General features: G+C 62.7%; 56 protein-coding genes and 1 other RNA gene. 38 read left to right on the top strand and 19 right to left on the bottom strand.

Going from position 1 to position 51982, the window contains the following annotated elements; all coding sequences use genetic code 11:
* Nucleotides 1–29: 29 nt before the first annotated feature.
* The 3 genes from ACOZK4_RS00400 to ACOZK4_RS00410 all read right to left on the bottom strand — a co-directional run bounded on the left by ACOZK4_RS00400 (nt 30) and on the right by ACOZK4_RS00410 (nt 2394).
* Nucleotides 30–548, bottom strand: a complete 519-nt coding sequence (locus ACOZK4_RS00400; protein WP_313521992.1) for a DUF1465 family protein — start codon at nt 546–548, stop codon at nt 30–32.
* 380 nt (nt 549–928) lie between these two features.
* Nucleotides 929–1117 carry a DUF1192 domain-containing protein gene (locus ACOZK4_RS00405; protein WP_313521994.1) on the bottom strand — a complete coding sequence of 63 codons (189 nt, stop codon included), beginning with the start codon at nt 1115–1117 and terminating at the stop codon, nt 929–931.
* Nucleotides 1114–2394, bottom strand: coding sequence for an MFS transporter (locus tag ACOZK4_RS00410; RefSeq protein WP_313521996.1), 1281 nt, complete (start codon nt 2392–2394; stop codon nt 1114–1116). Before ACOZK4_RS00410 ends, ACOZK4_RS00405 begins: the two co-directional genes overlap by 4 nt.
* Nucleotides 2395–2546: 152 nt before the next feature.
* On the opposite strand from ACOZK4_RS00410, the gene ACOZK4_RS00415 reads away from it, so the two are divergent.
* The gene (locus tag ACOZK4_RS00415; RefSeq protein ID WP_313521998.1) at nt 2547–2702 is read left to right on the top strand and encodes a hypothetical protein; all 156 of its coding nucleotides are present in this window, start codon (nt 2547–2549) and stop codon (nt 2700–2702) included.
* Nucleotides 2703–3079: 377 nt separating this feature from the next.
* Here the strand turns inward: ACOZK4_RS00415 and ACOZK4_RS00420 are convergent, their stop codons facing one another.
* The 3 genes from ACOZK4_RS00420 to tkt form a co-directional block, all read right to left on the bottom strand.
* Nucleotides 3080–4279, bottom strand: a complete 1200-nt coding sequence (locus ACOZK4_RS00420; protein WP_313522000.1) for a phosphoglycerate kinase — start codon at nt 4277–4279, stop codon at nt 3080–3082.
* A 177-nt stretch (nt 4280–4456) separates the two neighbouring features.
* Nucleotides 4457–5458, bottom strand: coding sequence for a type I glyceraldehyde-3-phosphate dehydrogenase (gene gap / locus ACOZK4_RS00425; RefSeq protein WP_244762401.1), 1002 nt, complete (start codon nt 5456–5458; stop codon nt 4457–4459).
* Nucleotides 5459–5529: 71 nt separating this feature from the next.
* Entirely contained in the window at nt 5530–7512 is a 1983-nt protein-coding gene (gene tkt / locus ACOZK4_RS00430) for a transketolase (RefSeq protein ID WP_421589863.1), read from the bottom strand.
* A gap of 329 nt (nt 7513–7841) precedes the next feature.
* On the opposite strand from tkt, the gene ACOZK4_RS00435 reads away from it, so the two are divergent.
* The 4 genes from ACOZK4_RS00435 to ACOZK4_RS00450 all read left to right on the top strand — a co-directional run bounded on the left by ACOZK4_RS00435 (nt 7842) and on the right by ACOZK4_RS00450 (nt 9251).
* Nucleotides 7842–8114 carry a DUF4164 domain-containing protein gene (locus tag ACOZK4_RS00435; protein ID WP_313522006.1) on the top strand — a complete coding sequence of 91 codons (273 nt, stop codon included), beginning with the start codon at nt 7842–7844 and terminating at the stop codon, nt 8112–8114.
* An 18-nt stretch (nt 8115–8132) separates the two neighbouring features.
* Nucleotides 8133–8504, top strand: coding sequence for a cell division protein ZapA (locus tag ACOZK4_RS00440; RefSeq protein ID WP_421589864.1), 372 nt, complete (start codon nt 8133–8135; stop codon nt 8502–8504).
* Between the two features lie 50 nt (nt 8505–8554).
* A non-coding RNA gene (gene ssrS, locus ACOZK4_RS00445) (6S RNA) lies at nt 8555–8713 on the top strand.
* A 322-nt stretch (nt 8714–9035) separates the two neighbouring features.
* Nucleotides 9036–9251: a hypothetical protein gene (locus tag ACOZK4_RS00450; protein WP_313522010.1), complete on the top strand. Its 216-nt coding sequence runs from the start codon at nt 9036–9038 to the stop codon at nt 9249–9251.
* 176 nt (nt 9252–9427) lie between these two features.
* Here ACOZK4_RS00450 and ACOZK4_RS00455 read toward each other — a convergent pair whose 3' ends face one another.
* Together ACOZK4_RS00455 and tal are read right to left on the bottom strand one after the other, a co-directional pair.
* A complete protein-coding gene (locus ACOZK4_RS00455) occupies nt 9428–9829 on the bottom strand; it encodes a hypothetical protein (protein WP_421589865.1) in 402 nt (133 codons plus the stop codon).
* A gap of 155 nt (nt 9830–9984) precedes the next feature.
* The gene (gene tal, locus ACOZK4_RS00460) at nt 9985–10947 is read right to left on the bottom strand and encodes a transaldolase (RefSeq protein ID WP_421589866.1); all 963 of its coding nucleotides are present in this window, start codon (nt 10945–10947) and stop codon (nt 9985–9987) included.
* A gap of 291 nt (nt 10948–11238) precedes the next feature.
* On the opposite strand from tal, the gene ACOZK4_RS00465 reads away from it, so the two are divergent.
* Nucleotides 11239–12225 (top strand): sugar-binding transcriptional regulator, encoded by a 987-nt coding sequence (locus tag ACOZK4_RS00465; RefSeq protein ID WP_421589867.1) that lies wholly within the window; start codon nt 11239–11241, stop codon nt 12223–12225.
* 6 nt (nt 12226–12231) lie between these two features.
* Here ACOZK4_RS00465 and ACOZK4_RS00470 read toward each other — a convergent pair whose 3' ends face one another.
* Entirely contained in the window at nt 12232–12453 is a 222-nt protein-coding gene (locus tag ACOZK4_RS00470) for a hypothetical protein (RefSeq protein ID WP_421589868.1), read from the bottom strand.
* A 183-nt stretch (nt 12454–12636) separates the two neighbouring features.
* Here ACOZK4_RS00470 and ACOZK4_RS00475 point away from each other — a divergent pair, with 183 nt between their 5' ends.
* Complete coding sequence (locus tag ACOZK4_RS00475; protein ID WP_421589869.1) at nt 12637–13221, top strand: 5-formyltetrahydrofolate cyclo-ligase; 585 nt, start codon at nt 12637–12639, stop codon at nt 13219–13221.
* 9 nt (nt 13222–13230) lie between these two features.
* Nucleotides 13231–14055 carry a TIGR00282 family metallophosphoesterase gene (locus ACOZK4_RS00480; protein ID WP_421589870.1) on the top strand — a complete coding sequence of 275 codons (825 nt, stop codon included), beginning with the start codon at nt 13231–13233 and terminating at the stop codon, nt 14053–14055.
* A 9-nt stretch (nt 14056–14064) separates the two neighbouring features.
* Here ACOZK4_RS00480 and ACOZK4_RS00485 read toward each other — a convergent pair whose 3' ends face one another.
* Nucleotides 14065–14601 (bottom strand): pyridoxamine 5'-phosphate oxidase family protein, encoded by a 537-nt coding sequence (locus ACOZK4_RS00485; protein WP_313522024.1) that lies wholly within the window; start codon nt 14599–14601, stop codon nt 14065–14067.
* Nucleotides 14602–14768: 167 nt separating this feature from the next.
* On the opposite strand from ACOZK4_RS00485, the gene ACOZK4_RS00490 reads away from it, so the two are divergent.
* Nucleotides 14769–15263, top strand: coding sequence for a hypothetical protein (locus tag ACOZK4_RS00490; protein ID WP_313522026.1), 495 nt, complete (start codon nt 14769–14771; stop codon nt 15261–15263).
* A gap of 144 nt (nt 15264–15407) precedes the next feature.
* Nucleotides 15408–16154, top strand: a complete 747-nt coding sequence (locus ACOZK4_RS00495; RefSeq protein ID WP_313522028.1) for a YebC/PmpR family DNA-binding transcriptional regulator — start codon at nt 15408–15410, stop codon at nt 16152–16154.
* Nucleotides 16155–16214: 60 nt separating this feature from the next.
* On the opposite strand, the gene ACOZK4_RS00500 is transcribed toward ACOZK4_RS00495, so the two are convergent.
* Nucleotides 16215–17216, bottom strand: coding sequence for an LLM class flavin-dependent oxidoreductase (locus ACOZK4_RS00500; protein WP_421589871.1), 1002 nt, complete (start codon nt 17214–17216; stop codon nt 16215–16217).
* Between the two features lie 159 nt (nt 17217–17375).
* On the opposite strand from ACOZK4_RS00500, the gene ruvC reads away from it, so the two are divergent.
* The 20 genes from ruvC to serA all read left to right on the top strand — a co-directional run bounded on the left by ruvC (nt 17376) and on the right by serA (nt 37491).
* Nucleotides 17376–17888 carry a crossover junction endodeoxyribonuclease RuvC gene (gene ruvC / locus ACOZK4_RS00505; protein WP_421589872.1) on the top strand — a complete coding sequence of 171 codons (513 nt, stop codon included), beginning with the start codon at nt 17376–17378 and terminating at the stop codon, nt 17886–17888.
* 55 nt (nt 17889–17943) lie between these two features.
* Nucleotides 17944–18204, top strand: coding sequence for an AbrB/MazE/SpoVT family DNA-binding domain-containing protein (locus ACOZK4_RS00510; protein WP_421589873.1), 261 nt, complete (start codon nt 17944–17946; stop codon nt 18202–18204).
* Complete coding sequence (locus ACOZK4_RS00515) at nt 18185–18601, top strand: type II toxin-antitoxin system VapC family toxin (RefSeq protein WP_199564185.1); 417 nt, start codon at nt 18185–18187, stop codon at nt 18599–18601. The genes ACOZK4_RS00510 and ACOZK4_RS00515 overlap by 20 nt, the downstream gene beginning before the upstream one ends.
* A gap of 12 nt (nt 18602–18613) precedes the next feature.
* Nucleotides 18614–19231 carry a Holliday junction branch migration protein RuvA gene (gene ruvA, locus ACOZK4_RS00520; RefSeq protein WP_117370504.1) on the top strand — a complete coding sequence of 206 codons (618 nt, stop codon included), beginning with the start codon at nt 18614–18616 and terminating at the stop codon, nt 19229–19231.
* 40 nt (nt 19232–19271) lie between these two features.
* Nucleotides 19272–20312 carry a Holliday junction branch migration DNA helicase RuvB gene (gene ruvB, locus ACOZK4_RS00525; RefSeq protein ID WP_313522037.1) on the top strand — a complete coding sequence of 347 codons (1041 nt, stop codon included), beginning with the start codon at nt 19272–19274 and terminating at the stop codon, nt 20310–20312.
* 13 nt (nt 20313–20325) lie between these two features.
* Nucleotides 20326–20823, top strand: coding sequence for an NUDIX hydrolase (locus ACOZK4_RS00530; RefSeq protein ID WP_421589874.1), 498 nt, complete (start codon nt 20326–20328; stop codon nt 20821–20823).
* A 5-nt stretch (nt 20824–20828) separates the two neighbouring features.
* The gene (ybgC, locus tag ACOZK4_RS00535; RefSeq protein WP_421589948.1) at nt 20829–21263 is read left to right on the top strand and encodes a tol-pal system-associated acyl-CoA thioesterase; all 435 of its coding nucleotides are present in this window, start codon (nt 20829–20831) and stop codon (nt 21261–21263) included.
* A 337-nt stretch (nt 21264–21600) separates the two neighbouring features.
* Nucleotides 21601–22317: a protein TolQ gene (gene tolQ / locus ACOZK4_RS00540; protein ID WP_117370501.1), complete on the top strand. Its 717-nt coding sequence runs from the start codon at nt 21601–21603 to the stop codon at nt 22315–22317.
* Between the two features lie 28 nt (nt 22318–22345).
* Entirely contained in the window at nt 22346–22798 is a 453-nt protein-coding gene (gene tolR, locus ACOZK4_RS00545; RefSeq protein ID WP_421589875.1) for a protein TolR, read from the top strand.
* A gap of 9 nt (nt 22799–22807) precedes the next feature.
* Nucleotides 22808–23920: a cell envelope integrity protein TolA gene (locus ACOZK4_RS00550; RefSeq protein WP_421589876.1), complete on the top strand. Its 1113-nt coding sequence runs from the start codon at nt 22808–22810 to the stop codon at nt 23918–23920.
* Nucleotides 23921–23942: 22 nt separating this feature from the next.
* Nucleotides 23943–25247: a Tol-Pal system beta propeller repeat protein TolB gene (gene tolB, locus ACOZK4_RS00555; protein WP_313522047.1), complete on the top strand. Its 1305-nt coding sequence runs from the start codon at nt 23943–23945 to the stop codon at nt 25245–25247.
* Nucleotides 25248–25545: 298 nt separating this feature from the next.
* Nucleotides 25546–26082 carry a peptidoglycan-associated lipoprotein Pal gene (gene pal, locus ACOZK4_RS00560; protein WP_421589877.1) on the top strand — a complete coding sequence of 179 codons (537 nt, stop codon included), beginning with the start codon at nt 25546–25548 and terminating at the stop codon, nt 26080–26082.
* A gap of 153 nt (nt 26083–26235) precedes the next feature.
* Nucleotides 26236–27246 carry a tol-pal system protein YbgF gene (gene ybgF, locus ACOZK4_RS00565; protein WP_421589878.1) on the top strand — a complete coding sequence of 337 codons (1011 nt, stop codon included), beginning with the start codon at nt 26236–26238 and terminating at the stop codon, nt 27244–27246.
* A gap of 20 nt (nt 27247–27266) precedes the next feature.
* Nucleotides 27267–28556, top strand: a complete 1290-nt coding sequence (gene tilS, locus ACOZK4_RS00570; RefSeq protein WP_421589879.1) for a tRNA lysidine(34) synthetase TilS — start codon at nt 27267–27269, stop codon at nt 28554–28556.
* 199 nt (nt 28557–28755) lie between these two features.
* Complete coding sequence (ftsH, locus tag ACOZK4_RS00575) at nt 28756–30678, top strand: ATP-dependent zinc metalloprotease FtsH (RefSeq protein WP_313522055.1); 1923 nt, start codon at nt 28756–28758, stop codon at nt 30676–30678.
* A 280-nt stretch (nt 30679–30958) separates the two neighbouring features.
* A complete protein-coding gene (gene glmM, locus ACOZK4_RS00580) occupies nt 30959–32311 on the top strand; it encodes a phosphoglucosamine mutase (protein WP_421589880.1) in 1353 nt (450 codons plus the stop codon).
* 265 nt (nt 32312–32576) lie between these two features.
* The gene (locus ACOZK4_RS00585; protein WP_421589881.1) at nt 32577–33410 is read left to right on the top strand and encodes an outer membrane protein; all 834 of its coding nucleotides are present in this window, start codon (nt 32577–32579) and stop codon (nt 33408–33410) included.
* Nucleotides 33411–33620: 210 nt separating this feature from the next.
* Nucleotides 33621–34457: an outer membrane protein gene (locus tag ACOZK4_RS00590; RefSeq protein WP_421589882.1), complete on the top strand. Its 837-nt coding sequence runs from the start codon at nt 33621–33623 to the stop codon at nt 34455–34457.
* A gap of 178 nt (nt 34458–34635) precedes the next feature.
* On the top strand, nt 34636–35817 hold the full coding sequence (locus ACOZK4_RS00595) for a phosphoserine transaminase (RefSeq protein ID WP_421589883.1): 1182 nt from the start codon (nt 34636–34638) through the stop codon (nt 35815–35817).
* A 78-nt stretch (nt 35818–35895) separates the two neighbouring features.
* Nucleotides 35896–37491, top strand: coding sequence for a phosphoglycerate dehydrogenase (serA, locus tag ACOZK4_RS00600; protein ID WP_421589884.1), 1596 nt, complete (start codon nt 35896–35898; stop codon nt 37489–37491).
* 63 nt (nt 37492–37554) lie between these two features.
* Here the strand turns inward: serA and ACOZK4_RS00605 are convergent, their stop codons facing one another.
* Nucleotides 37555–38448 carry a DMT family transporter gene (locus ACOZK4_RS00605; protein ID WP_421589885.1) on the bottom strand — a complete coding sequence of 298 codons (894 nt, stop codon included), beginning with the start codon at nt 38446–38448 and terminating at the stop codon, nt 37555–37557.
* A gap of 224 nt (nt 38449–38672) precedes the next feature.
* Between ACOZK4_RS00605 and ACOZK4_RS00610 the strand changes: the two genes are divergently transcribed.
* Together ACOZK4_RS00610 and ACOZK4_RS00615 are read left to right on the top strand one after the other, a co-directional pair.
* On the top strand, nt 38673–39968 hold the full coding sequence (locus ACOZK4_RS00610; protein WP_421589886.1) for an adenylosuccinate synthase: 1296 nt from the start codon (nt 38673–38675) through the stop codon (nt 39966–39968).
* Between the two features lie 69 nt (nt 39969–40037).
* A complete protein-coding gene (locus ACOZK4_RS00615; RefSeq protein ID WP_421589887.1) occupies nt 40038–42323 on the top strand; it encodes a hypothetical protein in 2286 nt (761 codons plus the stop codon).
* A gap of 73 nt (nt 42324–42396) precedes the next feature.
* On the opposite strand, the gene rpoH is transcribed toward ACOZK4_RS00615, so the two are convergent.
* Nucleotides 42397–43302 (bottom strand): RNA polymerase sigma factor RpoH, encoded by a 906-nt coding sequence (rpoH, locus tag ACOZK4_RS00620; RefSeq protein ID WP_313531524.1) that lies wholly within the window; start codon nt 43300–43302, stop codon nt 42397–42399.
* Between the two features lie 239 nt (nt 43303–43541).
* Nucleotides 43542–44585 carry an RluA family pseudouridine synthase gene (locus tag ACOZK4_RS00625; RefSeq protein WP_313531525.1) on the bottom strand — a complete coding sequence of 348 codons (1044 nt, stop codon included), beginning with the start codon at nt 44583–44585 and terminating at the stop codon, nt 43542–43544.
* Nucleotides 44586–44620: 35 nt separating this feature from the next.
* On the opposite strand from ACOZK4_RS00625, the gene ACOZK4_RS00630 reads away from it, so the two are divergent.
* A complete protein-coding gene (locus tag ACOZK4_RS00630; RefSeq protein ID WP_421589888.1) occupies nt 44621–45016 on the top strand; it encodes a hypothetical protein in 396 nt (131 codons plus the stop codon).
* A gap of 6 nt (nt 45017–45022) precedes the next feature.
* Nucleotides 45023–45853, top strand: coding sequence for a TrmH family RNA methyltransferase (locus ACOZK4_RS00635; protein ID WP_421589889.1), 831 nt, complete (start codon nt 45023–45025; stop codon nt 45851–45853).
* Nucleotides 45854–45859: 6 nt separating this feature from the next.
* On the opposite strand, the gene ACOZK4_RS00640 is transcribed toward ACOZK4_RS00635, so the two are convergent.
* From ACOZK4_RS00640 to ACOZK4_RS00650, 3 genes are all read right to left on the bottom strand, one after another.
* Nucleotides 45860–46243, bottom strand: coding sequence for a hypothetical protein (locus ACOZK4_RS00640; protein WP_421589890.1), 384 nt, complete (start codon nt 46241–46243; stop codon nt 45860–45862).
* A gap of 16 nt (nt 46244–46259) precedes the next feature.
* Nucleotides 46260–47405, bottom strand: coding sequence for a hypothetical protein (locus ACOZK4_RS00645; protein WP_421589891.1), 1146 nt, complete (start codon nt 47403–47405; stop codon nt 46260–46262).
* Between the two features lie 170 nt (nt 47406–47575).
* Nucleotides 47576–48154, bottom strand: coding sequence for a DUF1134 domain-containing protein (locus ACOZK4_RS00650; protein WP_421589892.1), 579 nt, complete (start codon nt 48152–48154; stop codon nt 47576–47578).
* A 218-nt stretch (nt 48155–48372) separates the two neighbouring features.
* Here ACOZK4_RS00650 and chpT point away from each other — a divergent pair, with 218 nt between their 5' ends.
* Both chpT and ACOZK4_RS00660 read left to right on the top strand, forming a co-directional pair.
* Nucleotides 48373–49026, top strand: a complete 654-nt coding sequence (chpT, locus tag ACOZK4_RS00655; RefSeq protein ID WP_421589893.1) for a histidine phosphotransferase ChpT — start codon at nt 48373–48375, stop codon at nt 49024–49026.
* Between the two features lie 114 nt (nt 49027–49140).
* Nucleotides 49141–49503, top strand: a complete 363-nt coding sequence (locus ACOZK4_RS00660; protein ID WP_298094858.1) for a response regulator — start codon at nt 49141–49143, stop codon at nt 49501–49503.
* Nucleotides 49504–49650: 147 nt separating this feature from the next.
* Here ACOZK4_RS00660 and ctrA read toward each other — a convergent pair whose 3' ends face one another.
* A complete protein-coding gene (gene ctrA / locus ACOZK4_RS00665) occupies nt 49651–50349 on the bottom strand; it encodes a response regulator transcription factor CtrA (protein ID WP_018327818.1) in 699 nt (232 codons plus the stop codon).
* Nucleotides 50350–50878: 529 nt separating this feature from the next.
* Between ctrA and ACOZK4_RS00670 the strand changes: the two genes are divergently transcribed.
* The gene (locus tag ACOZK4_RS00670; RefSeq protein WP_244762352.1) at nt 50879–51229 is read left to right on the top strand and encodes a flagellar export protein FliJ; all 351 of its coding nucleotides are present in this window, start codon (nt 50879–50881) and stop codon (nt 51227–51229) included.
* Nucleotides 51230–51357: 128 nt separating this feature from the next.
* Here the strand turns inward: ACOZK4_RS00670 and ACOZK4_RS00675 are convergent, their stop codons facing one another.
* Nucleotides 51358–51639 (bottom strand): GNAT family N-acetyltransferase, encoded by a 282-nt coding sequence (locus ACOZK4_RS00675; protein WP_421589894.1) that lies wholly within the window; start codon nt 51637–51639, stop codon nt 51358–51360.
* A 141-nt stretch (nt 51640–51780) separates the two neighbouring features.
* On the opposite strand from ACOZK4_RS00675, the gene ACOZK4_RS00680 reads away from it, so the two are divergent.
* Nucleotides 51781–51982, top strand: a 202-nt coding sequence (locus ACOZK4_RS00680; protein WP_421589895.1) for a paraquat-inducible protein A, incomplete at its 3' end; no start/stop codon positions are given.

Genomic DNA, 51982 nt, shown 5'->3' on the forward strand with positions numbered 1-51982 from the left:
GGGCTATGTCGTCGTGCCGTGCGGGCCGTTCAGTTGTTGCCGAAAGCGGTCTGCAACAGGTTGATCTGGGCCTGCACGCTGTTCTGATTGTCCGGCGCGAAGGTCTGGGCGTCCTGCGGGCGGTAGATTTCGCGGTCGAGCAGGGCGATGCGGTTCTGCAGGCGCAGCGAGCGCTCGATGAGGTCGCGGAAGGCTTCCGGCAGATCATTCCAGCCCGGCGCGGTCTTGTCGACGTTGAAGCTATCGAGGCGGACCTTGTTCTTTTCCGACAGCACCTGGTCGCGGTTCATCTCGCCATTGTTGACAGCTCGCTGGAGCAGCAGCCATGACGCCATCTGCATCAGGCGGGTGGTGAGGCGCATCGATTCTGCTGCATAAAGCACCGAGGCCATGCGCGGCAGGACCTTGGAGGCCTGGCGGCCGACGCCGTCGAGATAGCTTGCGGTTTCCTCGACGAGACCCATGCCCTCCGCGTACAGGGACTTGAATTGCGCCGACGACGCAACGTGGCCAGCAAAGCTGACGGTATTCAATCCTCTTTCGGACATGGTTTCATCCCTGTTGAACGCACGACTTGCAGGTAACGGAAGGTTGGCTCATTCGGTTCCGAGCCGCCTTTTTGATGTCTTGAGGATGATCCCATAACCTAATTCGCGCAAGGGCATTCTTAAGAAAGGGTTAATCTCCACAATTCTTTCGGGACAGTGCACAGGCGCGTGGTCGCGCAAATAAAAAAAGAGCCGCGGAAAGCGGCTCTCAAGGTAAAACAGGGAGAAAAATCAGACCGATACCCCGAAGGGAGAAAATGTCTGAACCCGGAAGAACCGGATGTGCTAGTAATAACGTGTAAGGCTTAATGGCCGGTTAACTCTATTGTTGTTTTGCCGCTTCCTGTGCTTTTTCGGCATGGCTGCGGCAAGGCTCGTGTCTAGCGGAACAGGCTTTCGGCCGCCGAGCGGCTGGCGCCCTTTTTCGCCTTCTCTGATTCGAGACGGGCGATTTCTTCTTTCAGAAGGTCGATTCGCGCGGAAAGCTCGTCGACGGACAAGAGCGAGAGATCGCTGCCGATCTCATGCGCGGTCTTCTTCACCGGGCGGTCGTCGTCGAAGAGGCTCATGCGGTCTCACCCTCTTGTTGCTCGTCGGCGGCTGCCTGGGTCTGGGGCAGGGCGCGCGGCGAAAGCTGAAGGCTTTCCGGCGTCGTCAGCGTGCCGGGATTGATGGTTGTATAGGCGTCGCGCATCTCGGCGGGCTTTGCCTTGCGGCGCTGGCTGCGGAAGATGGCGTAGGCGGTGATCAGGATATGCGCGCAGCAGGTGACGAAGAACAGGGCATAGGGACCTATCGCCGACATGACCGGGCCGCCGACCGTCGGGCCGATGATCGTGCCGATGCCGTAGAGCAGCAGCAGGCCGCCGGAAACCTTGACGAAGTCCTCGGGGCTGGCGAAGTCGTTGGCGTGGGAAACGGCGATGGGATAGAGCGCGTTCGCCATGGCACCGTAAAGGGCGGTCAGCACGAGCAGCACGGTGACATTGGCCGGCTGGAAGACGAAGAGCGCGAGGCCGGCGGCGGCGGCGATGGCCGAAAGCGTCGCCAGCACGATGCGCCGGTCGATACGGTCGGACATGCGGCCGGCCGGCAGCTGCATGACGGCGCCGGCGAAGATCGCCACGCTCATCATGGTGGCGATCATGCCGGAGGGAAGCCCGACCTGTGCGCCAAAGACGGCGCCGAGCGTGCCGAAGGCGCCGTTGGCAAGGCCGATCAGTACGATGCCGACGCAGGCGATCGGCGAGGTGCGGAAGAGGGCGGGGATATCGAGCCGCACCTGCTTCAGCGGCTGCGGCGAGGCGGCGGTGGAGAGTGTCGTCGGCAGCATGGCGAAGCAATAGAGGATGCCGGCGAACATGAAGAGGATTGGCGTCGTCACGTCGCCGAGCGCCACCGTCATCTGGCCGCCGACCGTGCCGATCAGCGTGATGGCGATGTAGAGCGAGAAGATCAGGCCGCGGCTCTCGTTGGTGGCGCGCTCGTTCAGCCAGCTTTCGATGATCATCGAGGTGCCGGCGATCGAGAAGCCCGTAATGGCGCGCAATGCGATCCACCAGAACGGATCGACGAGGATGCCGGTCAGAAGCGCGATGATGGCGATGAGCGAGGCGAAGCCCGAGAAGGCGCGCACATGGCCGATGCGCTTGACGATGGTGGGCGCCAGGAGGCAGCCGAGCACGAAGCCGGAAGCCCAGGAGGTGCCGAGCAGGCCGAGCATCGTCGTCTCATAGCCTTCGAAGGCGCCGCGCATGGGAAGCAGCAGGCCATGCAGGCCATTCCCGAGGAACAGGAACAGCGTGCCCATGAGCAGCGCGAAGACGGATATGAGGTTATTGCGCATGTGATTTCCGCAGGTTCGCCGATGCAATAGGAATAACGCGCCGCGCGCCGATTGCCAGATGCAAAGGCGACATGGTGCAGGATTTTCAACCCCTGCGCTGATCGCTTGGAAAAATGTCCCGGGTGTGACAGGAAGGGCGAAGAAGGGCCGTCATGTCGAAAATCCTCCCCGCTTTGCTGCTTGCCGCCATGCTGCTGCATATCATCCGCCCCATCGGTCTGCCGGGGCTGCGGCGGCGTGCGGATTTCTGGAAGATCGCGGTCGGCGCGATTGTGCTGATGATGCTGACGGTGCTCATCCGGCCGTAGGGGAGGAACAACAACCTCTCCTCCGTCATGCTCGGGCTTGACCCGAGCATCCATCCACACGGTACGTCCTCGCTTGCGGCTGTGGATCCTCGGGTCAAGCCCGAGGATGACGGAGGAGGGGACGGGTACTCACCGCGCTCCGAAACGCAAAAGGGCCACCCGAAGGTGGCCCCCATGAGGTTTGGTCCGGTGCGGACCCGGGTCTTAGGACCCGAAGGAAGGCGGGATCAGAACGAGGGCTGCCTCGTTTCGTTCACCACAATTCCCATGCCCGAAGCCAAGACCGAAATCTCATTAGACATTGGATCACCTTCCTTTCTGTTCGTTGACGTTACACAGAATGTAGGCGATCCCACGCCAAGCGCAAGACCCCGTCGTTATTTCTGCTGATGCAGGATATCGACGCCCGGCAGCGGCTTGCCTTCCATCCATTCCAGGAACGCGCCGCCGGCGGTCGAGACATAGGTGAAATCGTTGGCCACACCGGCATGGTTGAGGGCGGCGACCGTATCGCCGCCACCGGCGACGGAGACGAGCTTGCCGGCTTTGGTCTGTTCGGCCGCATGCTTGGCGGCAGCGACCGTCGCGGTGTCGAAGGGGGCGATTTCGAAGGCGCCGAGCGGGCCGTTCCAGACGAGCGTCGAAGCGCGCGAAATCCAGGCATTCACGGCCTCGATGGTCTTCGGGCCGACGTCGAGCATCATGGCGTCGGCCGGAATGGCGTTGACATCGACCACTTCGTTTTCGGCATTGGCCTTGAACTCGCGGGCGACGACGCCGTCTTCCGGCAGAACGATGGCGCAGGTCGCCGTGGCGGCCTCGATCATGATCTGCTTGGCGGTCTCGGCGAGGTCGTGCTCGCAGAGCGACTTGCCGACATTGGTGCCGCGGGCGGCGAGGAAGGTGTTTGCCATGCCGCCGCCGATGACAAGCGCGTCGACCTTCTTCACGAGGTTCATCAGCAGATCGATCTTGGTGGAGACCTTCGCGCCGCCGACGATGGCGACGACCGGGCGGTTCGGATTGCCGAGGCCTTTTTCAAGCGCTTCGAGTTCCGCCTGCATGGTGCGGCCGGCATAGGCGGGCAGGAGATGCGCGAGGCCCTCGGTCGAGGCATGCGCGCGGTGCGCGGCCGAGAACGCGTCGTTGACATAGATGTCGCCATTGGCGGCAAGCGCTGCGGTGAAATCAGGGTTGTTCTTCTCTTCGCCTTTGTGGAAGCGGGTGTTTTCGAGAAGCAGGATACCGCCATTGTCGAGGGCTGCGATAGCGGAGGCTGCCGTCTCGCCGATGCAGTCGGAGGCGAAGTTTACGGTGGTGCCGAGCACGTCGTTGACCGCCGGCAGAATCTGCTCCAGCGACATGTCGGCGACGACTTCACCCTTCGGACGGCCGAAATGGGCGAGCAGGATGACCTTGGCGCCCTTCCTGGACAGTTCTTGGATGGTGGGGGCGACGCGCTCGATGCGGGTCGCATCGGTGACCTTGCCGTCCTTGACGGGCACGTTGAGATCGACGCGGACGAGCACGCGCTTGCCGGCGATGTCGGTGAGATTGTCGAGGGTCTTGAAGGTCATGGCACGGCTCCTAGAGCAATTCCAGCAAAAGTGCGCAGCGGTTTTGCGTCCGGAATTGCGGAAAAACAAAGAGGTAAAGCGTTTTCGCGATTCGAAGAAAAGCGCAAATGCTCTAATGTGTCGTCTGGTCAAGAAAAAACACCCGGACATCGCTGTCCGGGTGTTTCGTGTTTCTGCTTAGATCAGCTTGCCGAAGGCAACGGCCGTGTCGGACATGCGGTTCGAGAAGCCCCATTCGTTGTCGTACCAGGACAGGATGCGAACGAGGTTGCCGTCGAGAACCTTGGTCTGGTCGGCAGCGAAGTTCGACGAGTTGCTGTCGTGGTTGAAGTCGATCGAAACCAGCGGGCCGGTGACGTAGTCGAGGATGCCCTTCAGTTCGCCTTCGGCGGCTTCCTTGATGGCAGCGTTGACTTCTTCAGCCGTTACGTTGCGCGACGGTACGAACTTCAGGTCGACGACCGAGACGTTCGGGGTCGGCACGCGGATGGCCGAACCGTCGAGCTTGCCCTTGAGCTGCGGCAGCACGAGGCCGACGGCCTTGGCAGCACCCGTCGAGGTCGGGATCATGGAGAGCGCTGCCGCGCGGGCGCGGTAGAGGTCCTTGTGCATCGTGTCGAGGGTCGGCTGATCACCCGTGTAGGAGTGGATCGTCGTCATGTAGCCCTTCTCGATGCCGAAGGCCTTGTCGAGAATGTAGGCGACGGGCGCCAGGCAGTTCGTCGTGCAGGATGCGTTCGAGATGACTCGGTCGTCCTTGGTCAGCGTGTTGTGGTTGACGCCGTAGACGATCGTCTTGTCGGCATTGTCGCACGGTGCGGAGACGATGACGCGCTTGGAGCCGTTGGCGAGATGCGCGCCGGCCTTTTCCTTCGTCGTGAACAGGCCGGTGCATTCCAGCGCGATGTCGACGTCGCCCCAGGGCAGTTCCTTCGGGTCGCGGATCGCAGTGACGCGGATCGGGCCGCGGCCGACGTCGATGGTGTCGCCGGAAACGGTGACGGTGCCCGGGAATTTGCCGTGGACGGAATCGTAGCGAACGAGGTGCGCGTTGGTCTCGACCGGGCCGAGGTCGTTGACGGCGACGACTTCGATGTCGGTGCGGCCGGATTCGACGATGGCGCGGAGCACGTTACGGCCGATGCGGCCAAAACCGTTGATGGCAACTTTCACAGTCATGTGGGGTCTCTCCCTATGGATAATCTCTTGGCGACGTCAGGGCGCGGCGGGAGGCCGCGCCCGACAGGCAATCAGGCGAGCTTGGCTTCCGCCGCGGCGACGACAGCTTCCGGCGTGATGCCGAAGTGCTTGTAGAGCTCCTTGTAGGGACCCGAGGCGCCGAAGGAGGACATGCCGATGAAGATGCCGTCCGAGCCGATGAAGTGATCCCAGCCCTGGCGGATGCCGGCTTCGACGGCGATCTTGACCGGCGAATTGCCGATGACCGCCTTCTGGTAGGCTTCCGGTTGCTCGGCGAAGAGCTCGACGCAGGGCACGGAGACGACGCGGGTCGAGATGCCCTTGGCCGACAGGGCCTGCTGGGCCTTCACGGCAATTTCGATTTCCGAGCCGGAAGCGAAGATCGTCACTTGCGCATCGCTGGCCGATACGAGGTCATAAGCACCGCGGGCGCAAAGGTTCTCTTCCTCATATTCCAGGCGAACCGGCATCAGGTTCTGGCGGGTCAGCGCGATGGCGGACGGGCGGTTGTGGCTTTCGAGCGCCAGCTGCCAGACTTCTGCCGTTTCCGTGGCGTCGGCCGGGCGGAAGACGAGCAGGTTCGGAATGGCGCGGAGTGCTGCCATGTGCTCGACGGGCTGGTGCGTCGGGCCGTCTTCGCCGAGGCCGATGGAATCGTGCGTCAGGACGTGGATGACGCGGATGCCCATCAGCGCGGCAAGGCGGATCGACGGGCGGCAATAGTCCGAGAAGATCAGGAAGCCACCGGAATAGGGGATCAGGCCGCCATGAAGTGCGATGCCGTTCATGGCGGCTGCCATGCCGTGCTCGCGCACGCCGTAGTGGACGTAGCGGCCGGAGAAGTCGGTCGGGGTGATCGACTTGGTCTGGCTCGTCTTGGTGTTGTTCGAGCCGGTTAGGTCGGCCGAGCCGCCGAGCGTTTCCAGGAGAACGCCGTTGATGACCTCAAGGGCATCTTCCGAGGCCTTGCGGGTGGCCGGGTTCGGCTTGGTTTCGGCGAGCTTCTTCTTGTAGGCCGAGATGGCCGAGTCGAGGCTGCTTTCGAGATCGCCGGCAAAGCGGCGGACGAACTGAGCCTTCTTCTCGGCATCCGTCTTCTCGAGGCGGGCGTCCCATTCCTTGTGAGCCTTGGCGGAGCGAAGGCCGGCCAGGCGCCAGGCGTCGAGCACGTCGGAGGGCACGACGAAGGCTTCCGATTCCCAGTTCAGCGCCTTGCGGGTGGCGGCGATTTCTTCCGCGCCGAGCGGCGAACCGTGCACCTTGTGCGTGCCGGCCTTGTTCGGGGCGCCGAAACCGATCGTCGTTTTGCAGGCGATCATGGTCGGCTTGTCGGACTTCTGGGCTTCCTCGATGGCAGCGGCGATCGCGTCCGGATCATGGCCGTCGATGGCGATGGTGTGCCACTGGCTGGCGCGGAAGCGGGCATGCTGGTCGGTCGAGTCGGCAATCGAGATCGGGCCATCGATCGAAATGTTGTTGTCGTCCCAGAAGACGATCAGCTTGTTGAGCTTCAGGTGGCCGGCAAGCGAGATGGCTTCCTGGCTGATGCCTTCCATGAGGCAGCCGTCACCGACAAGCGCGTAGGTGTAGTGCTCCATGAGGTCGGAACCGAACTCGTCGCGCAGCTTGCGCTCGGCGAGCGCCATGCCGACGGCATTGGCAATGCCCTGGCCGAGCGGACCGGTGGTCGTCTCGATGCCAGCGGCGTGGCCATATTCCGGGTGACCGGCCGTCTTGGCGCCAAGCTGGCGGAAATTCTTAATCTCGTCGATCGTGATGTCTTCGTAGCCCGTCAGATAGAGCAGCGAGTAGAGCAGCATCGAGCCGTGACCGGCCGACAGCACGAAACGGTCACGGTTCGGCCAGGACGGGGTCTTCGGATCGAAGGACAGGAAGCGGGTGAAAAGAACCGTTGCGATATCTGCTGCGCCCATGGGCAGGCCGGGGTGACCCGAGTTCGCCTTTTCCACGGCATCCATGGAAAGGAAGCGAATTGCGTTCGCCATCCGGTCGTGTTTTTCGCGAGAGATCATGACTGTTCCGTCTTCTTCGGAGTGTTGGGCCCGACACCTTTCTGAGCATCGGTTAGGAAGCGGGTGACACATAGCAGGTGCACCGTCGGAGTCAACGAATTCGGCGGTTTTTCCGGCATTTGAGGGCCGTTTCCGCCACCTTTTTCGGCCTTTGCGAAAAGCTGTCGCAGCCATTCTTTGCAACCCGCCGAACGGCTGATCCACAGCGGGTTTCCGGCGTTGCCGGTCGTGCTGTTGACGCTTATGCCCGCAGTTGAATACTGTCAAAGCGAGAGAACCGGCGCTGGCGGCGGCGATTCGCGTTTTTTGAGAGTGCCGGTGAAGGCTTTATGACCAACGGGGAAACAGTTCGGACGGCAATCGAGGAGCTTCGCAAGGCGCTCAGCAGTCTGGACAATGCGCTCGACATGCGCTTCGAGCGCGAGCGTGATCGCGGCGACGTGGAGGGCGAAGTGCGGCGTATCAACACCGACCGCTCGCGGCTCGCCCAGGAGCTCGACCAATCCGAATTCCGCGCCAACAGGCTGGAGGAGGTCAATCGCGAGGTCTCCCGCCGTCTCGTCACGGCCATGGAAACGATCCGGGCCGTGCTCGACCGCTAATCATCAGAAAGAATCCGCATGGCACAGGTAACGGTACAGATCGACGGCAAGGCCTATCGCATGGCGTGCGAGGAAGGCCAGGAAGCGCATCTCGAAGAGCTTGCCGCCGGCTTCGATCAATATGTCGGCCACCTGAAAAGCCAGTTCGGCGAGATCGGCGACCTGCGCCTGACCGTCATGGCCGGCATCATGGTGATGGACGAACTGAACGACGTAAAGCGCCGGCTCGGCAAGCTCGAAAAGGAAGCCGAAGACCTGCGCAAGGGCCGCGAAGGCGTGATGGGCGAGGTTTCGCGCAGCGAGGAGGCGATCGCCCAGGCGCTCGGCGATCTGACCAGCCAAATCCAGGGCATGGCCGCGAAACTGAATGGCAAGCCACCCGCCAACTGAAGCTGACGATTGCCACTGGCGAAAGACCTGCTTTCATCCTATATGTAAGTTGCGGTCTGCGCTTCCCGACAGGAACCACAATCCCTGGGGCCATACTCGATCCAAAGGGAGCTGTCCCTGGCCAGGCCCGTGGGCTTGGACATATGGCGCCCACCTACGTTTGTAGGCACCCAGGATCGTAAATCTCCATCGGTCGCCGTGGATCGCACTTTCCCTCTGCTATTTCAATGATTTCGACTGAATGGTGGCCGTTGGCACCGGTGTACAAATTGACCCAGTCGCCGCCCTCCCGCGATTATTGTTGAAGTTGACCGGCTCTTTTCCGATCTTCGTTTAGACGATGCCGTGCGGCTATCAGGTGGGCGATGAATACGCCGGCAAGTGCGCGTCAACGCGTATTGGCGCCACCATACGTCTTAGTTAATAGCGCCGGCTCCATCCAAGCGTATTATACAGGGATCGGCAGCATTCTATGCGCTCCATCAAATCCACAAATAGCGCTGTGTTTTGCCGATGGCGAAGGAGGCTTTCATGCACTCCAATTCCTTTCAGCCTGAAGAACTGACAGCTGTCAAAGCCGTATACGACAACATCGTCGCGCAAGACTGGTTCGACCAGACCGAGGAAGCGCGGTCGTCATTCGCGCGCTATCTGATCGACACATATTCAATTAGCGCGATCACATCCGAGCGGTTCCGCAAGATCGTGGAGTGCTCTGCGCGAGCACACTATAGCCGCAGAAGGTAGCCATCCGGGGGCGGAAGCAAAGGGACTCGGTTTCGCAAGGAGCCGGGTCCTTTTTTGAAGCTCCCGGGCATCTCGATTTCCGGGCATTGCGGCACCGCATGCTACTCCCCGCGCGATATCCAAGAGTTCTTAGCAGAAAGAGCGTGTATTGGTTTCCAGGGATCGAACCCTTCTTCTCAAATTTTGAGTTGTTCGATGCGCTGGAACGCGCCCTTGATGGTGCGGCTCTCGCCGCGGATCGGTTTGATGCGCATCAGCATGATCAGTTCGTCCGCATCATTGCGGCGAAGCTTGATGTCGAAGCTCTTGCCGGAATAGGTCTTTCGCGTTCCCCGCTTCCAGAAGCCTGCACCACCGGCAGTTTTTTCTCCTCCGGTTTCGGCGATGGCGGTCCAGTCGTTGTTTGCGATGATCTGCAGGGACGCGCCGGTCTGGCGGATGGTAATGCGGCAGCTTTGGCATTCTCCGGCATTCGAGGCGATCTGCTGCCATTCGCCATGGAATGTGTCTTCGGCGGCGGCTGGCGTGGCGAGGCTTGCCGTGCAAAACAAAATCATTGCTGCCAGAAAATGCCGCATGCCGGAATCCTTCACCACTTGGTTACGGTGTAATTTAGGCGTGCAAATCCCGCTTCGCGAGTCCCTCCGCAGGGTTTGGCCTTGCATGGTTAAGCGGGCAAAAAGAAAGGCCGCCCCGGGGGCGGCCTTCGTATTTCCAGGACTGTCGGCAAGCCTTAGGCGGCGGCCTTCAGTTCCTTGTCGATCATGGCGCGCAGGCTTCCGAGGTCCTTGGCGAAGGCGCGGATGCCTTCGGAAAGCTTTTCGGTGGCCATGGCGTCTTCGTTGAGCATCCAGCGGAAGGTCTTTTCGTCGATCTTGATCGGTGAGACCTTGGCGGCTTTTTCCGGCGAGAGCTTGCGCTCCAGCGTGCCGGTGGCGGCGTCGAGCTCTTCCAGCAAAGCGGGGCTGATCGTCAGGCGGTCGCAGCCGGCCAGCGCTTCGATTTCGCCGGTGTTGCGGAAGGAGGCGCCCATGACGATCGTGTTGATGCCGTTGGACTTGTAGTAGTCGTAGATCGCGCGGACCGACAGCACGCCCGGATCGTCTTCCGCCGTGAAGGTCTTGCCCGATGCCTTGACGTGCCAGTCGAGGATGCGGCCGACGAAGGGCGAAATGAGGAAGGCGCCGGCATCGGCGCAGGCGATGGCCTGGGCCTTGTTGAAGAGCAGCGTCAGGTTGCAGTCGATGCCGTCCTTCTGGAGGACTTCCGCGGCGCGGATGCCTTCCCAGGTCGAGGCGAGCTTTATGAGGATGCGGTCACGGGTGATGCCGCGGGCTTCATAGGCCTTGATGATCTCGCGGCCTTTGGCGACGGAGGCCTCGGTGTCGAAGGACAGGTCGGCGTCGACTTCCGTCGAGACGCGGCCGGGCACGAGTTCGGAGAGCGCTGCACCGACGGAGATGGCGAGGCGGTCGGCAACGGCCGAGACGACGCCATCGTGGTTTCCGCCCTGCGACTGGCCCCAGCGGACGGCTTCCGCCACCGTGTCGGCAAACATCGGCGTGCCGAGTGCCTTGAGCACGATCGTGGGGTTGGTGGTGCAATCGACCGGCTTCAGGCGGCGCACGGCTTCGATATCGCCGGTGTCAGCCACGACGGTCGTCATCGCGCGAAGTTGTTCAAGCTTGGACGTCATATCCGAAATCCCGAATGGTTGTTGCGGGGCCGTTTTCCGTTGGAAACGCCAGGCCCTCCTCCATGTTCCCTGTGAAAGCCCACCCGGCGACCGTGCTTCCTGTTTCAATCGCCGTATGGGCTGGCACACCCAATCTTCCGGCGGAATTCCGCCAGTTGATCCGAGGCGGACTATCATCGCTTCCGGGGATAAAAGTCAAGTACTTTTGCGTAATCTTGTGAACATATGTCGCATTTCTCGTTTGCTGTGCTAAGCTGCGTGCCAGAACGATTGCAGACAGATGGAGGCGACGTGGCCAGACTCCGGCGTGACACCCATACGGCCTATTCGGAATCGGCGGCTTTGCGGCTTCGCGCCGCCTGGCTCTATTACAATCAGGGCCTTACCCAGAAGGATGTGGCGGAGAAGATCGGCGTCAGCCGCACCACCGTCATCCGCATGCTCGACGAAGCGCTGAAGCGCTCGGAGGTACAGATCTGGATCAATGAAGGCGTCGGCGATTGCGTCGAGCTCGCCGTGCGGCTGGAAAAGGCCTACGGGCTGGACGAGGCCGTGGTGGTGCCGGCGGCCGATAGCGCGGAGGCGACGGCCAAGGGCGTCGGCCTGGCGCTCGGCCAGTTCCTGACGGAAGCCATTCCGGACGATTGCACCGTCGGGGTTGGCTGGGGGCGTACGCTCACGGCCTCGCTTGCCAGCTTTCGCCCGGCGCGGCGCGAGCGGGTCAAGGTGGTCTCGCTGCTCGGCGGCGTGGTCGAGGCGCACCATATCAACCCGATCGAATATACCTGGCGGCTGGCGAGCCAGCTCGGGGCGGAATGTTATCTCTTCCTCGCGCCGCTGCTCGTCGACTCCCGCGAGACCAAGCGCAGCCTCATCGAAAAATGCGGCCTCAGGACCCTGTTCGACCTCGCGGAAAACATGGATATCGCCGTCGTCAGCTGCGGCGATATCGGCCCGCGCGCCAGCTCCCTGTCGCGTGATTTCATCGCCCGGCACGAGCTGGAGGAGCTGATCGCGGCGGGCTGCGTCTGCGATACGATGTGCAATTTCCTCGATGCGGAGGGACACACGATCGACCACCCGATCCGCCATCGCGTCATGTCGATCGATCTCGATACAGTGAAGAAGGCGCGCCATATCGTGCTCGTCTCCGGCGGCGCGCATCGGGCGCCGGCCATTCGCGCCACCATCCGGCGCATCGGCTGCAACACGCTGATCACCGATGAGGGGGCTGCATTGGCAATGCTGCAGCTGGCGGAAGCCTCAGCCGCTGCTTGATGTTTTTCAAAGCAGATCGAGACGGATGGCGCGGGTGATGGCGCCGGTCACGTTGCGGGCTTCGAGCTTGTCGATGGCGCTACGCATCGCCTCCGCCACGCGCGGCATCGTCAGGTCGGTTTCGAGCACGATCTCGGCCGGTGTCCTGCCATGGGCGGCAAGGGAAAGGCACCGTCTTTCGATTTCGGTCAGTTCCGGCAGGCGGGAAAGATCATTGTCCGAGGGCATGCGCCCCGCTTAGGGGCTCGGTCCGCCGCCGCAAAGCGCAAGCTGTTTCAATGCTTAACGGGAGTCGGCGGTTTTTCGCCTCTTTGTGCCGTTTTGGGTCAGGTCCACGGTGTCGCAAAAGGAAGGGAATTTGCCTTCCGCGCCTGCTAGCGGTAAGGCACGCAAAACAGGCCGGAGACGACAGTGACATCGAGGGTAGAGAAGGCGGCGATTCGCAACGAGCGGCTGGCGCTGCGCGACGCGATGACGCCGCAGGCGCGCATCGAGGGCAGTCTTGCCATGGTGGAGCATGCCGGTGACCGGCTGGAATTCGATCCCGGCACGGTCATCTCGGGCTTCTGGCCGATCCGCTCGGAGGCCGACATCCGTCCGCTGATGGCGCATTTGCGCACGCGCGGTGCACGGCTCTGCCTGCCGGTGGTGCTTGATCGCGAGACCATCATCTTCCGCGAACTCGTCGTCGGGGCGCCGGTGGTCAAGACGGGGTTCGGCACGACGGGACCGGGGGACGAGGCCGCCGTGCTCGAACCGGATATCCTGCTCGTGCCGCTTTCGGCCTTCGATCGGGCAGGGCATCGCATCGGTTATGGCGCCGGGCACTACGACCGCGCCATTGACCGCCTGAAGGCGAAAGGTCGCACGCCGAAACTCATCGGCATTGCCTTCGACTGCCAGGAAGTGGCATCAGTACCCGCGGAGCCGCATGACGTCGCGCTGGACGCGATCCTCACCGAGAGCGGCTTCCGTTTGTTCCAACCGGTTTCGTAAGGCAGTCAGATGCGGTTTCTTTTTCTGGGCGACATGGTGGGCAAGACCGGGCGGACCGCCGTCTGGGAGCGCCTGCCGGGGCTGATCGGCGATTTCAAGCTGGATTTCGTCGTCGTCAACGGGGAGAACGCAGCCGGCGGTTTTGGCATTACCGAGGATATCTTTCTCCAGACGATCAATGCCGGCGCGGATGTCGTGACGACGGGCAACCATGTCTGGGACCAGAAGGAAGCCGTCGGCTTCGCCGGCCGGCACGACCAGTTCCTGCGCCCCGCCAATTACCCTGCTGGCACCCCCGGCCGCGGCGCCAATCTCTTCATCGCCCGCAACGGCGCGCGCGTGCTCGTCGCCAACATCATGGGCCGCGTTTTCATGCATCCGGAGCTGGACGATCCCTTTAACGCGGGCGAGGCGATCCTCGCCTCCTGCCCGCTTGGCGAGCAGGCCGATGCCGTGATCTTCGATTTCCACGCCGAGGCGACGAGCGAAAAGCAATGTTTCGGCCATTTCGTCGATGGCCGCGCCAGCGTCGTCGTCGGCACGCACACCCATGTGCCGACGGCCGATTGCCAGATTCTGAACGGCGGCACCGCCTATATGTCGGATGCCGGCATGTGCGGCGACTACGATTCCTCGCTCGGCATGGACAAGGAAGAGCCGCTCAACCGTTTCATCTCGAAAATGCCGAAAAGCCGCTTCGAGGCGGCCTCCGGTCCGGCGACGATCTGCGGCCTGGCGGTCGAGATTTCCGACCGCACGGGGCTTGCCGAAAAGGTCGCGCCGCTCCGGCTCGGCCCGCGTCTGGCCGAGGCTTTGCCGGAGTTCTGGCGCTAGCTTTTCTGCTCAGACCATGTGGCGCAGGTGATCGGCGGAACCGCCGCTCAGATTGAGATGCGTCTTCACGCCGACATCCGGCTCTTCCTCGGGGTTGAAGTTCGCCTTGGCGATCTCCCAGCCGAATTTCAGCTTGCTGCCGGTCGAGGCCCAGATTTCGACGTCCTCGATCTCCAGCGCCAGCATGGTCAGCCGCGGATCGTCCTTGCCGTGGTCGAACCACGCCTCGACGACCGAGCTCCAGTATTCATCGACCTTTGCGGGATCCTTGCGCACCATGATCCGGCCGGCGATGCAGGCATGGTAATCGTGATCCTTGCCGACGACGCAAAAATGCGCGCGGGCGCCCGGCACGCAGGCATCGACGATATCGGCATCCGTCTTGGTGAAGAACCAGATGGTCGCGGTCTGCCGGTCGAGTTGCGGCGCCATCGGCTGCATGTGCATATGGCTGCCTTCGACGCCCAGCATGCCGGCGTGAATGCGGTCGATCTCGTCGAAAAGCTGTTCCTTGGGATTTTCACGGGCACGGGTGAGATTGGACATGGCTATTCCTCTCAAGCGTTGGAGTTGATGGACGGGGAACGTGAGGGCGCAAACAAGGTTCCAGCGAAAGCGCTCAACCGATCGTGATCGCTGGGGCGGCAGGCCGCCTCTCTTGCCGAAGTGGTCGGCGGTTTCTATTGTCGGCAGTGCCTGATCCGGAGTTCCCGATGCGTTTTCCCCTTGCCGCCTGCGCCGTCCTGCTTTCATCCACCGCCGCCTTTGCGGCAAGCGCGCCGACGCCCAGCGGTCCCGGAGCCGATAAGGGAAAGCCGAGCCAGAAGGAAACGCAGCCCGTCGAAAAGGCACCTGTCCGCTCACTTGGCGTCGCACAAACCTTTGTCATGCCCTCGGGCAACATTGCCTGCATCTACATCCCGGAAGGCGGGACCGATGTGTATGAGCCCGCTGATGGCGGGCCGGAGCTTTCGTGTGACCGCATGGAGCCGAAATATGTGCGCGCGACGCTTGGGCGCAGCGGCAAGGCGGTGATCCTGTCCGATGTCGGCGATCAGGGCTGCTGCGGCGGTGACCGGACCGTCGATTATGGCGAGACCTGGTCGGCGGGGCCCTTCACCTGCCATTCGGAACGGACGGGGCTGACCTGCGAGCGCGACGACGGCCATTCCTTCCTGCTCAGTCGTGCCCGCATTCGCGCCGATTGAAGCCGCTGGACGCCGCGCGACAATGAAATTATAAGGCGGCATTCCAAAAATCGGGGCAGCAAGCTGGCGCGTTCCCGCGCTCGGCATGTCCCATGAACTGAACGGCGACCCGACGCGGAGCGCCAAAAACGAGACAGGGGTGCCATGGCTGGCCATTCACAGTTCAAGAATATCATGCACCGCAAGGGAAAACAGGATTCCGTGCGGTCGAAAATGTTCTCCAAGCTCGCTCGTGAAATCACGGTTGCGGCCAAGACCGGTCTGCCCGACCCGGCCATGAATGCCCGCCTGCGTCTGGCGATCCAGAACGCCAAGGCGCAGTCCATGCCGAAGGACAATATCGAGCGTGCCGTCAAGAAGGCCTCCGGCGTCGATGGCGAGAACTACGAAGAAATCCGCTACGAGGGCTATGGTCCCGGCGGCGTCGCGGTCATCGTCGAGGCGCTGACCGACAACCGCAACCGCACCGCGTCCTCCGTCCGCTCGACCTTCTCCAAGGCTGGCGGCGCGCTCGGTGAAACCGGTTCGGTGTCCTTCTCCTTCGACCGCGTCGGCGAGATCACCTACAAGCTGTCGGTCGGCTCCGCCGATGCCGTCATGGAAGCCGCCATCGATGCCGGCGCTGAAGACGTGACGACGGATGAGGACGGCCACACGATCATCTGCGGCTTCGAGGATATCGGCGAGGTCTCCAAGGCGCTGGAAGACAAGCTCGGTGAAGCTGAGACCGTCAAGGCGATCTGGAAGGCACAGAACACTGTGCCGGTCGATGAGGAAAAGGCCCAATCGCTGATGAAGCTCATCGACACGCTTGAGGACGACGACGACGTGCAGAACGTCTATGCGAACTTCGAAGTCTCCGACGAAGTGATGGCCAAGCTTTCGGCCTGATCGATCGGATCACCTGAATTGAAAAGGCCGGACGTCCCGTGGGCGCCCGGCCTTTTTCGTTCATGCGGCGAGCGAGAGGCTCTGCTGCGCTTCGGCAAAGAGCCGCACGGATTTCAACCGGGCCTCCATGTCGTAGATCGGCATGGAGACGATCAGTTCGTCGGCCTTGGTGAGGTCGAGGAAATCGGCGATGCGGGTCCGGATCGTCTGCGGCCCGCCGACCACGGCATATTGCAGCGTATGTTCGACCATGATGCGCTCCTGCTCGTTCCAGAAGGCACTCATGTCATCGACCGGCGGCGGGAAGGCATCCGGCGTGCCGCGGCGCAGGCGCACGAAGGATTGCTGCATGGAGGTGAAGATGTGGTTCGCCTCCGCATCCGTATCGGCGGCTGCCCCCATCACGCCGACCATGGCATGCGGCCTGTCGAGATAGTGCGAGGGGGTGAAGCGCTCGCGGTAGATTTCCAGCGCCGAGAGCAGCATATCAGGCGCGAAATGCGAGGCGAAGGCGAAGGGCAGACCGAGCATGCCGGCCAGATGTGCCGAATAATGGCTGGAGCCGAGCAGCCAGACCGGCACGTTGCTGTTGGCTCCGGGAACGGCGAGCACCTTCTGCTGCGGGCTCGGCGGCCCCATCAGCTGCATCAGCTCGATGACATCCTGCGGGAAGTTTTCGGCGCCGCTGTCGAGATTGCGGCGCAGCGCCTGGGCGGTGCGCATGTCGGTGCCTGGCGCGCGGCCGAGGCCGAGATCGATGCGATCGGGGAAGAGCGCTGCCAGCGTGCCGAACTGCTCGGCGATGACCAGCGGTGAATGGTTCGGCAACATGATGCCGCCGGAGCCGACGCGGATTTTTTCCGTGCCATCAGCGACATGCTGGATGACGAGGGACGTGGCGGCACTGGCGATGCCGCGCATGCCGTGATGCTCGGCAAGCCAGAAGCGCTTGTAGCCAAAAGCTTCCGCTTCCTGCGCGAGGCGGCGGGAATTGGCCAGCGACTGGGCGACGGTGCCGCCTTCGATGACCGGGGATAGGTCGAGAATGGAGAAGGGCACCATGGGAGCGGCCTCTGTAAGGTAATTTGATCGTCCTCCCATGTAGGTTCAGTTTTGTGAAATCCAAGAAAGCCGCAACGGGTTTTCTCGCGTCGCTGTCGATGTTTTTGTTTTGTTCACATTTCGCTGGCAGGGTCGGCTGGACGGGGCTAGGATTTTTGCATGCAGGAAACGATTCGCATCATCGGCATCGACCCGGGGCTTCGCCGCACCGGCTGGGGCATCATCGAGACGCTCGGCAATTCGTTGCGCTTCGTCGCCTCGGGCACCGTGACCTCTGATGGCGACATGGATCTCGCCTCGCGGCTCTGCCAGTTGCATGACGGTCTTGCCGATATCGTGCACGGCTATCAACCACAGGAAGCGGCGGTCGAGCAGACCTTCGTCAACAAGGATGCGACCGCAACGCTGAAGCTCGGCCAGGCCCGCGGCATCGCCATGCTGGTACCCGCCCGCGCCGGCCTGCGTGTGGCCGAATATGCGCCGAATGCCGTCAAGAAGGCGGTCATCGGTGTCGGTCACGGCGAGAAGCAGCAGATCCACATGATGCTGAAGGTGCTGATGCCGAAGGCGACCTTCGTGGGCAACGACGCTGCCGATGCGCTCGCCATCGCCATCTGCCACGCCCACAACCGCCAGGGCCTCTCCGGCCGCCTCGCCAAGCTCGCTGGCTGATTTGTTCTTGACTTGTTCCGGTCGCGGCGATAAGTAATACCGCAGAGGTATTACCATGCGTGTGACGGAAAAAGGTCAGGTGACGATTCCCAAATCCATTCGGGACCGGCTTGGTATCGAGCCGGGCTCGGAGGTCGATTTCGTCGTTTCCGACGAGGGCGTGATGCTGGTCAAGGTCGGTGACGGCAAGGCGGATTTCGACGATTTCGAGGCCTGGGCGGCGAGCGTCAAGGGAACGTGGAATCTCGATGGCATGACGCCGGACGAATATTTCGAATGGCTGCGAGGGCCGCGTGATGACCTCGACCCTCGTTGATACGAATGTGCTGATCGACATGCTGGGGCCGGATCGGCCGCAGCGGGCCTGGTCCTTCGCTGCACTTAAGCGGTGCCTGGAAGAGGGAGAATTGGTCCTCAATTCCATCGTCTGGTCCGAGCTTGCGACGTCGCCGCTTAGTGAACTCGAGCTGAATCTGGCTTTCGGCTGGCTGCGCATGCGGCGCGAGGCTTTGTCCTATGAAGCGGCTTTTGCCGCCGGCAAGGCGCATTACGCCTATCGGCGGGCAGGCGGGCTGCGCGAGCGGACACTTCCGGACTTCCTCGTCGGCGCGCATGCCGCAGCGCGCTCCCATCGCCTCCTTACCCGCGATGCTGCCCGTTATCGCAGCTATTTCCCCGCTCTCGACATCATCTCTCCCGAAACCCATCCCTGACGGACACCCATCATGATCGGCAAACTCAAAGGCACCATCGACGAGATCGGCGACGACCATGTGGTGCTGGATGTGCATGGGGTCGGCTATGTCGCCCATTGTTCGGCGCGCACGCTCGGCAAGCTCGGCTCGGCCGGCGAGGCGGCGGTGCTGTTCATCGAGACCTATGTGCGCGAGGACCAGTTCCGCCTGTTCGGCTTCCTGACGGCGCTGGAGCGGGAATGGTTCCGGCTGTTGCAGAGCGTGCAGGGCGTCGGCTCCAAGGTGGCGCTCGCCGTGCTCTCGACGCTGACGCCGGGGGAACTGGCCAATGCCATCGCGTTGCAGGACAAGACGGCGGTGTCGCGGGCGCCTGGTGTCGGGCCCAAGGTCGCCGTGCGCATCATGACGGAACTGCGCAACAAGGCGCCGGCCTTTGCGGGTGAGGCGGCTGCATCCATCGGGCTCAAGCAGGAGCTTGGCGAAGGCGTGGCCTCCGCACCGGTTTCCGATGCCGTCTCGGCGCTGACCAATCTCGGCTATTCGCGCGATCAGGCGGCCAATGCCATCGCGGCGGCGCTGAAGAACGGCGGGGAGGGGGCTGACAGCGCCAAGCTCATCCGCCTCGGCCTCAAGGAATTGTCGCGGTGAGGCAGTTGCCTTCCTGGGCCGGGAATGGGATTAGGGCGCGATGAGCGACGAGAACAGACTGCTTGCGCCGGAAAAGCGCGGCGAGGACATCGATACAGCGCTGCGGCCGCAGACGCTGGACGATTTCACCGGCCAGGCGGAAGCCCGCGCCAACCTCAAGATCTTCATCGAGGCGGCGAAGAACCGCGGTGAAGCGCTCGACCATGTGCTCTTCGTCGGCCCGCCCGGTCTCGGCAAGACGACGCTCGCCCAGATCATGGCCAAGGAACTCGGCGTCAATTTCCGCTCGACCTCGGGCCCTGTTATCGCCAAGGCCGGCGATCTCGCGGCGCTGCTCACCAATCTCGAAGAGCGCGACGTGCTCTTCATCGACGAAATCCATCGCCTCAATCCGGCCGTCGAGGAAATCCTCTATCCGGCCATGGAGGATTTCCAGCTCGACCTGATCATCGGCGAAGGCCCTGCCGCGCGTTCGGTGAAGATCGACCTGTCGAAGTTCACGCTCGTCGCCGCCACCACCCGTCTCGGCCTGCTCACCACGCCGCTGCGCGACCGTTTCGGCATTCCGGTGCGGCTGAATTTCTACACCGTCGAGGAGCTGGAATCGATCGTGCGCCGCGGCGCGCGGCTGATGGGGCTAGGCATGACGGATGAAGGTGCGCGCGAGATTGCGCGGCGCGCGCGCGGTACGCCGCGTATCGCGGGACGGCTTCTGCGCCGGGTGCGGGATTTCGCCGAAGTGGCGCGGGCCGAAGCGGTGACGCAGAAGATCGCCGACGAGGCGCTGACGCGGCTGCTCGTCGACAATATGGGCCTAGACCAGCTCGACCGGCGCTATCTCTCGATGATCGCACACAATTTCGGTGGCGGCCCCGTCGGCATCGAGACGATCGCGGCGGGCCTGTCCGAGCCGCGCGATGCGATCGAGGACATTATCGAGCCCTATATGATCCAGCAGGGCTTCATTCAGCGCACGCCGCGCGGCCGCGTGCTGACGGTGAATGCCTGGAAGCATATGGGGCTGACGCCGCCGAAGGATTTGGAAGCGACGCAGTTCCGCCTGAGCCTCGAGGATGAGTGAGCCGGGCCGGCATATGATCCGGATCGACCGCAAGCCGCAGCTCTTCAGCTTTCGCGTGGCGGGCCTGATCTTCCGCGACGGTTACGTGCTCGCCCAGCGCGGCGCGAAGGACGACTACTGGGCGCTGCCGGGCGGGCGGGCGGAAATCGGCGAAAGCTCGGAAGAAACGGTTCTGCGCGAAATGCGTGAGGAGCTGGATCGGCCGGTGCGCATCGAGCGGCTTTTGTGGACGGTCGAGAACTTCTTCAGCTATGAGGGGTATGCCGCGCACGAACTCGGCTTCTACTATCTGCTTTCGCTGGAAGAGCCGTTCCCGTTCCACGAAACAGATGTCGTTCACCGGGTCGAAGACGGTGTCGAAGTGGAGTTCCGCTGGCTGCGGGCGACGCCCGCGGCACTTGCCGGGCATCTCCTGAAGCCGCAGTTCATCGCGGACCGCATCGAAACCCTCCCGGCCGTGGGCGAACATCTCATCGTCCGTGAAGGCCTGCCGAAGGAAGCTCTCCCTTGACCGATCTGCCCCATCTCCTCTCCGGCGAGTTGACTGAAGCCGGCCACCGGCTCGTGCAGCGGGTCTATTACGAGGACACGGATTTTTCCGGCGTCGTCTATCATGCCCGCTACCTGCATTTCCTCGAGCGTGGCCGGACGGACTATCTGCGCCTGCTCGGCGTGGAGCAGGGCAGCCTCGTTCTGGAAGAGGACCGCGAGGGGCTGGTCTTCGTCGTGCACCGCATGGAGATCGACTTCAAGGCGCCTGCGCGCATGGACGATATCCTGACCATTCAGACTGCCACCGAGAAGGCGGGCGGGGCGAAGATGATCCTCAGCCAGGAAATCCGCCGGGGCGAGCAATTGCTGATCGCCGCCCGCGTCATCATCGCGGTCATCAATTCCGCCGGCCGGCCGCGCCGTCTGCCGGAAGGATTGGCCGAGCGGTTTCTTGCCTAGGCGCAAGACGTGTCCGGCGCGCCTTCGCGGTAACACTCCCTTAACCATAATGATGTCTTACTCGGTTCGTGAGGATTTTGTGCACTGCACGTCATCCTTTAACCAAAATTGCCGTGAAGAAGGCAGGTTGTAAGCGTTTGACCGGCATGGCAGCCGGCGGCATCAACCGGACATTCTTGACGGATATGCGAAGCGGATGGGGCAAAACTCCACGAGCGACGTTCGTTCTGTGAATGCCGATGCGGCTCGACCTCCCAGGAGACCGCACGGCGTGAATGTGACCCGGTTCGAGCCGTTAGCGCCCGTGCCGGGTGTTTGGATTCGGGGACATAGGTCTATGGAACAAGTGGGTTTGGAAGCGGCTGCGAATGTTTCCCTCTGGGGTCTCTTCATGCAGGCCGGATTCATCGTGAAGCTGGTCATGCTCGGCCTTCTTGCCGCGTCCGTCTGGACCTGGGCCATCGTCGTCGACAAGGCGGTGAGCTACGGCAAGGCGCGTCGCCAGCTCGACAGCTTCGAGCAGGTCTTCTGGTCGGGCCAGTCGCTGGAGGAGCTTTACCGCACGCTCTCCGACCGCCAGACCTCGGGCATGAGCGCCATCTTCGTGGCGGCGATGCGCGAATGGAAGAAGAGTTTCGAGCGCGGCGCGCGCTCGCCGATCGGCCTGCAGATGCGTATCGACCGGGCGATGGACGTGACGCTGTCGCGCGAATCCGAAACGCTGGAAGCGCGCCTCGGGTCGCTTGCCACCATCGGCTCGGCCGCGCCCTTCGTCGGTCTCTTCGGTACCGTCGTCGGTATCATGACGTCGTTCCAGGCGATCGCCGGCTCCAAGCAGACCAGCCTTGCGGTCGTGGCGCCGGGTATCGCCGAGGCGCTTCTCGCCACCGCAATCGGCCTCGTCGCCGCAATTCCGGCGGTTATCGCCTACAACAAGTTCTCCGCCGATGCCGGCAAGCTGACGGCGCGCATGGAAGGTTTCGCGGACGAATTCTCCGCCATCCTCTCGCGCCAGATCGACGAGAAGCTGCAGCCGCGCGCCGCGGCGCAGTGATCGGCTAGAACAGACGGAGACGACGCCAATGGGCATGTCAGTCGGTGCAAAGAATTCGGGCGGCGGGCGCCGCCGCCGCGGGGGCGGCAAGAAGGCCCCGATCAGCGAGATCAACGTGACGCCGATGGTCGACGTCATGCTCGTGCTGCTCATCATCTTCATGGTCGCGGCCCCGCTGATGACCGTCGGCGTGCCGCTCGACCTGCCGAAGACGCAGGCCAAGGCGCTGAACGCCGATACCCAGCCGATCACCGTCTCGGTCAAGGCCGACGGCCAGGTCTTCCTGCAGGAAACCGCCATCCCGATCGAGGAAGTGGCTGCCAAGCTGCAAGCCGTGGCGACGACCGGCTATACCGAGCGCATCTTCGTGCGCGGCGACGGCAATGCGCCTTACGGCATCATCGCCGACGTCATGTCGCGCATCCAGGCCGGTGGCTTCACCAATATCGGTCTCGTCACCGAGCAGAAACCGGACAGGTAATCGCACGCCATGAAGGGCAGCCTTGCCACATCCGCCGTGCTTCACGCCCTGGTTCTGACCTGGGCGCTGGTTGCACTCGGCAGTCCCGAAAGTTTCGACGTCGCCGATGTCGAGGCGCTGCCGGTCGATATCGTGTCGATCGAGGAGCTGACCGAACTTCAGCAGGGCGAGAAGACGGCCGAGCTGAAGGAAAAGGCTGCACCCATTCCGACCAAGAGGGAAACATCCGTCGAGAATGCGGAAAATGCCGGTGACAACAAAGTCGACTTGAAGAATCTGCCGACGCCGGAGGAAAAGCCGCGCGACATCGAGACGGCCGCTGCGCCGGAAAAGGCCGAGAAGGCCGTGCAGACGCCGGATACCAAGCCTGTTGAGGACGTAAAGCAGGAACAGCCTGCGAGTGAACCCACGACAGAAGTCGCAGCAGTTGCCGAGAAGAAGCAGGACGTCAAGCCGGATCCGAAGCCCGAGGCGACACCATCCGAAGAGAAGCCGACGGTCGATCCGGAAGCCGAAGCGCTGCCGGACAAGATCCCGCTTCCGGAGATGAAGCCGAAGCTCGAGACCAAAAAGACCGAGACCGCGGAAAAGCCGGCCGAGAAGAAGGTGGAGACGGCTAAGGCCGAGACTGCCAAGACGCCCGACCGTAAGAAAGACGAGAAGAAGAAGCAGGAAAAAGCAAGCTCGACGAACGAAACCGAATTCAACTCGGACGAGATTTCGGCACTTCTCAACAAGGAAAAGGCAGCCGGTGGCGGCGCCAAGAGTTCGAAGCAAGAGGCTGCACTCGGTGTCAAAAAACCGTCGACGGGCGCCAAGCTTTCGATGAGCGAGATGGACGCGCTGCGCGGCCAGATCCAGAACAACTGGTCGATCATTCCCGGCATGGCCGACGCGTCCGACGTGCGCATCAAGGTGACGATGCAGCTCGATCAGAACGGCGACATTATCGGCGAGCCGGAAGTGACCGCGACGGGCGGTTCGGAATCCGCCCGCCGTGCGCTTGCCGGTGGCGCCCGCCGCGCCATCATGAAATCGCGGCCCTTCAAGGGGCTGCCGCCTGAAAAATATGACGCCTGGAGCGAAGTTGTCGTGAACTTCGACCCCAGCCAGATGATGTAAGAACTAGGAAGGCCTAGAAAAGATGTTCAGACGCACTCTCCTCCGTATGCTGGTCGTTCTGACCGGCCTCGCGGCTTTCCTGCCGCAGGCCTGGGCGGTCGTGGAAATCAACATCAACAAGGGTAATGTCGAACCGTTGCCGATCGCGGTGACGGACTTCATCGCCAGCGGTGACCTCGGCCAGCGCATCAGCGATGTGGTTGCGGCAGACTTGAAGCGGTCCGGCCTTTTCGCGCCCGTCAACAAGCAGGCCTTCATCGAGAAGATCTCCAATCCCGATCAGGCGCCGCGTTTCGAGGACTGGAAGGTCATCAACGCGCAGGCTCTTGTCACTGGTCGCGTGACGCAGGAAGGCGACGGCCGCCTGCGCGCCGAATTCCGCCTCTGGGACACCTTTGCCGGCCAGCAGCTGACGGGTCAGCAATTCTACACGCAGCCGGAAAACTGGCGCCGCGTGGCCCATATCATCGCCGATGCCATCTATGAGCGCCTGACCGGTGAAAAGGGCTACTTCGATACCCGCATCGTCTATGTCGCCGAAAGCGGCCCGAAGACGGCCCGCAAGCGTCAGCTCGCCATCATGGACCAGGATGGCTTCAACGCCCGCGCGTTGACCAACTCCAACGAGCTGGTGCTCACGCCGCGCTTCTCGCCGAACCGCCAGGAAATCACCTATATGTCCTTCGAGGGCAACCAGCCGCGCGTCTATCTGCTCCAGCTGGAGACCGGACAGCGCGAAGTGGTCGGCAACTTTCCGGGCATGACCTTCTCGCCGCGTTTCTCGCCGGATGGTCAGAAGGTCATCATGAGCCTGCAGCAGGAAGGCAATTCCAACATTTACACGATGGACCTGCGCTCGCGCACCACGACCCGTCTCACCTCGACGGCGGCCATCGACACGTCGCCGTCCTACTCGCCTGATGGTTCGCAGATCGTCTTCGAGAGCGACCGTGGCGGCAAGCCGCAGCTCTATGTGATGGGTGCGGACGGCTCCGGCCAGCGCCGCATCTCCTTCGGCGATGGTTCCTATTCCACGCCGGTCTGGTCTCCGCGCGGCGACCTCATCGCCTTCACCAAGCAGTCGGGCGGCAAGTTCTCGATCGGCGTGATGAAGACGGACGGCTCGGGCGAACGCATCCTGACCTCGGGCTTTCACAATGAAGGCCCGACCTGGGCGCCGAACGGCCGCGTGCTGATGTTCTTCCGCCAGGGTGCGGGTGCCGGCGGTCCGCAGATCTATTCGATCGACCTTTCCGGCTACAACGAGCAGCCGGTGCAGACGAAGGGCTTCGCCTCCGACCCGGCCTGGTCGCCGCTTCTGGAATAGCATGTCACATATACGGCGGGTCTGCCGCGTTCTTGCCGCAAAGTCCTGTAAATCAGGCTTCACGGCGAGACGCGGCAGACCCGTTTTCGCATGACGTCCATCGCGCAGGCGCGACATGAAATCGTGGCGGGGTGGGTGAGGAAAAGAGAATGCGAGGGGCCGGGGACGGTCTTACAAGCAATCGTTAACCATAATCGTTGAGTGCGGATTAACCGACTGCGGTTACAGTCTGGCAACCCTGATTGAAAACCGTGCTTCAACGAACTTGACGCAAAAACTGATGCAAGGAGACCGGCTCATGAGCCGCATTCATTCCCCGGCCGCTGGCCGTATGCAGACCATCGCCCGCAACCCGGTGATGATCGCGCTCGTCATGACGCTGGCCGTCGCAGGCTGCGCCTCCAAGAAGAACCTGCCGAACAGCGCCGGCGACCTCGGCCTCAACGGCGGTGCCGGTGCCGCGACCCCGGGCTCGCAGCAGGACTTCACCGTCAATGTCGGCGACCGCATCTTCTTCGACACCGACTCATCGTCGGTCCGTGCAGACGCCGCCGCGACGCTCGACCGTCAGGCCCAGTGGCTGCAGCAGTATCCGAACTACGCCATCACGGTCGAAGGCCATGCCGACGAACGCGGCACGCGTGAATACAACCTCGCGCTCGGTGCACGTCGCGCTGCCGCGACCCGCCAGTACCTCGCGTCGCGCGGAGTTCCGGCAAACCGCATGAAGACGATCTCCTACGGCAAGGAAAAGCCGGTCGCCGTCTGCGACGACATTTCCTGCTGGTCGCAGAACCGCCGCGCCGTCACCGTTCTCGGTGGCGCGGGCATGTAATTCCTCGAAACGAGGAACGCGTGGAAAGGCGGCCCATCGGCCGCCTTTCTTTTTTCAACACACTTTGGCCGAACTCCGTTGCTTTTTAAGTGCATTTGGAAAACTCTTGCGCCTGCGCTTCGGCGTGTAACGGCACCAACAGGACGAACATAGATGAAGAAACTTGTCGCGGCAGGCGTTTTCAGTCTCGCAGCGGTAGCAGGCATGGTCGGGCCGATCAGCGCATCGCCGCTCTCGACGCTGACGAATGGCTTCCTGCCGGCGCAGAACGAGCGCGCGGCGAAGGGCAACGTGGTTCTGGCGCAGGCCATGGACCCGCGTGTCGGTGAGCTCGAAGAGCAGATCCGCACCCTCAACGGCCGGATCGAGGAAATGAGCTACCAGCTTCTGCAGATGCAGGAACAGCTCCGCAAGACGCAGGAAGACAACGAATACCGCTTCCAGGACCTGGAAAGCGGCAAGGGCGGCGCCAAAGGCAAGAGCGGCGCGCTCGACAAACCGGTGGATGGCGGCACGGCCGACCAGCAGACCGCAACGAACCAGGTTCCGGCGGATGATACCGCCGGAACCGACAGCCAGAGTGCTTCCAATGGCGGCACGGGCGCGCAGCCGCAGGAACTGGGCTCGATCCGCTTCGACGAAAACGGCAACCCGATCGGTGCGGCCAACAATCCCGACCTCGACAACCAAAGTGCTGCAATCGGCAACGACAACAGTCTGCCGGGCGTCGATGGCGGCAACAATCTGCCTGCGGCATCCGAATCGTCCACCGCATCGCTCGACAATCCCGACGATCTCTACAATGTCGCCTATGGCCATGTGCTGACCGGCGACTACCAGATGGCCGAGCGCGAGTTCCGCGACTATCTCGACATCTTCCCGAAGGGCGAGAAGGCGGCGGATGCCAATTTCTGGATGGGTGAAGCCCAGTATTCCCAAGGCAACTACAACGACGCGGCCAAGACCTTCCTGAACGCGCACCAGACCTTCAGCAAGTCGAAGAAGGCGCCGGAAATGCTGCTGAAGCTCGGCATGTCGCTCGCTGCCCTCGACAACCGCGAGACGGCCTGCGCGACGCTGCGCGAAGTCGGCAAGCGCTACCCGAACGCCTCCAAGGCTGTGAAGGGCAAGGTCGCGTCCGAACAGAGCCGCCTGTCCTGCTGATTGCGGACGAACACCAGGCCGTGGCCCGCGCGGAACAGTCCGTCGTCGCGGCAGCCGGCCATCTCCTAGACAGTTTCAAGCGCCCGGCGCGTCTGCTGATCGCCATTTCTGGCGGCAGCGATTCGACCGGGCTCTTCGTGGCGCTCGCGACGCTTTGCGCTACCGGGCGCTATCCCGGTATCAGCCTTGTCGCCTGTACCATCGACCACGCACTTCGCCAGGACTCTTCCGAAGAGGCTGCGGCTGTCGCGGCACTCTGCGCCCGATATGGTATTCCTCACATCACACGCCGGTGGGATGGCGATAAACCCGAAACCGGCCTTCAGGCGGCGGCGCGCGACAAGCGATATGACTTGCTGGTGGAGGCCGCGACCGAAGCGGGTGCCGATGCGGTCCTGTCTGCTCACACGCGTGACGACCAGAACGAGACCGTCGCCATGCGCGCCGAGCGGTCGGCCGAGGGCGTGGGACTGTCAGGCATGGCGGATGCCGTGTTGCTGCAAGGCTCGATCTGGCTGCTGCGGCCGTTTCTTTCCGTGGATCGGGGCGATATCCGGGCTTTCCTTGCCGCACGCGGCGAAACGTGGATCGACGATCCGAGCAACCTCAATCCTCGTTTCGAGCGGGTGCGCATTCGCCAGCGGGAAGGACGGGCGGAGCGCGGCCGTGAGGCGGGTGACAGGTTGGCCTTGTCTGAGAGGGCCGCGGCGTTTTTGGCACGGAACGTGGTCAGGGACGATGCGGCCTTCGTGCTGGATGCGGGTTCAATCGACATCGCTCTGAGTGATCCCGCCGCCTGGCGCGGCCTGCTGATGCTCGCCGCCATGATCGGCGGACGCATTCACATGCTGGAAACGGCATCGGCCGAGCGCCTGCGCATCTTTTTCGCCAGCGGCAGACTGTCGCGGCTTACTGCCGGCCGCGTGGTGTTCGACCGGCGGCGGGATGGGCTTTCTCTCTATCGCGAGTGCCGTGGCATCGAGACCATGACAGTGCAGGCGGGGGCATCGGCAGTTTGGGACGGGCGCTATCACGTGACCAATACCGCGCATCAGGCGATCGTCATCCGTGCCGCCGGCAATGAGGCGAATGACGAAGGGGAGGGGCGTCGTGGGCCTGCTCTGCGCGCGCTCAAAGCCATGCCACGCCTGAAATTCGAGGATGGGGCGACGGTGGCCGACGACACGGGCTTCATTCAAGCCGTCGTTGCGCCCTATCGGCTGTTCCTGCCGCGTTTCGACCTGCCGCTTGCCAATGCGCTGGCGGCCATTCTGGGCAATCCGGCTTTTCCGTCTCCGCCGAACGAATGAAGGCGCCGGCCTGCGCGTTGTGCTAGGATACCGCCGGATGTGGACGAGAGGCGTTGGAGATAGCGTTTCTCGTTGACGATAGCGTGAGAAATGCCCGTGGCCCGTGCGCTTTGCCTTGGCAAGGCCGCATGGCGACCCTATGTTAGGCGCTAAAGAAGCGGCCGGGAGACCTCGGCCGGGAAGGTACCTGGAACGTTCGATGAATCCCAATTTTCGCAACTTCGCCCTGTGGGCGATCATCGCCCTCCTGCTGATCGCTCTGTTCAGCATGTTCCAGACGAGCCCGGCGCAGACCGGCTCGCGGGAAATCCCCTATTCGCAGTTCCTCAAGGAGGTCGACTCGAGCCGGGTGAAGGAAGTGGTGATCACCGGCGAAAAGATCGTCGGCAGCTATGTCGAGACCGGCGCGACCTTCCAGACCTATGCGCCGGCGGGCGACAACTCGCTCGTCCAGCGTCTTGAGGCCAAGAATGTCGTCGTCAGCGCGCGTCCGGAAACGGATGGCTCCTCCGGCTTCCTGAGCTATATCGGTACGCTGCTGCCCATGCTGCTGATCCTCGGCGTCTGGCTGTTCTTCATGCGCCAGATGCAGGGCGGCTCGCGCGGCGCGATGGGCTTTGGCAAGTCCAAGGCCAAGCTTCTGACCGAAGCACATGGCCGCGTCACCTTCGCCGATGTCGCCGGCGTCGATGAGGCCAAGCAGGACCTGGAGGAAATCGTCGAATTCCTGCGCGATCCGCAAAAATTCCAGCGGCTCGGCGGTCGCATTCCGCGCGGCGTGCTGCTGGTCGGCCCGCCCGGTACCGGTAAGACTCTACTCGCACGCTCCGTTGCTGGCGAAGCCAATGTGCCGTTCTTCACGATCTCCGGTTCGGACTTCGTCGAAATGTTCGTCGGCGTCGGTGCCAGCCGCGTGCGCGACATGTTCGAGCAGGCCAAGAAGAACGCGCCCTGCATCATCTTCATCGACGAAATCGACGCCGTCGGTCGTCACCGTGGCGCCGGTCTCGGCGGCGGCAATGACGAACGCGAGCAGACGCTGAACCAGCTCCTCGTGGAGATGGACGGCTTCGAAGCGAACGAAGGCATCATCCTGATCGCCGCGACCAACCGTCCCGACGTTCTTGACCCCGCGCTCTTGCGTCCCGGCCGCTTCGACCGCCAGGTCGTCGTGCCGAACCCCGATATCGTCGGCCGCGAGCGCATCCTCAAGGTTCACGTGCGCAACGTGCCGCTGGCGCCGAATGTCGACCTCAAGGTTCTCGCCCGCGGGACGCCGGGCTTCTCCGGTGCTGATCTCATGAACCTCGTCAACGAATCTGCCCTGATGGCCGCGCGCCGTAACAAGCGCCTCGTCACCATGCAGGAATTCGAGGACGCCAAGGACAAGATCATGATGGGCGCGGAGCGCCGCTCCTCGGCCATGACCGAGGCGGAAAAGAAGCTCACCGCCTATCACGAGGCCGGCCATGCCATCGTGGCGCTCAAGGTTCCGCTCGCCGATCCCCTGCACAAGGCGACGATCATTCCGCGCGGTCGTGCGCTCGGCATGGTCATGCAGCTTCCCGAGGGCGATCGCTATTCGATGAGCTACAAGTGGATGGTCTCGCGCCTCGCCATCATGATGGGCGGCCGCGTTGCCGAAGAAATCACCTTCGGCAAGGACAACATCACCTCCGGTGCCTCCTCGGATATCGAGCAGGCGACGAAGCTTGCCCGCGCCATGGTCACGCAATGGGGCTTCTCCGATCAGCTCGGCCAGGTCGCCTATGGCGAAAACCAGCAGGAGGTCTTCCTCGGTCATTCGGTTGCGCAGCAGAAGAATGTCTCGGAAGCCACCGCGCAGAAGATCGACAACGAAATCCGCCGCCTGATCGACGAGGCCTATTCCGAGGCCAAGCGCATCATCACCGAGCAGAACCACGAGTTCGTGGCGCTCGCCGAAGGCCTGCTCGAATACGAAACGCTGACGGGCGATGAGATCAAGGCGCTCATCCGCGGCGAGAAGCCGGCGCGCGATCTTGGTGACGACACGCCGCCCAGCCGTGGTTCCGCCGTTCCGAAGGCCGGCCACAAGAAGGGTGGCGAGGCGGAAGGCGGGCTCGAGCCGCAGCCGCAATAATCATCCGCAAGGATTGAAGGACGGCCGGAAAGACGTTCCGGCCGTTTTCCTTTGGTAACGGGCTGTAATCATTTCTGATCTGCGGGCAGATGCTATTTCCGCGCTTTTATGGCAAAGAAAAAACGCCGCCCGGCGCGATTAGGTTAAGGCAGGTTACGGATCTAAAGTATTTCGTCCATTAGCGGCTTGATGTATAACGCCGTTAGGCTTGGTGCACAGACACCTTGCAGCCGGGCGCAGCAGAGAGTGCCGCCAGGGCCGGCGATTTTCAGGAGCACATATGAAACGTCGTTATTTCGGCACGGATGGTATCCGGGGGAAAGCCAACACCTTCCCCATGACGCCTGATCTCGCCATGCGCGTCGGCATCGCCGTCGGCACCATTTTCCGCCGCGGCGCGCATCGCCATCGCGTGGTCATCGGCAAAGATACGCGCCTCTCCGGCTATATGCTGGAAAACGCCATGGTCGCCGGCTTTACCGCGGCCGGCATCGATGCCTTCGTTCTGGGCCCGATCCCGACGCCGGCGGTGGCCATGCTGACGCGTTCGCTGCGTGCGGATATCGGCGTGATGATCTCGGCCTCGCACAACCCGTTTTACGACAACGGCATCAAGCTTTTCGGCCCCGACGGCTACAAGCTCTCCGACGAGATCGAGATGGAGATCGAGGAGCTGCTCGAAAAAGACCTCATGGCCCAGCTCGCCAATTCGGCGGAAATCGGCCGTGCCAAGCGTATCGACGGCGTGCATGACCGCTATATCGAACATGCCAAGCGCACGCTGCCGCGCGACGTCACGCTGCAGGGCTTGCGCGTGGCCATCGATTGCGCCAACGGTGCCGCCTATCGCGTGGCTCCGGCCGCGCTCTGGGAACTCGGCGCCGACGTCGTGACGATCGGCAACGAGCCCGACGGTCTCAACATCAATCTCGAATGCGGCTCGACCCATCCCGAGACCTTGCAGCGCAAGGTGCATGAAGTGCGGGCCGATATCGGCATCGCGCTCGATGGTGACGCGGACCGTGTGCAGATCATCGACGAGACCGGCAAGATCATCGACGGCGACCAGCTGATGGCGGTGATTGCCGAAAGCTGGGCGGCTGACGGTCTCCTGCGCGGCAACGGCCTCGTTGCGACCGTCATGTCCAATCTCGGCCTGGAACGCTTCCTGACCGACAAGGGCCTCGGCCTCGAGCGCACCAAGGTCGGTGATCGCTATGTCGTCGAATACATGCGCAACCATGATTACAATGTTGGCGGCGAGCAGTCCGGCCATATCGTTCTCTCCGATTTCGGCACGACGGGTGACGGCCTTGTCGCCGCCCTCCAGGTGCTCGCCTGCGTCAAGCGTAGCGGCAAGACGGTGAGCGAAGTTTGCAACCGCTTCGAGCCGGTGCCGCAGGTGCTGAAGAATGTCCGTATCAAGGCCGGCAAGCCGCTGGAAGATGCAGTTGTTCGCCAGGCAATTGCCGATGCGGAAAGCGAGCTCGCAAAGAATGGCCGCCTGCTGATCCGCCCGTCCGGCACCGAACCGCTGATCCGTGTGATGGCCGAAGGCGACGATCGCGGCCAGGTGGAGCGTATCGTCGACGAATTGGTGAATGTCATCGGCTCGGTGCGCAGCGCCGCCTGATTTCGCTATACCCAGATTTTTCTGAAGGGGCCGGTGCTTTGCGCCGGCCTTTTCTTTGTGTCGCAAGTTTCCGGTGGAATTATGGCGCCGCTGCCGTGGCTTTTATTTAAATTTTACCAAGCCCGTGAACGCTTGTTAATGAATACGGTAAATCTTTGTAGTTAATCGGCCCTTAACCTTTCCTCTCCATTATCCAGTCCTGATCGAGGGACTTGGGGACCGGCGCACCGGCCGCGCCAAGTTGAAAGCCTATTGGAGCAAGGCCATGAGGAAAGTTTTGAGTGGCGTCGTCGCCGTCCTGCTGACGGGCTCGTCGGCCTATGCGGCCGACATCTATCAGCCTGATGTCATTGAAGCACCGGTTCAGGAAGCCGTCGTCGAGACGGGCGGCTGGTATCTGCGCGGCGATATGGGCTGGGCCTATAACAAGAGCCGTGGCGCGAAATATTTCCAGGGCTCGAACGGCAGCGTCCGTGAATTCGACTCCACGCGCCTCAAGAGCGGCTTCACGCTCGGCGGCGGTGTCGGTTATCAGATCAACGACCACTTCCGTACGGATGTGACGCTCGACTATATGTTCAAGTCCGGTTTCCGTGGCTCGACCTCCGGCAGCTGCGGCGTGTCGACGAGCTGCACCTCCACCGACGTGGCGTCCCTGACGGCGCTCAGCCTGCTGGCCAACGCCTATGTCGATATCGGCCATTACGGCGTGTTCACGCCCTATGTCGGTGCCGGTATCGGCGGCACCTATGTCCGCTGGGACAACCTGAAGAACACCTCGTGCGAGGACGGCGACCCGACGAACTGCGACCCGACCTTCGTTCACCGCGGCAAGAAGAACTGGCGCTTTACCTACGCCCTCATGGCCGGTACGGCGATCGACGTGACCTGCAACCTGAAGGCCGATGTGGGTTACCGTTTCCGTCACGTCACCAAGGGTGGCATGTTCGGCTACAACGAGGGCGGCGGTCCGGGCTACGACAAGGGCTTCTACAGCCACGAAGCGCGCGCCGGTCTGCGCTACTCCTTCAACGGTTGCGACCAGCAGGCCTATATCCCGCCGGCGGAAATCCCGATCGAGCAGCCGGTTTACAAATAATCCCTTCGCGGGACAGACAGCCAAGGCCGCCCTTCGGGGCGGCCTTTCGCGTTTCGAGGTTTCTTTTCGATTGCCCTGACTTCGGGCACTTAACCGTTTTTTCATTCCTTAACAGCTATGGTTAATCAACGGTATAAGGCAGCAACGTCCTCGTTTGCGCCCAGGCCGACCGCAACCGCCGGCATGTCCGGGCTCAGGGGGATCGAAGCCATGTTTCGACGTATCGCACCGCTTGGTATCGCCGTTTTCGCCGGCCTTTTGGCAACGGGCGCGTTTGCGAGCGATCTCGATATCATCAATGCGCCGGAGATCGACGTATCAGGCAGCGCCGTCTCCGAAGGCTGGTATCTGCGCGGCGATCTCGGCTATTCCGGCTGGATGAAGGGCGGCAAGCCGGATTACAAGACGTTCTCCTCCGGTGGTGTGACCGCGCAGGAGAGCTTTGACAGCGCGCGCTTCTCCAAGCCCTTTTCCTACGGTGCGGGCGTCGGCTACCAGTTCAACAATTTCCTGCGCACCGACCTGACGACCGACTTCTTCAACGGCACGCTCAGTGGCGGCTCGAATGTCGCCCGGCGTTGCAGCGCGAGCGAACCGGTGGGAACGAGCTGCAGCTACAGCCATGAGGCCGACTACAGCGCGACCAACATCATGGCCAACGGCTATATCGATCTCGGCACCTATGCTGGCTTTACGCCCTATCTGGGCGCGGGCGCGGGCGTAACCTACGTGCGCTGGGACGACACGACCTTCAACCCCTATTGCGAAAACGGCACCGGCACCTGCTCGGGCACGGACTATCTCAAGGATAAGGCGGAGGGCGAGGATAGCTGGCGCTTCACCTATGCGCTGATGGCCGGTGCCTCGGTGGATCTGACCAACCGCATCAAGCTCGACGTCGGCTACCGCTATTCCGACACGGCTGGCGGCAAGATGTTCAAATATCGCCCGGCGGAACAGAACCTCGGTGCGAGCGGCACGAAGGGCCGCGACGACGGCTTCCAGAAGCACGAAATCCGCGCCGGCATCCGCATCACCACCTGGTAATCTATCGTTATTCGATCTGTTCAACGGCGCGTCGGGCAACCGGCGCGCCGTTTCCATTGCGCCGGATTATTTTTCGTTCGCGACATATTCCTCTTGACGGAAAAGCGGCTCTCCCATATTCACGGCGGCGGGACACCCTTCCCCAACGAAGGGCTATCTATCTGGAAGGATAGCGATCATGACGAAGACCGTCACCGCGCCGGACGTGCGTCCGAACAACACCCATTTTTCTTCTGGCCCGTGCTCGAAGCGCCCCAACTGGTCGCTCGAAGCGCTTTCCGATGCCCCGCTCGGTCGTTCGCACCGCGCCAAGATCGGCAAGACCAAGCTCAAGCAGGCCATCGATCTCACCCGTGAAGTCCTCGAAGTCCCGGCGGATTACCGCATCGGCATCGTGCCCGCTTCCGATACCGGCGCCGTCGAAATGGCATTGTGGTCGCTGCTCGGCCCGCGCGGCGTCGACATGGTTGCCTGGGAAAGCTTCGGTTCGGGCTGGGTATCGGATGTCGTCAAGGAGCTGAAGCTCCCCGACGTCAGAAAGATCACCGCCGATTACGGCCTTCTCCCCGACCTTTCCACGATTGATTTCGACCGTGACGTGGTCTTCACCTGGAACGGCACGACCTCGGGCGTGCGCGTCGCCAATGCCGATTTCATCCCTGCCGATCGCAAGGGCCTGACGATCTGCGATGCGACCTCGGCTGCGTTTGCCCAGAACCTCGATTTCGCCAAGCTCGATGTCGTCACCTTCTCCTGGCAGAAGGTTCTCGGCGGCGAGGGCGCGCATGGCGTCATCATCCTGTCGCCGCGTGCCGTCGAGCGTCTGGAAAGCTATACGCCTTCCTGGCCGATGCCGAAGATCTTCCGCATGACCAAGGGCGGCAAGATCATCGAAGGCATCTTCCAGGGCGAGACCATCAATACGCCCTCCATGCTCTGCGTCGAGGACTATATCGATGCGCTGCTCTGGGCGCAGCAGGTCGGTGGCCTCAAGGGTCTGATGGCCCGCGCCGATGCCAATGCCAAGGTCATCTTCGATTTCATCGAAAACAACGACTGGATCGCCAACCTTGCCAAGGACCCGGCGACCCGCTCGAACACTTCGGTGTGCCTGACGATTGCCGACAAGCAAGTGCTGGCGCTCGATGCCGACGCCCAGGCTGCTTTCGCCAAGGGCCTCGTGTCCCTTCTCGACAAGCAGGGTGTCGCCTATGACATCGGCGCCTACCGCGATGCCCCCTCGGGTCTGCGCATCTGGGCCGGCGCCACCATCGACACCGCCGATCTGGAAGCGCTGATGCCCTGGTTGACCTGGGCCTTCGAGACCCAGAAGGCGACGCTTTCCAAGGCTGCGGCCTGATTTTTCGCGACCGGCTTCGTCCTTCGGGCGAAGCCACCTTTGATCTCATTTTCCCTGTTTCATTGAAGGAGGCCTCTCATGGCACCTCGCGTACTCGTATCCGACGAACTGTCGGAAACCGCCGTCCAGATTTTCCGCGATCGCGGCGTCGAAGTCGATTTCCAGCCGAAGCTCGGCAAGGACAAGGAAAAGCTCGCCGAGATCATCGGCAATTATGACGGCCTCGCCATCCGCTCCGCCACCAAGGCGACGGAAAAGCTGATCGCGGCTGCGACCAATCTCAAGGTCATCGGCCGCGCCGGCATCGGCGTCGACAATGTCGATATCCCGGCCGCCTCGCGCCGCGGCATCATCGTCATGAACACGCCCTTCGGCAATTCGATCACCACCGCCGAACACGCCATCGCGCTGATGTTCGCCGTCGCCCGCCAGCTGCCCGCCGCCGACACCTCCACGCAGGCCGGCAAGTGGGAAAAGTCGAAGTTCATGGGCGTCGAGATCACCGGCAAGCTGCTCGGCGTCATCGGTGCCGGCAATATCGGTGGCATCGTCTGCAAGAAGGCCATCGGCCTTGGCATGCACGTTATCGCCTACGATCCTTTCCTGTCGGCCGAACGCGCCCAGGAAATGGGTGTGGAGAAGGTGGAGCTGGACGACCTGCTCGCCCGCGCCGACTTCATCACGCTGCATGTGCCGATGACCGACAAGACCCGCGGCATCCTGAACAAGGAAGCGCTGGCCAAGACCAAGAAGGGCGTTCGCATCATCAATTGCGCCCGCGGCGGCCTAGTCGATGAGGCGGCGCTTGCCGAAGCCATCAAGTCCGGCCATGTCGCCGGTGCCGGTTTCGACGTGTTCGAAGTCGAGCCTGCGACCGAAAGCCCGCTCTTCGGCCTGGAAAACGTCGTCTGCACGCCGCATCTCGGCGCCTCGACCACGGAAGCGCAGGAGAATGTCGCCCTGCAGGTCGCCGAGCAGATGTCGGATTACCTCGTCAAGGGGGCCGTCTCCAACGCCATCAATATGCCGTCGATCACCGCCGAGGAAGCACCGATCCTGAAGCCCTTCATCCGCCTTGCGGACGTGCTCGGCGCCTTCGTCGGCCAGGTCACGGAAAGCGCCATCAAGGAAATCGAGATCCTCTACGATGGTGCGACCGCCTCGATGAACACCAAGGCGCTGACCAGTGCCGTTCTCGCCGGCCTCATCCGCTCGCAGGTCGCCGACGTCAACATGGTCTCGGCCCCGGTCATGATCAAGGAAAAGGGCGTCATCCTCTCGGAAGTGAAGCGTGACAAGTCGGGCGTCTTCGACGGCTACATCCGCCTGACCGTCAAGACGGAGAACCAGACGCGCTCGATCGCCGGCACTGTGTTCTCCGACGGCAAGCCGCGCTTCATCCAGATCAAGGGCATCAACCTCGATGCCGACGTGGGCAACCACATGGTCTACATCACCAACACCGACGTTCCCGGCATGATCGGCTTCATCGGCACGACGCTCGGCGAGGCCGGCGTGAACATCGCCAACTTCCAGCTCGGCCGCGACAAGCAGGGCGGTGACGCCATCGCGCTGCTCTATGTCGATGCCGCTGTGTCCGAGGACGTGCTGAACAAGCTGCGCGCCAACCCGGCGATCCGCCAGATCAAGCCGCTGGTCTTCAACGTCGACTGACCTTCGTCCCTCCCAAGACGAGACAGGAAGGCCCGCCGGTTCATCCGATGGGCCTTTCGCATGTCAGGCCTTCGTTTCCTTCGGGCGGCCCCATTCGGCAATCGCGATGCCGCCAAGCACGAGGAGGAGGGCGGCGAAGTGGAAGCCGTGGATGGTTTCGCCGATCAGCAGCACGGAGAGAAGCGTGCCGAATACCGGAATGGCATTGATGAAGAGCCCGGCCCGGTTGGCGCCGATCATCTCGACGCCGCGCACATAAAGCACCTGCGAGAGCAGCGACGGGAAGATGCCGGCATAGAGCACGACCATCCAGCCTGTCGTATCCGGGAAGATGGCGGCATCGCGCGACAGCTCCCAGAAAAACAGCGGAATGGCGCTGAGCAGCGCGCCGAAGGCGGGAGCGGCGATGAAGCTCTGCCAGTGCAGTGCCGGCTTCCAGCGCAGCGAGACCGTATAGGCGGCATAGACGATGCAGGCGAGCAGCATCAGCGCATCGCCGAAATTGAACTCCAGCTCCGCCAGTGCCGAGAATTCGCCATGAGCGGCTGTTACCAGCACGCCGACAAGCGTCACGGTGAAGCCCACCACCTGAGCAATCGAGGCCTGGATGCGGAAGAGCAGGAAGTTGAAGACGAAGATCAGCATGGGAATGCCGGCCTGCTCGATGACGGCATTGATGGCGCTGGTATAGCCGAGCGCGGTGTAGAGCAGCGCGTTGAACGCGGTGAAGCCGAAGACGCCGTAGAGCAGGAGCTGGAGCCAGTGTTTGCGGATGACCGGCCAGTCGCGTTTCACCTGCGGCGTCATCAGCACGAGGATGATGGTGAGTGCCACGATCCAGCGGAAGGTCGTCAGCACCATGGGGCTGACATGGCCGACCGCAATCTTGCCCGCGACCGAGTTGGCGCCCCAGAAAAGCGAGGTCACACACAGGTAGAAATAGGCTCTCGTGTTCAAGGCGACAGGATCCGGATGGAGAAAGAGGAGGGGCAGAGTGCGCCGGCGGGTGGCCCAGATAAGGTGAAAAAGCAGACAATGTCATTTAAAAAGCGGATGTGGGCCGTCATAACAGGGTCGCATTCCCAAAGACAACACAGTATAGATGCGCGGGTTTGTGTCAGGCGCACGCGTATGTGTGCGTAAACGGTAGCGCGTTCGCGCGCGAAAACGGGATAGGTGAAATGGCAAGTGTCGTAGTTGTCGGTTCTCAATGGGGTGACGAAGGCAAGGGCAAGATTGTCGACTGGCTTTCGGAACGGGCCGAGGTGATCGTTCGCTACCAGGGCGGCCACAATGCCGGCCATACGCTTGTCATCAACGGCGTGAGCTACAAGCTCGCTCTGCTGCCGTCCGGCCTCGTGCGCGGCAAGCTCAGCGTCATCGGCAACGGCGTCGTCGTCGATCCGCACCACTTCGTCGCGGAAGTCGAGAAGCTGCGCGCCCAGGGCGTCGCCGTCACGCCCGAAGTGCTGCGCATCGCGGACAATGCGCCGCTCATTCTCTCCCTGCACCGCGACCTCGATGCGCTGCGTGAAGACGCGGCGTCGGCCACCGGCACCAAGATCGGCACGACCCGCCGCGGCATCGGCCCGGCCTATGAGGACAAGGTCGGCCGTCGCGCCATCCGAGTGATCGACCTCACCGAGCCCGAAACGCTGCGCCCGAAGATCGAGCGCCTGCTGACGCACCACAATGCGCTGCGTCGCGGCATGGGCCTTGCCGAGATCTCCGTCGAGTCGATCGAAGAAGAGCTGACATCGGTTGCCAGCCACATCCTGCCCTATATCGACCGGGTCTGGGACCTGCTCGACAAGCAGCGCCGCTCCGGCGCGCGCATTTTGTTCGAAGGTGCGCAGGGCGCGCTGCTCGACAACGACCACGGCACCTATCCCTTCGTGACCTCGTCCAACACCGTCGCCGGCCAGGCCGCCGCCGGTTCGGGCCTCGGCCCGACGGCGATCAACTACGTGCTCGGCATCACCAAGGCCTATACGACCCGCGTCGGCGAAGGTCCGTTCCCCTGCGAGCTGAACGACGAGATCGGCAAACATCTGGCGACCGTCGGCCGTGAGGTCGGCGTCAACACCGGGCGTCCGCGCCGCTGCGGCTGGTTCGATGCCGTTCTGGTGCGCCAGACGGTCAAGACCAACGGCATCACCGGCATCGCGCTCACCAAGCTCGACGTTCTCGACGGCCTGGACGAACTGAAGATCTGCGTCGGCTACAAGCTCGACGGCAAGGAGATCGACTACCTGCCGGCCAGCCAGACCCAGCAGACCCGCGTCGAGCCTGTTTACATCACGCTCGAAGGCTGGAAGGAATCGACGGTCGGCGCGCGCAGCTGGGCGGACCTGCCGGCCCAGGCGATCAAATATGTCCGTCAGGTCGAAGAGCTGATCGGTGCGCCGGTCGCCCTCCTGTCGACCAGCCCGGAGCGGGACGACACCATACTTGTGACGGACCCGTTTGAGGACTAATCTCAAGCCTAACACCAGTTCCGTGCCGTATTCCAATGGGATAGCGCATGGACACCACGGAAAGTTCTGATGGCGGATTTTGTAGCAGTCATTCGAAGGGCCGTTGATGGCCTCTCGGACAACAATGCCGAGATGCGGCAGAAGGTTTACGAGAAGGCCCGCGGCGCCGTCCGCCGGCAACTCGAATCCATGAACCCGCGCCCTTCCGATGAGCTCGTGAAGCGCCAGCTCGACAAGCTCGAGGCGGCGATCGGCGATGTCGAAGGCGAGCACGCCGAGGCGCTGCCCGCCGACGATCCTGCGCCGGAAATCGTCCAGGAGCCTGTTGTCGAGGCTGCAGAGCCGGAACCCGTGGAAACGGTGGTGGCAGAACCCGCCGCCGTCGAGGAGCCGGAAGATCAGCCCGTCGAGGCCGAGCCTGCCACCGAGGTCGTGGAAGAGCCGGCCGCGCAGACGGCTGACAACGCCGAGCAGCCCGCAGAAGAAAACAGGGTTGAAGAGCCGCCGGTTGAAGAGCCGCCGGTTGAAGAACCGGTGGCTGAAGCCGTTGTCGTACAGGAACAGGTTCCCGAGCCCGAGCCCGAGCCCGAGCCTGAACAGGAACCGGAACCGGTCGCGGAGACCGTGGCGGAAGAGCCTGTCGTCGCAGAGCCCGAACAGAAGCCGGCCGTCGCAGAGGCGCGCGTCGAGCCGTCCTGGCAGGTCGAGGCCGAGCCGGCGGACGACTACGTTCCCTCCTGGCAGGAGCCGGAACGGCAGGACGAGGCGCAGTCCGTCGAGACTGCCGCCGTCGTCGAGCCGGTCGCAGAAACCTATCACGTCCACGACGAGCAGGTGCCGGATTCAGCACCCGTCGCGGACGCCCGCATGCCCGCCGCCGAAGCACAGTGGGACTGGAGCGATATCGCCCCGGTCACGACGCCTGCCGACAAGCGTGAACCGGCTGCTGCCGCCGGTACCGATCCGATGGCTTGGGAATGGCCGGAAGAGAAGGCGGCACAAGCCGAAGAGCCCAAGCAGGCGCAGCCCGCGCAGAAGAGCGAATGGGGCGATCTCGACGATCTCATCGGCTTCACTCCGGCGGCCGGGGCTGCCGCTGCTTCCACCTCGATGGAGCAGGCCGGTCTTGCCGATGCCACGACCAAGACGCCTGCCGTCGAAACGCGTACGCCGCAGCGGTCCTTCCGGGCCGAGCCGCGCAAGTCGCGGATCAATTTCGGCGCCATTGCCGCGCTGATCGGCGTTCTCGCTGTCGCTGGCGGCGCGGGTGCCGGCTATTGGTTTAACCGCGATGCGGTGAACGGCTGGGTCAACGAGCGCGTCGCGTCCCTGACGGCGTCTTCGCCCGCTACTAAGGAAACATCCACGGCTGAGACTGCTGAGGGTGGCCGCAACCTGCCGGCCTCCACGACGACCAACGACACGACCTCGGCGGACACGCAGACCGACGGTGCTGTGACGAAGCCGGCGACCGAAGTCGCCTCGGCCGATCAGAGCAGCGGCAAGTTCACCCAGCGTCTACTGACGGACGGTACTGAGGTCGACGAAGGTCCGGCAGCGGCGCCCGAAGGGGTTTCGACCGAAGAGGGCAAGTCCGTCGCGGCCCAGACGCCGGAAACGGCGGAGGCGACCACCGAAACCGGCGCCGGAACGACTGCCGCGGGCACGACGGATGGCGCGACGCCGGCCACCGGCACGGATGGCACGGGGCAGACGCCCGTGACGCCCACCGATACCGGCACGGCGACGACCACCGACACGCAGACGCCTGTCGCCACCGGCGAACAGCCGGCCGCCATCGGCGTCGCGCAGAAGATGTTCCTCTATGAGGAGCGTCTCGGCCAGACCGCGCCGACGGCGATCGAAGGCACCGTCGCATGGTCGAGCGCCGAGGAATCGCCCGGTGGCGATGCCAAGCCGGAGCCGGTCGTGCGCGCCCAGGTCAACGTTCCGTCCAAGGGCCTGACCGCGCTCATCACCTTCCGCCGCAACGCCGACAAGTCCCTGCCGGCGAGCCATATCGTCGAACTGGTCTTTTCGCTACCGGAAAACTTCGAGGGCGGCGGCATCGAAAGCGTGCAGCGCGTGGCGATGAAGCGGACCGAACAGGACCGCGGCGATGCGCTGATCGCGGTGCCGGCGAAGATCACCGACGACTTCCACATGATCGCGCTCAACGACTTCCCCGAGGCGATCGCCAAGAATACCGAACTGCTGCGCACCCGCAGCTGGATCGACATTCCGATCACCTACCGCAACGGCCGCCGCGCGCTAATCACCCTCGACAAGGGCACCGCCGGCACCGAAGCCTTCGACAAGGTGATGAAGGCCTGGTCGACGGCCGGCACGCAGTAAGGGATAGAACGAAACGCGAAAAAGGCCCGGCAGCGATGCCGGGCCTTTTCCGTTTTCAGTCCTTTGCAGACACTTATGCGTCTTCGATGACGCGGACCGCGCGGGCCTGTTCGGCCGCGAATTTCTGCACGGCTTCCTGGACTTTCTCGAAGGCGCGGACCTCGATCTGGCGGACGCGCTCGCGGCTGATGTCGAACTCGGAGGAGAGTTCTTCCAGCGTAACCGGATCCTCGGCGAGGCGGCGGGCCTCGAAGATGCGGCGTTCGCGGTCGTTCAGCACGCCCATGGCGCGGGCCAGCATGGCGCGGCGCGTGTCGAGCTCGTCCTGCTCGATCAGCATCTGCTCCTGGCTGTCATGGTCGTCGACGAGCCAATCCTGCCACTGGCCGGATTCGCCTTCGCCGGCCTTGATCGGCGCGTTCAGCGAGGCGTCGCCGGAGAGGCGGCGGTTCATCGAGACGACTTCGTCCTCGGAGACCTTGAGCTTGGTCGCGATTTCCTTGACCTGGTCGGGCTTGAGGTCGCCGTCGTCGATCGCTTGGATCTTGCTTTTCATGCGGCGCAGGTTGAAGAACAGGCGCTTCTGGTTGGCGGTCGTGCCCATCTTCACCAGCGACCACGAGCGCAGGATATATTCCTGGATCGAGGCCTTGATCCACCACATGGCATAGGTCGCAAGGCGGAAGCCGCGTTCCGGGTCGAACTTCTTGACGGCCTGCATCAGGCCGACATTGCCCTCGGAGACGACTTCGCCGATCGGCAGGCCGTAGCCGCGATAGCCCATGGCGATCTTCGCCACGAGGCGCAGATGGCTGGTGACGAGTTCGTGGGCGGCGGTGCGGTCGCCGTGCTCCTGGTAACGCTTGGCGAGCATGTATTCCTGCTGCGGCTCAAGCATTGGAAATTTGCGGATTTCATCGAGATAGCGGTTGAGACCACCTTCTCCGGCCGTAATCGACGGCAGCGTATTGCGGGCCATTCAGCACCCCTTTCTGATTAGGCTTCCAGTTCGGCAAGCCTTGGTACGGAGCTTGATCCTGAAAACCGGATCCCCGTCAGCAACCACGCTCCCCGTGGGGCATGGCAGCCCCACTGATCCTACAGATAGGTGTGGCGAAACAATGTTTCAAGGCGCCGCAAGCTTCACGGGTGCGTGAAGGCGGGAGGGCGAAACGGATTTTGCAACACTCTGCTAAAGTGGGGACGGATGCCGGCAAATCAAGGGTCGGCGGGCTCATCGATGGAGCGGAAGGCTTCGATCAGCTTTTCCATGTCCTTGGCCGGAGGGCTTTCGAAACGCATGGTCTTCCCGGTCGAGGGATGCTCGAACTGCAAGAGGAAGGCGTGCAGCGCCTGCCTGCGGAACTTGTCGACGACCCTCTTCGGACCCTCGGGAAGGCGGTTGGCCTTGGTCTTGAAGGCGGCGCCATATTCGGGGTCGCCGACCAGCGGATGGCCGATATGGGCCATGTGCACGCGAATCTGGTGCGTGCGGCCGGTTTCGAGGTGGCATTCGACCAGCGAGGCGAGGCTGGTGCCGTCCTCGGTCTCGCCGTAGCGCTCGATCACCTCGTAATGGGTAATGGCCTCGCGGGCGTCGTCAGCGTCCTCGCTCTTGACCGCGCGCTTGGTGCGGTCGTTGCCGCGGCCGAGCGGCGCGTCGATCGTGCCCTTGATCTGGCGCGGGCGGCCCCAGACGATGGCCTGGTAGGCGCGCTCCAGCGGGCCGGTGCGGCCGTGGTCGGCGAACTGGTCGGAGAGGTGGCGGTGGGCGAGATCGTTCTTGGCGACGACCATGACGCCGCTCGTCTCCTTGTCGAGCCGGTGCACGATGCCGGGGCGGCGCACGCCGCCGATGCCCGACAGGCTCTCGCCGCAATGGTAGATCAGCGCGTTGACGAGCGTGCCCGTCCAGTTGCCGACGGCGGGATGCACGACGAGGCCGGCGGGCTTCACCAGCACGATGACATCGTCATCCTCGTAGAGCACGTCGAGCGGGATATCCTCGCCCTTCGGCTCGGGATCGCGCGGGGCGGGCATGGTGAATTCGATGACGTCGCCGGGGCGCACCTTGCGCTTCGGTTCGTCGATGACCGTGCCGTTGACGATGGCAGCCCCTTCTTCGATCAGCGCCTTGATGCGGCTGCGCGAGAAATCGCCGGCGAGCGTGGCGGCAAGCCAGGCATCGATCCGCCCTTCGGCGTCTTCAGGCACCGTGAGGACTTTCATTGTGGCGTCGGCTTCTTTAAAGGGGTCGGTCATCGTTCAATCTACTCATTGCCGGAAGGGCGTTCGCCATGTCCAATATCGAAAACGACGATCAGGAAGACAAGCCGCTCGATCCCGTGATGGAAAATGTGCGCCGCAAGATGATGCGTCTGCAACTCGTCTCGGGCGGCATCATGTTCCTGATGTTCCTGGCGGTGCTCGCGGCCATTGTCTATAAGATCAACACGCGGGAAAGCAAGCCGGACGCCGCCCTTTCCGCCGGATCGGGCGGGCTTGCCGTGCCGAGCGATGCGCCGGTCAAGGCCACGGCGACGCTGCCGGACGGTTTTGCGCTGTCCGCGGTGTCGAATTCGGGCGGGCAGATCCTGTTCTACGGCGTGATGCCCGATGGCGCGCGCAAGGCGTTCGTCTTCGATATCGCCGCCGGCCGCACCGTCGCGGAAATCGACATCAAGGGCAACTGAGCGGGAATGGCAGGCGAACCGGTCCGCATCGACGATCCCGCCGATCCGCGCATCGCGGGCTTCGTGTCGATCCGCGAGCGGGACCTGACGGGCCGCGACGGCCGCTTTATCGCCGAGGGCACGGTGGTGCTGCGCATGCTGGGCAGCGCGCCGGCAAGGGCCAACGGCTTTGCCTGCGATGCGATCCTGCTCCTGGAAAACCGTCTTGCCGGCCTTGCCGATGTTCTCGCCGCCTTTGGCAATGAGGTGCCGCTCTATGTGGCCTCGGCGTCGGTTTTCGATGCCGTTGCCGGCTTCAACATGCATCGCGGCGTGCTGGCGCTTGGCCGCAAACCCGCAGCGGAAGTCGGGGCATCGCTTCTCGGCAAGCTGCCGGAAACGAGCCTGGTGCTCGCCGGCTGCGGCCTGTCCAACCATGACAATGTCGGCTCGATCGTCCGCAATGCCGCGGCCTTCGGGGCGGATGCCGTCTTCCTCGATGAAACCTCCTGCGATCCGCTTTATCGCAAGGCGATCCGGGTTTCCGTCGGCTCGGTGCTGAGCGTGCCGTTTTCGCGCGGCCTCGGCGCCCAGGCGATGCTGGAGGGGCTGGCGGCTGCCGGTTTCGAGATCTGGGGGCTGTCGCCGCGCGGTGCGGTTTCGATCGCGGCCATTCAGGCGGCGCGGCGTATCGCTTTGGTGCTCGGCACGGAAGGCGAGGGGTTGCCGCAGAGCATCCTTTCCCGGTTCCGCACGGCGCGCATCCCACAGCGTCCCGGTCTCGACAGTCTCAATGTCGCGACGGCCAGCGGGATTGCGCTCTATCAGATCGCGCTGGCGATGGGCCGGGTCGACTGACGCCGCTCAGCAGCGCACACCATCCCACAATTCGTTCGGTGAACCGGACTGGTCCCGCCATTTGCCGGTAAAGCCGCTGTAGTCTGGCTTGAAGGTGAGGATCAGCTTGCCGCTGCCGTATTTGTCCTGCCAGTCCAGCGTATGGTCGAGACCGGTGACGGCGGCGGGCTCGCTGAGGGTGCCTGCGGTCATCGTGCCGATATCGGCGAACTCGTAGGTGCCGGTCAGCCGGCCGTCGCCTTCCGTCTTGAACTCGGTGTTGGCCTGCACGAGATTGCCGTTGCTCCACAGCCGGCCGCAATATTGGCCGGTGGCGGTGGCCTCCTGTTTCGGAGACGGTGCGTTTGCGCCGGTCAGGCTGAGCACGAGGGCGAGGATGAGGGTCTTCATATCGTGCTCCCCTGGTTCAGGCCTCGTCGCGGCCGATCTGTTCACGCACCCGCTGGGCAAGGCTGCGGTCGTCGCCATCAAGGCTCGGATCGAGCGCCGCGATGAGATCGTGCACCGGCGAGCTTGCGCCTTCGCGCGCCGCGGTCAGCACGATCATCTTGCTGGCGAGATCGGCCATTTCCTCGCGCAGCGCCGTATCATTGTCGCCGACCTTGGCGGCCAGAAGCCGCTCGGAAAGGGCGGTGCCCTGATTGCGCACATCCTCTTCCAGCGCGACGATATCGATGGGCGGCACGGCCTTTTCGGCGCGGCGCGGGGCGATCCTGCCCGGTGTCAGGGCACGGGTAATGCCGGCGGTGCGGGCCGCTTTGGCGACCTCCTTGTTTTCGGCGGTCAACGTCTTCACCTTGTCGCGCAGGCGGGTGATTTCCGCGATGCGCCGTTCGATTGCATTGTCCTTGTCGGCGGCACCCGCGAGCTCGCGCGTCAGCCGGGTCTCAAGCTGGCGCACGCGGCCTTCTTCGCGGCCGAGGCGCAGCTCCAGCGATTTCGCCTTTTCGCTGGCCGTCTTCAGGTCCTCGCGCGCCTTGTCGCGCTCGTCCTTCAGGTTGCCGATGCGGCTCTTCAGGTTCTCCATCGTGGTCTCCTGCGTCGCGATGTCGATCTTCATCGCGTCGATATCGGACTGCAGATGGGTGATGGTGGTGTTGAGCTTGTCGATCTCGGTCAGGCGGCTGCGTACCTCGCGGTCGGCGCCGGCCAGTGCTGCCTTCAGCTGCTCGCCCTTCATCTCTTCGCGACGGAAGGCCGAGCGCATGTCGCCGGCCTCGATGTTCATGTCGGCGATCTGCGCATGCAGTTCGGCATTTTCCGTGCCGATGGCGGTGGCCTGGGCGAGCAGCTTTTCGTTGCGCACCATTTCCAACGTGTGCTTTTCGCGCTCGCGGCGCACGCTCTGGGAAAGCCGCGCGTTTTCGGCGGCAAAGGCGGCGCGGGCCATGTCCTTCTGCGCGCGCACTTCCTGAGGGCTGAGCGGCATGGTGGCCTTCATGCGGGCTTCGGTGAACTTGACGATGCGTTTCTGGATTGCCGGCGCGATGAGCAGTCCGGTCAGCGTGGCGGCGAGAAAGCCAAGCGCGAAGAGGAGGGCATACTCGATCACGGATCAACTCGCTTCAAAACGGGTCCCAATCCAACGGGGCGGGTCCAAACGGGATGTCGGGCAGGGGCACTATAGCGGCTTGCCCGGATTTGCGGGAGGGGTCGTTCCCGCGAAATCAACTCTCGGTTAACCAGACGGCCGAGCCGCCCGGTTCATTCGGAAGAAGGATATCAGAAGGGGTTCCAGGTCGGCTGGCGGGTGAGCTTGAGATAGCCCGCATTGATGCCGATACGGGCGCCGACGCCGGTTCGGATCGGCACGAGCACGATATCGCGGTTGACGTTCACCTGCATGCCGAGGCCCGCGATGACATAGGCGGAGCCCGAGACGCCGCCGAAACGGTCGTAGAGCGCGTTCACGTCGGGCAGATTGTAAACCAGCATCATCGTGCGGCTGCCCTGGCCGCCCCAGTCGAGGCCGAGCGAGGGGCCTTGCCAGAATACGGAATGCTGGCCGGCATTCTTGGTGTTGAGCGTGCCTTCGCCATAGGTGAGGCCCGCGACGAAGGCGCCGGAGCCTTCCTGGCCGAGAATATAGCCGTTCGGCAGGCCGTAGGATTCGAACGCGCGCTCGACGAGCTTGGCAAGGCCGCCGGAGGTCTCGCCGAAGAAGCCGTGGCCGGCATCGACGATTTCCTGCATCGAATACTGGCTGGATTGCTGTGCCTGGGCAGGCAAGGCAAGGAGCAACGCCACAAAAGCCGCGATTGCGAGCTTGAATGTCGTCGTGACCAGATTTGTAACAGCCATGTCCCGTTTGCCTTCCTTGATGTCTCGGCCCCGTTCCATGCTGCAATTTGATCTTATGGTCTTAACAATCGGTTTACCAAATGTGGTGTCATTATGGCTGGATTAAAATCGAGCACGCCTCGCGCAATCATGGCGTGCTATGCGTCGCGCGGAATGGTCCCGCGTGCGCCTTCACACGGCGTCCCGCGATGAAAAATGCGTGGATCCAGGAGAAATTTATGGTGAAAAATCCGAACCTCACGCTGACAGGTCCCGATCTGGCAGCACTTTTGTGCAGCCGCGTCTGCCATGACGTCATCTCGCCGGTCGGCGCGATCAACAACGGTCTTGAACTGCTCGACGAGGGCGGTGCCGATGCCGAGGCGATGGACCTCATCCGCACCAGCGCGCTGAACGCCTCCGTCCGTCTCAAATTCGCACGCCTTGCCTTCGGTGCCTCCGGCTCGGTCGGCGCATCGATCGATACCGGCGAGGCCGAAAAGGCCGCGCGCGATTTCGCCGCCGCCGAAAAGAAGACCGAGATCACCTGGAACGGCCCGCGCGCCATCATCCCGAAGAACCGGGTGAAGCTGCTGCTCAATCTCTTCCTCGTCGCTTACGGTGCCATTCCGCGTGGCGGTTCGGTCGACGTGACGCTGGAAAACCCGGAATTCGACGCGGTCTTCAAGCTGGCCGTGAAGGGCCGCATGCTGCGCGTGCCGCCGAAATTCACGGAAATCCTGACCGGTACGCCGGAAGAGTCGGTCGATGCCCATTCGATCCAGCCCTACTACACGGTGCTTTTGGCCGACGAAGCCGGCATGGAGCTCGATGTCGCGGCAAGCCCGGAAGAAATCGTCTTCAGTGCGCGCATGGCCGCAGCCTCCGAATGATGCGAAAGCGGCCTGGTGTTAACCATGGCCGCTAACGCTTTGTTTGCCAGTGGGCGGTAGTATCGCTTCCTGTACTGTTCCCGCTTAACGAGCGGGAGACCTTAGGAGCAGCTAATGCAGCGGTTGATGATCGCCGACGGTTCCGATGTCGTCCGCAAGGTCGGCAAGCGTATTCTTTCCGGTTTCAATTTCCTCGTTCTGGAAGCTTCGAGTTCGCTCGAAGCGCTGGTCCGCTGCGAGGCGGAGCTTCCCAACATCCTGATCGTCGATGCCACCATGGACGGTGCGCTCGAACTGATCGGCAATATCCGCAACCTGCCGCAGGGCAAGTCGGTGCGCATCTATTATTGCGTCGTCGAGGCGGACCTGAAGAAGATGATGATGGGCAAGCGCGCGGGCGCGGACGATTTCCTGCTGAAACCGTTCGACCGCAAGATCCTGACCCAGGTCTTCAGCAATCTCTCGATCGCCGCCTAAGCGGCAGACAAATCGATACCATTCGCCAACGCGGCCGCTCGAAGGAGCGGGCCGCGTTTTGCGTTTCCGGCATTCCGCTTCCATCAGGGCAAAGAAAAACCCGCCGGCAAGCGGCGGGTCGAAGTCTTGAGCGGGGAGGGCGTGCGATCAGGCGCTTTCGGCGTAGTCGCCATCGGGCTCGCGCAGCACGTAGCCGCGGCCCCAGACCGTCTCGATGTAGTTGGCGCCGCCGGCGGCGTTTGCGAGCTTCTTGCGCAGCTTGCAGATGAAGACGTCGATGATCTTCAGTTCCGGCTCGTCCATGCCGCCATAGAGGTGGTTGAGGAACATTTCCTTGGTGAGCGTCGTGCCCTTGCGCAGCGAGAGCAGCTCGAGCATCTGGTATTCCTTGCCCGTCAGGTGCACGCGCTGGCCGCCGACTTCGACCGTCTTGGCGTCGAGGTTGACGATGAGCTCGCCCGTCGAGATGACCGACTGGGCATGGCCCTTGGAACGGCGCACGATGGCGTGGATGCGGGCGACGAGCTCGTCCTTGTGGAACGGCTTCGTCATATAGTCGTCGGCACCGAAGCCGAGGCCGCGCACCTTGTCTTCGATACCGGCCATGCCCGAGAGAATCAGGATCGGCGTCTTGACCTTGGACAGGCGCAGCGTGCGCAGAACTTCATAACCCGACATGTCGGGCAGATTGAGATCGAGCAGGATGATATCGTAATCATACAACTTGCCCAGATCGACACCTTCCTCGCCGAGGTCGGTGGTGTACACATTAAAGCTTTCGGACTTCAGCATCAGTTCGATGCTCTGCGCTGTCGCGCTGTCGTCCTCAATGAGTAGAACCCGCATATCTGTCCCCTTTTCCGCCGCTCAAGGTACCTGGCCCCCTACGCGATACGGATCCAGTCGTTGCCTGATTTGGAGGCTGCCACGAAATGGTTAACAAATCCTGATTCACTTTGGCAAGGTGTATCGATCTGTTAATTATTTTAGGCAGACTCCTGATTTCTAATGTGAATCGGAAATGTGTCTCTTAATTTTTCTCGTTAAGAAACAACGCTAACCGACTCTTTAGACTCATCAATGCGAACCACATTGTTTTTCGCGAACCGCATTTACTGAGCCTTAAATCATCGGACCTATGATTAACGATGCCCGTAAACGAAAGGTTACCAGCGGTAGGGATTCATTAATTCTCGCTAGGTTTTTTTTAACGCTCGACGTGTTTTGTCGGGTCACGGGTGGAAATACCGGCTTCAATAGGTGGTGAAAGCCACGTTTTGAAACTGATTTGGAATGCCGGGTTAAGCGTTCGCCATCGTGTTCGGCGGTCGCCAGCCTTTATGCCGGGGTCTCGCTATCCACGGGAGTATTGCGTATGAAGTCGCGTGAGAGCCTAGTTCGCCTGAAGGAATTTCAGGTGAAAGACAAAAGACGGCAGCTGTCTCAATTGCAGCTCATGATGTCCGAATTCGAACGGATGTCGAAGGAGCTGGAAAGCCAGATCGCTATCGAAGAGAAGAAATCCGGGATTACCGATCCCAGTCACTTCGCTTACCCTACCTTCGCCAAGGCGGCGCGGCAGCGCTCCGACAACCTGCAGGTCTCTATCCGGGAACTGAAGGTGCAGCAGGATGCTGCGGAGCTGGCGCTGGAAGAGGCCGAGGCGGAGTTCGCCAAGGCTTCGGCGCTGGAAGAGCGCGACAACGCGGTCCGGCTTCGCGCCTGACCCCGTTTCGGTTCTGAAGAACCCTCGCGAGCGGCCGCAAGACCGCTCACGAGGGCTCTTCGCGTTTTTTCAAGGCAATTCCTGCAAAAGTGTAACGCGATTTTGCGTCCGGAATTGCCCGGCAGAAATCAAAGGTTCACGACGTCGGCCCAGTCCTTATGGCGCAGCGCCTGAGCCTTGAAGAACGGGCAGAGCGGCATGATCTTCCAACCGCTCTTGCGCGCGTCCTCCACCGCATGGGCTGCCAGCGCCTGGCCGACACCCTTGCCGCGCAGCGCATCCGGTACGCCGGTATGATCGACGATGATGAGCTGTGGTGACGCGCGGGAATAGGTCACTTCCGCCTCGTGGCCCTCGACGGTGACGGAATAGCGGCCCTTCGAACCGTTTTCTTCGTGCCTGATATCCATGGTCTGCTCCTCGCTGTTGGGGTGTCGGCGCCATCCTTTCCCGTTCGATCCGATCCGGCAAGTCAGGAGGATGTGAACAGTGCGTGCTGCATCGGAACGAAACGGGTGCTATGCAAGGCGATCTCAAACGCGAACCGCCTCATGATCTTCGTCGCCCCAGCCCTTCTGGTTCTTTCGAGCCTCTGCCTCGCCTTCGGTCTCGTCCTGCCGCTCGTCCGCTTCGAAAAACTCTATTTCTTCGATGAGACGCCGTCGTTGATCGACATCGTCGTCTCGCTCTGGGGGCAGGGGAGCGGCGGGCTTGCCGTGCTCGTCGCACTGTTTTCCGTCGTCTTTCCGGTCG

The sequence above is a fragment of the Shinella sp. M27 genome (genome assembly GCF_049199905.1).
Classification (GTDB): Bacteria; Pseudomonadota; Alphaproteobacteria; order Rhizobiales; family Rhizobiaceae; genus Shinella.

Coding starts and splice junctions, on each gene's coding strand:
- ybgF (WP_421589878.1), top strand. CDS start 26,236: ATGAAGAAACTTGTCGCGGCAGGCGTTTTCAGTCTCGCAGCGGTAGCA.
- ACOZK4_RS00510 (WP_421589873.1), top strand. CDS start 17,944: ATGCGTGTGACGGAAAAAGGTCAGGTGACGATTCCCAAATCCATTCGG.
- ACOZK4_RS00610 (WP_421589886.1), top strand. CDS start 38,673: ATGGCAAGTGTCGTAGTTGTCGGTTCTCAATGGGGTGACGAAGGCAAG.
- ACOZK4_RS00585 (WP_421589881.1), top strand. CDS start 32,577: ATGAGGAAAGTTTTGAGTGGCGTCGTCGCCGTCCTGCTGACGGGCTCG.
- glmM (WP_421589880.1), top strand. CDS start 30,959: ATGAAACGTCGTTATTTCGGCACGGATGGTATCCGGGGGAAAGCCAAC.
- ACOZK4_RS00640 (WP_421589890.1), bottom strand. CDS start 46,243: ATGAAGACCCTCATCCTCGCCCTCGTGCTCAGCCTGACCGGCGCAAAC.
- ACOZK4_RS00420 (WP_313522000.1), bottom strand. CDS start 4,279: ATGACCTTCAAGACCCTCGACAATCTCACCGACATCGCCGGCAAGCGC.
- pal (WP_421589877.1), top strand. CDS start 25,546: ATGAGCCGCATTCATTCCCCGGCCGCTGGCCGTATGCAGACCATCGCC.
- ACOZK4_RS00405 (WP_313521994.1), bottom strand. CDS start 1,117: ATGAGCCTCTTCGACGACGACCGCCCGGTGAAGAAGACCGCGCATGAG.
- chpT (WP_421589893.1), top strand. CDS start 48,373: ATGGTGAAAAATCCGAACCTCACGCTGACAGGTCCCGATCTGGCAGCA.
- tolR (WP_421589875.1), top strand. CDS start 22,346: ATGGGCATGTCAGTCGGTGCAAAGAATTCGGGCGGCGGGCGCCGCCGC.
- ACOZK4_RS00630 (WP_421589888.1), top strand. CDS start 44,621: ATGTCCAATATCGAAAACGACGATCAGGAAGACAAGCCGCTCGATCCC.
- ACOZK4_RS00455 (WP_421589865.1), bottom strand. CDS start 9,829: ATGCGGCATTTTCTGGCAGCAATGATTTTGTTTTGCACGGCAAGCCTC.
- ACOZK4_RS00635 (WP_421589889.1), top strand. CDS start 45,023: ATGGCAGGCGAACCGGTCCGCATCGACGATCCCGCCGATCCGCGCATC.
- gap (WP_244762401.1), bottom strand. CDS start 5,458: ATGACTGTGAAAGTTGCCATCAACGGTTTTGGCCGCATCGGCCGTAAC.
- ctrA (WP_018327818.1), bottom strand. CDS start 50,349: ATGCGGGTTCTACTCATTGAGGACGACAGCGCGACAGCGCAGAGCATC.
- ACOZK4_RS00495 (WP_313522028.1), top strand. CDS start 15,408: ATGGCTGGCCATTCACAGTTCAAGAATATCATGCACCGCAAGGGAAAA.
- ACOZK4_RS00660 (WP_298094858.1), top strand. CDS start 49,141: ATGCAGCGGTTGATGATCGCCGACGGTTCCGATGTCGTCCGCAAGGTC.
- ACOZK4_RS00440 (WP_421589864.1), top strand. CDS start 8,133: ATGGCACAGGTAACGGTACAGATCGACGGCAAGGCCTATCGCATGGCG.
- ACOZK4_RS00435 (WP_313522006.1), top strand. CDS start 7,842: ATGACCAACGGGGAAACAGTTCGGACGGCAATCGAGGAGCTTCGCAAG.
- tolB (WP_313522047.1), top strand. CDS start 23,943: ATGTTCAGACGCACTCTCCTCCGTATGCTGGTCGTTCTGACCGGCCTC.
- ACOZK4_RS00595 (WP_421589883.1), top strand. CDS start 34,636: ATGACGAAGACCGTCACCGCGCCGGACGTGCGTCCGAACAACACCCAT.
- ACOZK4_RS00615 (WP_421589887.1), top strand. CDS start 40,038: ATGGCGGATTTTGTAGCAGTCATTCGAAGGGCCGTTGATGGCCTCTCG.
- ruvB (WP_313522037.1), top strand. CDS start 19,272: ATGAGCGACGAGAACAGACTGCTTGCGCCGGAAAAGCGCGGCGAGGAC.
- ACOZK4_RS00480 (WP_421589870.1), top strand. CDS start 13,231: ATGCGGTTTCTTTTTCTGGGCGACATGGTGGGCAAGACCGGGCGGACC.
- ACOZK4_RS00470 (WP_421589868.1), bottom strand. CDS start 12,453: ATGCCCTCGGACAATGATCTTTCCCGCCTGCCGGAACTGACCGAAATC.
- ACOZK4_RS00625 (WP_313531525.1), bottom strand. CDS start 44,585: ATGACCGACCCCTTTAAAGAAGCCGACGCCACAATGAAAGTCCTCACG.
- ACOZK4_RS00590 (WP_421589882.1), top strand. CDS start 33,621: ATGTTTCGACGTATCGCACCGCTTGGTATCGCCGTTTTCGCCGGCCTT.
- ACOZK4_RS00490 (WP_313522026.1), top strand. CDS start 14,769: ATGCGTTTTCCCCTTGCCGCCTGCGCCGTCCTGCTTTCATCCACCGCC.
- tal (WP_421589866.1), bottom strand. CDS start 10,947: ATGACGTCCAAGCTTGAACAACTTCGCGCGATGACGACCGTCGTGGCT.
- ACOZK4_RS00670 (WP_244762352.1), top strand. CDS start 50,879: ATGAAGTCGCGTGAGAGCCTAGTTCGCCTGAAGGAATTTCAGGTGAAA.
- ACOZK4_RS00650 (WP_421589892.1), bottom strand. CDS start 48,154: ATGGCTGTTACAAATCTGGTCACGACGACATTCAAGCTCGCAATCGCG.
- ACOZK4_RS00450 (WP_313522010.1), top strand. CDS start 9,036: ATGCACTCCAATTCCTTTCAGCCTGAAGAACTGACAGCTGTCAAAGCC.
- tkt (WP_421589863.1), bottom strand. CDS start 7,512: ATGATCTCTCGCGAAAAACACGACCGGATGGCGAACGCAATTCGCTTC.
- serA (WP_421589884.1), top strand. CDS start 35,896: ATGGCACCTCGCGTACTCGTATCCGACGAACTGTCGGAAACCGCCGTC.
- ACOZK4_RS00485 (WP_313522024.1), bottom strand. CDS start 14,601: ATGTCCAATCTCACCCGTGCCCGTGAAAATCCCAAGGAACAGCTTTTC.
- ACOZK4_RS00410 (WP_313521996.1), bottom strand. CDS start 2,394: ATGCGCAATAACCTCATATCCGTCTTCGCGCTGCTCATGGGCACGCTG.
- ACOZK4_RS00675 (WP_421589894.1), bottom strand. CDS start 51,639: ATGGATATCAGGCACGAAGAAAACGGTTCGAAGGGCCGCTATTCCGTC.
- ACOZK4_RS00530 (WP_421589874.1), top strand. CDS start 20,326: ATGATCCGGATCGACCGCAAGCCGCAGCTCTTCAGCTTTCGCGTGGCG.
- ACOZK4_RS00415 (WP_313521998.1), top strand. CDS start 2,547: ATGTCGAAAATCCTCCCCGCTTTGCTGCTTGCCGCCATGCTGCTGCAT.
- ACOZK4_RS00550 (WP_421589876.1), top strand. CDS start 22,808: ATGAAGGGCAGCCTTGCCACATCCGCCGTGCTTCACGCCCTGGTTCTG.
- tolQ (WP_117370501.1), top strand. CDS start 21,601: ATGGAACAAGTGGGTTTGGAAGCGGCTGCGAATGTTTCCCTCTGGGGT.
- ruvC (WP_421589872.1), top strand. CDS start 17,376: ATGCAGGAAACGATTCGCATCATCGGCATCGACCCGGGGCTTCGCCGC.
- ACOZK4_RS00500 (WP_421589871.1), bottom strand. CDS start 17,216: ATGGTGCCCTTCTCCATTCTCGACCTATCCCCGGTCATCGAAGGCGGC.
- ruvA (WP_117370504.1), top strand. CDS start 18,614: ATGATCGGCAAACTCAAAGGCACCATCGACGAGATCGGCGACGACCAT.
- rpoH (WP_313531524.1), bottom strand. CDS start 43,302: ATGGCCCGCAATACGCTGCCGTCGATTACGGCCGGAGAAGGTGGTCTC.
- ftsH (WP_313522055.1), top strand. CDS start 28,756: ATGAATCCCAATTTTCGCAACTTCGCCCTGTGGGCGATCATCGCCCTC.
- ACOZK4_RS00515 (WP_199564185.1), top strand. CDS start 18,185: ATGACCTCGACCCTCGTTGATACGAATGTGCTGATCGACATGCTGGGG.
- ACOZK4_RS00400 (WP_313521992.1), bottom strand. CDS start 548: ATGTCCGAAAGAGGATTGAATACCGTCAGCTTTGCTGGCCACGTTGCG.